Here is a 57,671-nt window from a genome sequence, read left to right on the forward strand (position 1 = left end):
GAGTTCTTTTTCGCCAAGCGATTTCACGGCACGGTCATAGCGCTGCTCGACTTCCTGTAACCGGCGGATTTCCTGCAGATGCTCGTCTGCGGCGGGAATGTCCTCCGGCGGAATCGAGTCGCGATGCTCGCGAATCCATGTGCGAATGGTTTCGGGGTGAATGTCATACATACGAGCGAGCACCCCCACCTTAACGCCAGCTAACGCTTCCTTTACAATCCGAATGCGTACTTCCTCTTTCCACTTCTTACCGCCCATCCCGATCATCTCCCTTATCCCTATTTTAATAAATTGTAGGGAGGGACTCCAATCCGATTAGGGGGCCTTAGAGAAAGTGCAGGATTTTTACCGGAAACACACGGAATCTCGCTTAGAGAAGCCAGCTACTGCGCACTTTTGCACGATAGACCGCAAAAATCCACTATACTCGCCGTGGATGATGCACTTTTGCACGATAGCATTTACTCTCATCCGGAAACAACGAGGCAATCTTCATTTCCGATAAAGTCTCGCGTTTCTCTTCTCTGCGTGCGTTCGCCCGCGAATCGTGATAAAATGCAGGCCAAAGCGCGACTCGATTCGCAACATTTGGAGGTGCCTTGCCTTGACGGCGACACGAACATTTGCCTTTATCGGTTCCTATGCGGACGCGGACGGACCGGGCCTGTACGCCTGCGCTTACGACGAGCGCACCGGCGCGCTGACACTGCTCGACCAAGCAGACGGATTGCAAAATCCGACGTTTCTTGCCGTAAACGAAGAGAGCCGCACGATCTACTCGCTCACGGAAATGAAAGACGAGGAAGGCACACGCCGCGGCGCGGCCGCGACGTATCGTTTCGCGCCTGACGAAGGACGGCTGCACAAATTAAACGAGGCGCAGACTATCCCCGCGACCGCTTGCCATATCGCGCTCGACCGGACGAACCGCCTCGTCATGACGGCGAGCTACCACGGCGGCCTGTTCGGCGTGTCCGGCGTCCGGGACGACGGCGGCATCGGCGCGACGCTCGAGCTCCACCGGCACGAAGGAACGAGCGCGCTGCCCGTCCAGAGCCAGGCGCGGGTTCACTCGGTTATCGTCGACCGCGACAACCGCTTCGCCGCCGTGTCCGATCTCGGACTGGACAAGGTGTTCTTGTACAAGCTGGATCCCGCGAACCGCAGCCTCACCCGCCACAGCGAGACGAGCATAGCGCCGGGCTCGGGGCCTCGACATTTCGTTTTCCATCCGCAGCTTCCTTTCGGCTACGGGATCAACGAGTTGAACAGCACGCTGACGGTGTATGCCTACGACGCCGAGGCCGGCAAGCTTGAGGTCGTGCAGACGATCTCTACGCTGCCCGACTCTTTCGAAGGCGACAACGCCTGCGCGGACATCCACCTGTCCCCGGACGGCAAGTTCCTGTACGGCTCCAACCGCGGCCACGACAGCCTCGTCGTCTGCCGCATCGACCCGGAGAGCGGGCTGCTCGAGCCGGTCGAATACGCGCCGACGCTCGGCGGGCATCCGCGCAACTTCGCGGTGTCCCCGGACGGCCGGTTCGTGCTCGTCGCCAACCGGGACGGCAACCACGTCGTGACGTTCAGCCGCGACGCCGACACAGGCAAGCTGCTGCCTACTGGCAGCGAGCTGCGCGTGCCGAAGCCGGTGTGCGTCCGCTTCGCGGCGTTCGGCGGCGAATAATCGTTTCATAGGCACGATCCCAGATACCGGCAAACTTTGATTTTACGATCAGACGTTCTGGTTTCCTGCCCTTCATGTTATAATCGAAACTATGAATACGACGACGAACCACGAACGATTTTTCGAACGCAAACGGCGGGAAGCCGGCGTACAGCTGAACGAAGTCCAGAAGCAGGCGGTCCTTCATACCGAGGGGCCGCTTCTTCTGCTGGCGTCGCCCGGTTCGGGCAAGACGACGACGCTAATGATGCGGACGGGGTACTTGATCGCGGAAAAAGGGGTCAACCCGGCGCGAATCAAGGCGGTGACGTTCAGTCGGGCTTCGGCGCGGGACATGTCGGAGCGGTTCGCCGCGTTGTTTCCCGAGCTCGCCGGCGTCAAAGTCGGATTTTCTACGATCCACAGCTTCGCGTTCGAAGTCGTGCGCGCGTACTATCGGGCGCGGGGCGAGGCGTACCAGCTTATCGAGGGCGAGATCGAGCAGGAGGAAGAGGACGAGCTGCGGGCGGCGGACCTGCCTGTACTGCACAAGAAGCCGATCCTGCGCCAGCTCTACCGGACGATGACGGGCGGCGGCAGTCTGACCGAGGATCAGATGGAAGATTTGACGACCTATATCAGCTACATCAAAAATAAAATGCTGCCCGAGGACCGCTGGAGCGAGGCGAAATGCGAGCTGAAGGACGCGGACAAGCTGCTGCGCGCCTACGAGCGCTACAAGCGCGAGGGGACCGACCGGCTGCTGCTGGATTTTGACGACATGCTCACGATCTGCCACCTCGCGCTGTCCGAGGATCCGCGGCTGCTGCGCCGCTACCAGCAAAGATACGACTACCTGATGACCGACGAGAGCCAGGACACCTCGCTCGTCCAGTTCGGCATCGTCGGCCTGCTGGCCGCCTCGCACGGCAACCTGTGCGTCGTCGCCGACGACGACCAGAGCATCTACGGCTGGCGCGGTGCGGAGCCCGGCTATTTGCTCGACTTCAAGTCGCATTATCCGGCGGCCGAGGTGCTCAAGATGGAGCGCAACTACCGGTCGGCGCCCGAGATCGTCGAGACGGCGGCGCGCTTCATCCGGCGCAACAAAAACAGGTACGACAAGGCGATGTACACGAAAAATCCGTCCGGCGGCCGCGTCTCCCTGCGTTTGCTCGCCGACTACAAGGCGCAGGCGAAATACTTGACGGCGGCGCTAACGGATCGGGGCGCGGACCGGACGACCGCCGTGCTGTACCGCAACCATACGTCCGCCCTCGTCCTCGTCAACGCGCTCGACCGCGCCGGCATTCCGTTTAACCTGAAGGACGGGGACAAGCGCTTCTTTTCGCATTGGGTGGTCGAGGATGTGCTGAACTTCATGCGGATGGCGTACACGGACCGGCGGCCCGAGCTGCTTGAGAAGATCTATCCGAAGCTCGCCGGCTACATCACGCGGGAGCAGATGAGCGCGCTGCTGCGCATCGGCGGCGGTTCGGTGTCCGTGTTCGACACGCTGATCGAGCGGGTGCCGCTCAAGGAATACCAGGTGAAGCAGTTGCGGGAAAACAAAGATACGTTCGGGCGGATGCAAGCGATGAACGCGCGCCAGGCGATCCGCACGATCCGCTACAATCTCGGCTACGAGCGGGCGATCGAGCGGCTGTGCGAGCGGTTCGGCTTCCGGCAGGAGATGCTGCTCGGCGTGCTCAACACGCTCGAGGACATCGCCGACGGCCTGGAGACGATGACGGACTTCGCCGAGCGGCTCAAGTACCTCGAGTCGCTGCTGCGCAGCGCCAAGTCCCGCAGCCGCGATCCGGAGGCGGTGACGCTGTCGACGTTTCATAGCGCGAAGGGGCTCGAGTTCGACCGCGTGTACATGATCGACCTCGCGGAGGGGGTCATTCCTTCGAACGATGACATCAAAAAGTACGATAAAGGCGACGCCGCCGACATGGAGGAGGCCGTGCGCCTGTTCTACGTCGGCATGACACGCGCGAAGCGGCAGCTGGAGCTTGTGGCGTACCAGAAAAAGGACGGCGCGGCGGTCAAAGAGTCGCGTTTCATGACGGCGGTGCGCAGCTTCGGTGCGGCCGGAGGCGAACGAGCAGGCGGGCGAGCCGCTGCCGATCCGACAGGGCAGGCGGGACGCGCCGGAAGTGCGGACGCTTCGCGGGGAGCGCCAAGGCGTGCCGGCCCCGCCGCCGCAGGCCTGCTCGCGCAGACGCAGACGCCGGCGGCGACGGTCTGGCAGGGCGAGCTGCCCGCGTATATGAAGCCGGGGGCGCGCGTATCGCATCGGACGTTCGGCCCCGGGATCGTGCTGTCGGCGGACGCGGAGGCGATCCGCGTGTCGTTCGCCGAGGGGGACAAGAAGCTGCTCACGCAGGTGTGTATGGAAATGGGTCTTTTGAAGCCGGCCAAGCAGCGGTCACATGACGCGCTGCGATGACGGGCGTGACCGGAGTCACGCGATTCGGTGACCGTCCGGACAACAAGGGTGACTGATGGCGGCCGCGGATTGGGCTATGATAGGGGAAGCAGACGAGAAGGAGGACCTCGCGTGTCCCGCTATTCGATCAAACCCCTATCCGAGAGACTGGGCCTCAGGCCCTACCAACGCCTCTATTTTGAAGGCGCGCCCCTTATTTACCTGAATTCGCTCGGCCCGTCGCCTGTGGGCATTCGGTTTCTGAATGCGCCGGAAGGTCCGATCGACTTTATACATTTGTTCGTGACGTCGCTGGACGACCTGGAACGGCGCGTGCCGTTGCTGGCCAAGCATCTGTCGCCGCGAGGCATGCTCTGGGTGTCCTGGCCGAAGGGCCGCGGGCAGCCGCATACCGATATCGACGAAGAGGCTGTGGCAAATATCGGTCTCGCATGCGGCCTCTCCGGCGTCAAGGACTGCGAGATCGACGAGAGATGGACGGGGCGCAAGTTCGTGTTTCCGAAAAAGGGGCGTCCCAGGTCGACGGGGTTTGCGGGCGCTCCGCATACGCCGGCGGCCGATATGCCCGGTCATCGGACAGAGAGAGAGCTTGTGTCCGCCGGAGCGCGATGAGGCGATTGCGGCTCGTTTTGCCGCCCGGTCAGCCGTTCGTTTTGTCAGTCGTTCGACGGACGAGAGAGCCCTTGCTGGGGCTCTTTTTGCGTTTGCGAGGACGTACGATCCGCGATTCGCGAAGGGAAATGCCTTGCTTCGTTGTGCTGAACGTTCGGTTCGGAGTAAAATGAACCTATCGCAAATACATAGGAGGAACCACTTTTCATGCGTATTGGGGCAATCGAAGCGGGCGGCACCAAGTTCGTCTGCGGCATCGGCAACGAGAACGGAACGATCGAAGAGCGGGTAAGCTTCCCGACGGAGCACCCGGAGAAGACGCTTGCACAAGTATTCGAATACTTCAAGGACAAGGCGGTAGCGTCGATCGGCATCGGCTCCTTCGGTCCGATCAACATCGACGAGACGAGTCCCGCGTACGGCTACGTGACGACGACGCCGAAGCCGGGCTGGTCCGGCTATCCATTCCTTCCGGCCATGAAGCAGCGCTTCGACGTGCCGATGGGCTGGGATACGGACGTCAATGCGGCTGCGCTGGGCGAGGCGACCTGGGGCGCGGCGGCCGGACTCGACAGCTGCATTTACTACACGATCGGTACGGGCGTCGGCGTCGGCGTTTATGCCGAGGGCAAGCTGGTGCACGGGCTCGTGCACCCCGAAGGCGGCCACGTGCTCGTGCGGCGCCATCCGGACGACGAGTACCAGGGCTTCTGCCCGTATCACGGCGATTGTCTCGAGGGGCTCGCGGCGGGTCCTGCGCTTCAAGGCCGGTGGAAGGTGCCTGGCAGCGAGCTGCCGCCGGATCATCCGGCTTGGGCGATGGAGGCTTACTACATCGGGCAAGCCGTGGCGAACGCGGTGCTCATGCTGTCGCCGAAGCGCGTCATTCTCGGCGGCGGCGTCATGCATCAGCCGCAGCTGTTCCCGCTCGTACGCGCCGAGGTGCTCAAGGCGCTGAACGGCTACGTAAGCTCCGACGCGCTGGCGGCGGGCATCGACGGCTACATCGTGCCGCCGGGTCTCGGCGACAACGCCGGTTTGACCGGCGCGCTGGCGCTCGGACTGCGGGCGCTGGGCCGCTAAGGGCCGGCGGGTCGTGGACACGCCGCCCCGGCCGAGCGGAGCGCAGCAGACGCCCGGGACGGGCGCTGCGCCCTCTGGCGCGAAGACAGCCGCGACGCCTGCGTCCGAGCGTCCCGAAGGAAGGGGCGGCAGGCGCATCCTGCGGGTCGGTTTCGTGCTGCTGGCGTTTGCGGCCGCGCTGGGCTTGCTCGCCTTCCTCATGCTGCGTACAGGCGACGGCAGATCCGGCTTGCAAGCGAAGCCCATCCCGAAGCCGCCCTCGCATTACGATTATGGCACGGCTGCGGCCGCCAGCGGCATGACGCTTCACTATTTGAAGACAGACCCCGCCAACGTGACGCTCACGGTCGTTCGCGACAATGTCGCGATCGCGCCCTACTACGGAATCAACGGCGGGTTCTTCTACGACAGCGCGCTGCTCAGCATGGCGATCGTCGACGGCGTGCCCGTCGCCGGAGACGGCAGCGCGTCCGGCGGGTTCGGCTCGGGCGCGGAAAACGTCAAGTACGCCCGGGGAACGCTGGTGTGGGACCGCGTATCGGAGCGGCTCAGCGTTCAGGTCGCGAGCAAGGCGGCAGATCTCGACGTGACGGACACGTCGAGCTACTGGGCGCAGGGCGGGATCTCGATGGGGCTCGGCCGCGATGCGTCCTGGTATGACCAGGCGGTCGCCGAGCATGCGCCGTTCATGGACGAGCCCAGACTGCGATCGGGGGCGGTCTACGACAAAGAGGGAAGCCTGTACCTCGTCGTCAGCACAACCCGGGGGACACTGGCCGATTTTCGTGCAGCGATCCTGGAGGTGCTAGGCGGGCAAGGCCTTCCCGCGCTCGCGGACGGCATCTTCCTCGACGGCGACGGCTCCTCGCAGCTTCGCAGCCGCGAGGCTTCCTTGAAGGGAGACCTGCGCCCCGTCGTCCAGATGATGTCGCTGCTCAAGTGATTCGTATCCATTCATTCGCATCGATCATAGGAGGTTCATATGCCGCAATCCTACGCACCGCTGTTCGTCGGATCGTACCAATCGGCGGACCAGCAAGGCATTCATATCCTTCAGTTGGACGCCGAGTCCGGCACGCTGTCGAAGCTCGGCGGCGTCGCGGGCATCGACAATCCGTCTTTCCTGGCCTACCATGCAGAGACCGGCGTGCTGTACGCGGTCAGCGAGACCGATCCGGACGGCGCGGTCGTCGCCTATGCTTACAATGCGGCCGCGCATACGCTGACCGAGATCAATCGGCAGCCCTCGCAGGGCGGCGCGCCATGCCACCTGGCGGTCGACCCTTCGGGCGCCTGGCTCACGCTTGTCAATTATACGGGCGGCAACATCAGCCTGTACCCGATCGGCGAAGGGGGGGCGCTGGGCGAGCCGGTTCAGTCGGTCGCCCACGAAGGCGGCAGCATCAACGCCGAACGTCAGGAAGGCCCGCATCCGCATTCGATCTATGCGGTGCCCGGCACGTCGTATTACTTGGCCTGCGATCTCGGGACGGACAAGATCTACACCTACCGCCTGGACGCAGCCGCCGGCCGTCTCGTGGCCGTGCGCGAGACGAACGTGACCCCGGGCTCGGGCCCGCGGCATCTGGCGCTTCATCCGACCTTGCCTTTTGTCTACCTCATCGACGAATTGATGAGCCGGATCGTGGCGTTTAGGCTGAATGCCGACGAAGGATCGCTCGAGCCGCTGCAGACCGTATCTACCCTTCCCGAAGAATACGGCGGGGAGAGCTATTGCGCGGAGGTGGCGGTATCGGCCGACGGCCGGTACGTGTACGGCTCCAACCGCGGCCATGACAGCATCGTGTCTTTCCGCGTCGGCGAAGACGGCGGCCTGTCGCTGATTGGGCACACGCCGAGCGGCGGGCATTTTCCGCGCCACTTCCTGGCGCTGCCGGACGGCCGCTGGCTGCTCGCCGCCAACCAGAACGGCGACAACATCGTCGTCATGCGCGTCGACGAGGACGGTTTCCCGCAGCATGCGGGCAGCGAGTACGAGATGACGAAGCCGGTATGCGTGCGATTGGGCTGACACGCGCGCGATAGACCAAGCAAACGGAAAAAGGATGCGCAAAAAGGACGGTCCGGCAGGCGATTGGCGCCTGCGAGACCGTCCTTTTGTTTGCTCGTCAAATGGCTTTGAAGCGGTTCGAGCTCGCCGCTATGCGCCCTCTTACCGCGCCACGACGGCCAGCGTCGCGGAGCGCGCCGCAAGGCGCAAGGTCAGCTTGCCGTCCTCGCCGACCGTCTTCGCGCCAGCCGCGGACAGCCGCGTGGCTGCGTCGAAGCGATACAGCTCGGCGGAGCCGGAGCCAGAGCCTTCGCCGAGTCCGACATTGACTTCGCGGGTGACGGTGTCCTTGTTGAACAGCAGCACGTACAGCTTGCCGTCCGAGCCGTCGATCGCATAGGAACCGACCGCGTCAGGCAGACTCGATACGGCGCGCACCGAATCGCCGCGAATTTGCGAGCCGTTGCCGTCGTAGTCGAGGTACAGCTTGAACGCGTCCTCGAGCGGCGAGCCTGCCGGCAGCGTGCCGAAACGGGTGGCAAGGTCGAGTCCCTCGCGCCCGAAGATCGCGAGCGCCTCCGCCTGCGCGATGCCGGAGCTGATGCCGTTGCCGTTGCCGAAATTGTACTCGGTGAGCGCAAGCTTCGTGCCCGGCAGCCTGCTGTCGATGATTTCCTTCATGCGCGGGATCAGCCGGATCGGCTCCTGAATCCACGAGTCGTCCACATAATCCGGATCGTACAGCGCCTTCAGACCCTGGAACCGGCGCTTGACCGTACCCGGCCCTTCGTCGGCATCCGGCACACCGGCCGATTGCGAATAATAATGGATGTCCAGGTAGTCGACGAGTCGCTGCCCATTATGTTCGGCGGCATAGTCGGCGACCTGTTGGAGGTACCATTCCAGGAAAGGCGTATTGCCGTGCGCCGCGCGGTCCGGCCCTTCGGCGCACACGTCGGCGGACGAGTAGAAGTAGGCGCACCAGCCCCAGGAGGTCGGTCCGAACACTTTGGCCGAAGGATCCTTGGCCTTGATCGCGGCGCCGTACTTTTCCGTGAAATTCCAGATCTCGTCGTAGGTCGGCGCCGCCGGATGGACGTCGCGATGCGTCGAATTCCAGATTTCCGGCTCGTTGTCGAGCGCGTAGTAGTTGACATTGTTGCCGGTGTCCTTCAGATGCTGCATCCAGTCGTTGACGAATGTCGGTCCGATCGGCTTGGAGGTGTCCGTCGGATCGTTGCCGGCGACGAACGAACCGTCCTCGCGTACGCCGTTGCCGGCGTCCTTGACGTCTTGTGCGACGCTTTGCTGGTCGCCGTATTTCTGTACGGAGAAACCGTAGCGGATCTCGCGGTCCTTCGGCGTCCAGCCGATCGTCGGGACGGTCAGCAGCACCTTTCCGCCTTGCGCGTTCACGCCGGAGATGAGCTGATCCGTGACGGAGCTGCCCGGCTTCTCGCGCGGGTCGTTTTCATACGGATAGTTGATGAAGTACCAGTCGTTCGCGCGGTTGGCGACGTTAAGCTGCCAGTTGTAGCGCGTCGTGTTGTTGCCGCCCCAGCGTTGAACGGGGAATTGCAGCGTCGACTGCGTCGGGTGCATATCGTCGTAGTTGATGCCGTAAATTTCAGGATTGATCGGCTTGCGGTCCGCGGACGGATCGACGTCGACGCTCAGCTGCGGCAGCTGCGGTTCGGGCAGCTCGCCCGCGTGCAGGTTGCGCAGCAGCGATACGTCGTCGATATACACGACGGCTTGGTCGCGATCGGTAGCGGCTTGGAAAATAAGGCCGTCGAAGCTGCCTGCGGACAAGCCGAGGTCGGCCATGCTGACCGTCACTTCGGTCCATTGGCCGGCAGGCAATCCGCCTTCGGGCAGGTAGTCGTTCAGGTCGACCGCGCCGATGCCGGCGTCGCCGTCGTACGCATGGATGAGCAGCTGCTGCCCGCCGGTCGCACCGCCGTAAATCCAGAAGCGCAGGCCGTAATACTGCTCGATGTCGAACTTGCCGTCGTGCGACAGCCATACGCCGTCCCAGCCGCTCGGATTGAACTTGATCGACTTGGCGCCGCCGTGTACCTGCTCGGTATTGGCCAAGTCCTTGTCGTGCCAGCTGTAGTTGCGGAAGCCGTCGGCCAGCGTATCGCCGTAGACCGGCTCGGCGGCCACTTCCGTCACTTGCACGTAAGCTTCGGTCGAGAACGTCTTGTACGTCGCCGTCACTTTCGCAATTCCTGGCGTCAAGCCCTTGATGGCGCCGCCGTCCAGCTGCAAGACGTCGGGGCGGTCCACCGTCCAGGTCACGCCTTCGGTCAACGTTTTCGTGTCGCCGCCGGCATAAAAGGCTTCAGCCGCGAGCGCATTGCTTTCGCCGGGAAGCATCACCGTGCGCGGCTTGTCGATGCGGAGCTCTGCGATCTGCGCCGAAGCGACGAACTTCTTGAGCAGCGCGATATCGTCGAGATAAGCTGCCGGCTGAACGCCGTCCGTCGCGCCTTGCAGCAGGATGCCGTCGAAGATGGCGCCCGGCAGATGCAGGTCCGTCAGATTGACCGTGACCTCGCTCCACGTTCCGGCGGCGATGCCGCCCGGCACGAGCGCGTCCAGATCCAGCTCCGCCACCGGCGTGCCGCCCTGCGTCAGCTTCAGGCTGAACTGCTGGCCGCCGGAATCGCCGCCGTTCACCCACAGGCGCAGCCTATCGTAGGTTCTGGCATTGACCGGGACGCCGCTGTACAGGTACAGTCCCTTGTCGCCGTCCGGCTCCAGCCGGATCGAGGACTGTCCGGTGCGGACGGTATCCGTCTCCGCCAGATCGTGCGCGATGCCGCTGTAGTCGGCGAAGGCCCCGCTCAGCGCGTCGGCATAGACGTAGTCGCCGTCGATCTCTTCGATCGGGCCGGCAGGCGTGCCTTCAACGACGGTTACGTCGATCTGCGCTTCAAAGCCCTCGTAAGAGGCGCGAAGCGTCGTCGTTCCGGGACGCAGCCCGGAGACGAGGCCGTTCGCTACCGTAGCGATGGAAGCGTCGTCGGTCGACCACGCGACACCGGACGTTACCGGCGCGGACGAGCCGTCCGCACGCACGGCGTTCAGTCCGGCAGGGCGAAGGCCGCCCTCGCGGAGCGTCAACATGTTTTGCGAGAAGACGATGCCGGTCACCGCAGCTTGGCCCGGATCCTCCTCGCCGGGACCGCCGCCCGGCTCCTCGCCCGTTCCAGCGCCTTCGCCCTCGAAGCGCATGTCGTCCAGGTAGAAGGGCTCCTGCTCGCCGGCTCCCCAGATCCAGATGCCGTCGATGATGCCGCGAACGCCGTAGTCCGCCAGCTTCAACGATACTTTTTTCCATGCGCCGCCGGGAACGCCGTCCGGCAGCAGCGTCGTAGACGGGATCTCGGCGACCGCCTGTCCGCCCAGCGAGAATATGAGCTTAAACGCCTGTCCGCCGGCCGCGCCGCCGTTCGCCCAGAAGCTGAACCGGCCGTATTCGTCCGCGTTCATGATCCGGTCCTTGTAAAAGTAAAGCGCCTGCCCCTCGTCCGCGTTCAACTCAATGGCGCGCGTTCCCGAGTGCACGGTGCCTGTTGCTGCGAGATTGGCTTGCGCCCAGCCGTAATTGGAAAATTCCGCCGACAGCGAATCGTCGTAAACGGTCAATAGGCGCTCCGTATCCCCGTAAGATTTGGCCGGTCCGACCGCCAGCTGCCCCAGCAGCACGGCGAAAGCCAGGACGGCCGTCAGCGGCTTGCGCCAGGGCAGCTTTTTCCTGTATGTCGTTTCCATCGTCAATGCTTTTCCTCCCCGAATCTCTTGATCGATCCATACCAGCTTAATGAAGGCGGCCGTAATCCCGCCAGTGACGGACTGTCACGACAATCGGTCATCGCCGTCATATGACATGGACCATTAGGCCTATGACGCGCGCGCGGCAGTCATATATCGGTCACTGCTTTGTCCGCAGCCCTATTCGCTCGCCGGAGCGTCTGCTAGAATCAGGGGAGAAACGGGGAGCGTACCCGGAGAACGGGGGCATACAAATGGTCCGAATCGTCATCGCGGACGATCAACGGCTGATGCGCGAGGGCCTGCAGACGATCCTGCAGCTGGAGGACGACATGGAGGTCGTCTGCACGGCGGAGAACGGAAAAGAAGCCTACGAAGCAGCGGGCATCCATCGGCCGCATATCGTGTTGATGGACATCAAAATGCCGATCATGGACGGCATAGAGTCAATGAAGTTGATCAAGCGGGATTATCCCAAGACGGTCGTGCTCATCCTCACGACGTTCGCGGAAGACAAATATATCGTAGGCGCGATGGCCGGGGGCGCGGACGGCTTCCTGCTGAAGGACATCGCCGCCGAACGCGTCGTCCAGACGGTGCGGGAAGCGATGGAGGGCGAGCTGATGCTTCCTCCCGCGATCGCGGCCAAGCTTGCCTCCAGGATTACGGCGAACGATTCGTACGACTTCGACGAAGCCAAGCTGCTAGAGCTGGGACTCTACTTTACGGAGCGGGAGCGCAAAATCATCCTGCTGCTGATCGAAGGCTACTCGAACAAGCAGATCGCGGTCACGCTGTTTATGAGCGAGGGCACGGTGCGGAATTACGTTAGCGTCATCTACGGCAAGATCGGCACCAACGACCGGCGCGCGGCCGTCGGGATCATGAAGGAGTTGCTGCAAAGTGAATACCGTTAAGGCGCCTCTTCCTTTTTTGTGGAGAAGTTTGGTTTTGATCGCCATATGCCTGATGACGGTGCTGCTGCCGGCGAGCCTCAAAGGGCCGCACGGCCAGGCCGGCGGCGAGTATTTAATCACTTACCTCGGCAAGTGGAAGGTGCTATGGGGCGAGCGGAAAGGGGACAGTTCCGACCGTTGGCTGCCGTTTGACGACAAGGCAAAGGAACGGCTGAAAACGTATCGAGGCGTATTTTGGCTGGTAAAAGAGATGCCCAAGCTCGAGACTGCCGACCCCAATCTGCTTCTGATGTATGGCAAGTCTTTTGAAGTGTATGAGAACGACAAGCTCCTGCTTCGGTACAATATGGACAATCCCGATCCGTATCTGAATCCTTATTTGACCTATCAAGTCGTCAAGCTGACGCCCGGCAGCCAGCCTCGCGAATTGGCGCTTAAAATGGTCTGGGATCGACATGCGATGCCGCAAAACTGGAACGTTATCGGAAATCGTTATTTGATAGACCGTCTTACTGTGCAAAACGATTGGGTGCCCGCCGTATTCTCAATCATATTCGCGGGCGCTTCCGCCGCGGCATTTATGATATTCGTCAGAAGACGGCAGGAGAGACTGTATCTTTGGTTCGCGTTGATTACAGGCTGCGCGGGCATCGGTTTTTTTTCCATGATTGTGTCCACGCACCTGTTTTTGGACTTGCCCGTCGCTCATCTTCAATATTTCCGCGATCTTTTATTTCCGTTCGCGATGTTCGGACTGGTCGGCTTTATCGGCAATGTGCTACATGGCCGTTACCGGAGATTTTACCGATGGATGGGAGCGGCGGTATTGGGGTATACGGCCGTCGCCGCCGTGTCTTCGCTCGTTTCTCCTTATTTTTATAGCAAGCTGACCTTGGAATGGGCCATCCTCCCGTTTTCAGTTGTTTTTCTTCTGATGAGTTACACGGTACTGCGAAGCAGAGCCTCGCTCGTGCTGCGGAGCAACGCGGAATTCAAGTGGCTGCTGCTCGGCTACGGCGTTCTTATATTTGGCGCTTGCTTGCATTTGATCAATATTTCGGCCGATACCTTATTCGGAATCGATCTGGAACGCATGATGCCGATGTGGACGTTTCTACTCGTTCTGTACGGTCTTCAGCTTAGCCTGCTGATCTTCGCAGGCTGCCTGGGGATGATCGTCCTCGGCCGCTTTTCGGAAGTCTATCGGACCTTGCAGCACAATGCGGCGGAACTGGAGACGGCGAACCGGGAACTGGGGACCTTGTCGAGATTAAAGGATGATTTTCTGAGCCATACCTCCCACGAATTGCGTACGCCGCTGCACGGCATCGCAGGCTTGGCGGATGCGTTGATGGACGGTGCTGCAGGTCCGGTGGGCGGCGAGATGCAGCGTAACTTGCAGCTCATCCGGACCAGCGCGGATCGACTGCTGAACCTGGTCAACGATATTCTGGACATGGACCGGCTTAGACACGGGGATATCAAATTAAAGCTGGCGGAAGTCGATGCGCTGGGAGCGTGCGAGACTGTTGCGGCTGCGCTCGCCCCGCTCGCGAAACGCAAAGGGCTGGAGCTTTTGGTGGAGAGGCCCGATATCGAAACGGACAGCAAGCGGCTGACCGTCATCGCAGATTCGGCCAGGCTCGAGCAAATCTTGTACAATCTGATCGGAAACGCGATACGATACACCGAATCGGGGCAGGTCCTGGTGTCCGCTGTGCGTGAAGGGGCGGGCATCCGAATCGTCGTAGCTGACAGTGGCTCGGGCATTTCGTCGGAGCGTCTGGAGATGCTGTTCGAGCCGTTCGGGGCCGCAGCATCGGATTATGGGGGCGGAATGGGGCTCGGCCTCCCAATCACCAACCGTCTGGTCCGGCTGCATGGCGGGGAGCTCACGATCCATTCGAAGCTTGGTAAAGGGACGACGGCTTCGTTCAAGCTGCCATCTGCATCAGGACGAGAGGCGACAGCGGAGACCGGCTTCGACGACACCGGTCCGCGAAGCGATGATGACGCTGGCGGAGAAGTCGCCGCGGCAATCGGAAGAAACGATACGATCAAGGCCGATGATGACGGATTTCAGGAGGAACCGGTGTTCCCGGTGCTGCCATCGGACCTGGGGAGCTACGGGAAGCTGAGTGCGGGAGAATGGCCGGTGAGTTCCAGGGCGGGCGAAGAGCGCCGTCCATTGATCCTGATCGCGGACGATCAACCGGTTAATCTGGAGGTACTGAGGCATTATCTGCGTCGAAGCGGCTATCGGCTCATCGAGGCGGCAAATGGTGCGGAAGCAGCTGCCTGGCTGGAACATAACGGGAAGCCGGACTTGATGCTGCTGGACGTCATGATGCCTGGCAAGACCGGCTACGAAGTATGCCGTCTCGCGCGCGAGCGGTGGTCGGCCAGCGAGCTGCCGATCATCCTGCTGTCCGCGCAGAACCGGTTGGACCGGCTGACGCTCGGCTTCGATTCAGGCGCGAACGATTATCTGACCAAGCCGTTCTCTCAAGGCGAACTGCTCGCTAGAGTGGATATTCAGCTCAAGCTGGCGCAATTCCATCTGTCGCTCGAGGAGCTCGTGCGCAGGCGGACCGAGGAGCTTGAAGAAGCGAACCGCCACCTGGCCGGATCGGTCAAGGAGACGGCCGAGGCGTTGGCGGAAGTGTCGGTGCTCGAAGAGCGCAGCCGGATCGCGCACGACATGCACGATCTGGTCGGGCATTCTTTAACGGCGGCGATCGTGCAGATTGAAGCGGCCAAGAAACTTTCGGGCCGCGATCTGCCTCGTTCCGTAGAGCGAATGAACGCAGCCGGCGAGATGATTCGCAAAGGCTTGAACGACGTGAGGCGAACAGTGAGGATGCTGAAGGACGACGAGGCGGGGTTCGATCTGCAGGAAGCGCTGAGGGAGCTGATTCGGGACAGCACGAGCCAGGCGGACGTTTTGTTCGAATATCGGCCCGACCCGCTGCCGTCGATGGGGGCACTCGCACAGAAGGTCGTGTACCACGCCTTGATGGAAGGCATTACAAACGGTTTGCGTCATGGCCGGTGCGGTCGTTTCCGGTTTATTCTAGCGGAGGAGGGTAACTGGGTGAGATTCGAGCTCGCCAGCGACGGCCAGCCTTATGGTGCCTCGAAGCCAGGCTTCGGGCTCAGCGCCATGATGGAGCGCGTCCACCTGCTTGGCGGCACAGTGACGATCGGAGAGGCCGAGCCTGGCGTCGGCTGCAGGCTGGTCATCATGCTGCCGCTGGAGAAAACCGGCGGCGCAAGGAGACCGGATTTACCCGCGTAAGTTTTGTACGGAGTGTATTCCAGAAATTGGATTATCCTATCCAAAGAACAACCGCTTCTTCCCGTTTTAACAGTATCCCCTTCGCTCAGGAAAGGTACGAAGGTGGGCGCGTGTAGATAAACCGACTTGATCATGGAAGATAGATGCGTGGGAACGTGTAGAAAAAACAGGTTATCCGGTATATCGCTGGCGGCGCGCCGGGCGTCTGTACGCCCAAGGGATCGGTCTGATGCCGGAGCGAGTGCCGACCAGTCGACGATAGGTTATAGTCTCGGTTGTGCCACAGCAGGAGATAAGCTCAGCCAGCATGTCGTTGCGACGAAGGAGACGGCGGAAGCAGAATTCGTTCAGGTAGGCCTGCAGATGCTTGGGGCCGATCCCGCCGAATGTCCATGTCAGCCAGCGTACAGCCTCGCGCCAGGCGACATGCAGCGCGGTCTGGCCGCGGTGGCCGCGCTCGAGCCGTTCCGCACGTTCGTGCGCCGCCCCGTGGGCGACATGCTTCTGTACAAAACGTTCCACTGTCTCCTCGCTGTCCGCGCTATGCCTGGTCGCATCATCGCTTTCGGGCCCGTCGCCCGCTTTCATTTTCAGATAAACGATATCTCCTGCGCCATTGACAGAGGCACCGACTACGATCGGCTGCGGTTTGAGCGCTTCCTGCATCAGGAGACTGCCGAGATAGCGATGGTACTCATAACCGTAATATTCGTCCAGCAGCTGCAGATCGCCGTCGAGCGGCCGTTCGAGATCCCGTACGCCGATGGCATGGCGGAGCTTATGGTTCATGAGCCAAGCTGTCTTATAGGTAACGCCGATCAGCTCTGCGAGCCGCCGGGCGCTGATTCCTAGCTGCATCAAAAACATTGCCTGAAACCACTTCATCAAGGGCGTGCGCGAGCCTTCAAGCACCGTACCCGCCGTAAGCGAGGTCTGATGCGCGCAGGAACGGCACTCCAACAGGGGGCGCTGGCGGGTCGTTATTTGGTAATATTGCGAATGCCCGCAGCGGGGGCAACGGAAGCCGGTCGGCCACTTGGCGGCAAACAGGGCATGCTCGCAATCTTCTTGGCTGAAGTCGGGCAAGACATCCTGAATCGGGTAGCGGCTGGGCATTGCAATCCCTCCGTTAAGAACGTTTGTTCCCATTTTAACAGAATGTGGATGGAAATGCGACAACTTTTTTTGAGAAAATAGAGGATATTGGCGGCGCTGTGCGGGACTGAGGGGGCGGGTGCAGCATTCAACATGTTCCTGATCGAAGGGGATATTGTTAAAACGGACGGAGATACATAGTGTATAGGCGAAGGGTTGTATAATTATGGAATCTGGGAAAGTAAAAAGGCGGGTCGGTTGCCAATTGAACCGTCCCGCCCGTCCTGTCTCCGTTCATTGCGCTGGCGTCGGCGTGGGCACGCGCTCTGCCGCTGCGACGTCCGTCTCGGTTGAATCCGTTTGGACGCTCGTCTCCGTCGTATCGACCGCCGGGGGAGCCCCGACGACGCTTGCAGCGGTGCCGTGGAGGATGACCGGACGACTGAGCTCCGCCCGAAGCTCCTCCAGCTGACTCAGCTCTCGCCGGAGACGCTGCAGTTCGGATTCCCGCTGTCGGATCTGGTGTACGACGCCCTTGATGCGTTCCTCCAGCTCGCGGATATCCTCGGATTCGACGATTGCGGCCTCGAGGTCGCAGCCGAACTGATCCGCCGCCCACAGATCCGCAGCGATGCGCCCTTCCGCCAGGTAGCGTTCCTTGTACAGCTCGAATATCGCGTTAATGGCTCGGCGGCTGTCCCATCCGAGGATCCGTACGCCGCTCTTGGCATGTTCGGCAGCCATCGCCAAGTGGAATTCCTTCAGCGGCCCCCGCGCGGCCTCCGCTTTGTCGAGAAGCGCCGCAAAAGCGGGATAAATCAATCTGAACAATTCGGCCGCTTCCTGAAGATCGAGCTCTTCCGTGCCGGCAGCTTCCGTCATGTCATCCCAACCTTTATACTCGAATTCTTCCTATCCTACCAAAGAACGGGCTCGGATTCGAGTTTCTCAGGAAAAGTTAATCTGCACAGGGCTGCCGGCCGAAAATTAAGGGCGAATCGACACCCGCGTGCCGATCGGAACGATGTGCGATAGCGCTACGACATCTTCATTGTACATACGGATGCAGCCGTGCGATACGTAATGGCCGATCGATGCGGGATCGTTGGTGCCGTGAATGCCGTAATGCGGAGCGGACAGTCCCATCCAGAACGCGCCGAACGGCCCGCCGGGATGCGCTTGCTTGTTGATGATGCGGAACTCGCCTGTCGGTGTCTGCGTCACCATCCGGCCGATGCCGACCGGGTAGCCATTCACGACCGTATCGTCTTGCAGCAAATAAAGCATACGATCCGACAAATCGACGATGATGCGATAGGCCATGCGGATCCCTCCCGTTCTATGGCCAGCTTATGCGCAAAAAGGAACTGCGTTCGCTTATATAACGCCTAACGCCGCCTGCGAATTGAGAGACGGTCCGAGATTCATTACAATAGAAGCAGAAATGCACTCGCTGTCAACGGATGCGAGACGAGACTGGGAGGCGTGATGATGAGCACAGCTCCGACGGCGCAGCAATGGAAGGAACTGTACCTGGCTGCGGAAAGATACAAAGAAGCGGCCATTTGGAGATGGATGACGAACGGCCATCTATTCGGGGTAAGGGATCCGGCGTCGGGCGAGATCGGCTATTGCTGCGTGTTCGGCAACGGCGGCGAGATGTTCGGGCTTGCGGTGTATATGGGCACAGAGGGGCTGCGGACGATCGTGGACATGCTCGCGGGCGAACTGGACGAGGATCCGATGTTCAGCCAGCGCTGCCTGCTGTTCTCGCTGGACGACAGAGCGGAGCTCGATCCGTCGGAGCACAAGCGAATCAAGCAGCTCGGACTTAGCTATCGCGGCAAAAAGAGCTGGCCGACGTTCCGGCTGCACGAGCCGGGCTACATGCCCTGGCCGGAGCTGACGGCGGCGCAGGTCGTCTATTTTGCGCAGGCGCTGGAGCAGGCGGTGCAAGTCGGGCAGGCGTACCAGACCAATCCTGACGGACTGATCGACGACGAGAGAGACATATTCTTGGTACGGGAGATCCGCCCTTCGGAAGAAGGCGGTCATGTTTGGCATGACGCTTGGCAAGCGCCCGAGTCGCCGTCGGAGGCAGAGCGGCCTGCGGCTGCCATGCCGCTGGACGAGCTTCGGATCGTCAAGGCGTTCAAGGGAGTCAGAACGAGAGGCGGCGTCTGGGAAGCCGACAGCTTCTATGTGGCGATGCCGATCCAGGAGGGCGAACGGCCTTTCTACCCGAAGATGACGCTCATCGTGGATCAATCGACGGGCCAGATTCTGAAGTTCGCGCTGAGCAAAGGCGTCGAAGCGGCAGCCGCCGCCGCAGAAAACCTGCTGAAGCTGGTCGAAGAGCAGCGGATGCTTCCGCATGAACTTTGGGTTGGCAGCGAGGCGGCAGGCGATGCGCTGCTGCCGCTCGCCGAGGCGCTGAAGCTGGAGCTGCTGTGGTCTCCCGAACTGCCCGCGTTGTCCGAGGCGCGGGCGGCGATGGAGCAGCGATTCAGTTAAAGGCATGGCAGAACAAGGCCGTCCCCCGTGAATCGGAAGACGGCCTTGTTCTGCTATTCGGGGAACTTGCGCTCGGACGACGAGTCATCTTTGCTGTCCGGCTTGTTGGCTTCGTCACGGTTCTCGATGCCGAGGTCCTCGACCGGGATCGCGTCGACGTTGCGCTCGCTCAGGAAGCTGTCGAACAGACTCTCCTTGTCCGTCGGATACTGCTCGGGATGATCGCGCTCGCCTTGTTGGCCGGCACCCGGTTTATCCAGATCCGGCGGCCGCTCGAATTCGTTCATCGGGATCTCCTCCTTTGCGTATGCGGACTTTTCCCCTTCGTCAAGGCAGTTGAAACAAACGGAGCTCGCCGTCGTCGACAGGCTGCTTAGAGTTATAGCCGCTCCAACGGCTTTTTCGCCGGGCCGTGCATGACTTCTCCGTCGAAGGTGAACCGCGAACCATGGCACGGGCAGTCCCATGTGCGGTCGCCCGCGTTCCACTCCGTCTCGCAGCCCATATGCGTGCAGGTCGTGTCGACGACGTGCAGCTTGCCTTCGTGATCGCGATAAGCGCCGCAGCGTCGGCCGTGAATGCGGACGGCTGCACCCTCGTCGAGTCCGAGTTCCTCTGGATCCTTTTTTAACCACTCCAGTTTGCCTTTGACGAAGTGGTAGGCGACATCGGCCGTCTCCTTCGCAAGCGTCCCGATGTCCGGATCCGCCTGGAAACGCGACGGGCCGAACAGCTCCGCGTACGGATTGTCCCGTCCGATCAGGAGATCGGATAAGAGTCGGCCCGCGACCGCGCTCGTCGTCATGCCCCATTTACGGTAACCGGTCGCGACGAGCAAATTCGGGGTTCCCTCCCGGGCAAGGCCGATGTAGGGCATCTTGTCGAGCGTCACGAGATCGTGCGTCGACCAGCGATACCGGATCTCTTCAACACCGAAGGTGTCTTCGGCGAATCGCTTGAGCGCCTCGTAGTGCGCGATCGTGCACTCGCCTTGCCCCGTCTTGTGCGACTCGCCGCCGATCAGAAGCAGCTTCTCGCCGCCGTAAGTGACCTCGCGCACCGAGCGCTTCGGCTCATTGGCCGTAATGTACATCCCGCCCGGGTAGTCGTAAGGCGACTTGATGGCGATGACATACGAGCTCTCGGCATGCAGCCGCGCGAAATAAAAACCGTTGTCGAAAAACGGAAAGTGCGAGCAGGCGGCAACAGCTTCGCAGGTCACCGTATAGCCGTCTTTCGTCGTGACCTTGGCCGGATCGCCGTCGTGGAATTTGTCCATCGTCGTCTCTTCGAAAATCTCGCCGCCGAGGCGCACGATCTCGCTGGCGAGAAAGGCTGCATACGGCGTCGGATGGAACCGGGCCTGCCGCTGCATGGACAGCGCCGCCGTCGCGCCGAACGGCAGCGTCAATGTATCGTAGCGTTCACCCGGGATGCCGAGCCTTTGATAGGCCGCATATTCCTTATCGAGTTTGTGCAGCCCTTCCTCGCGCGTCGCGTAGACGACGGCGTCTTCGTCGACGAAGTCGCACGCAATGCCATGCTCGGCGACCAGGCCGCGCATAAATTCAAGCGCGCCGGCATTGGCTTCGTAGTACAGCCTTGCCTTGTCCTCGCCGAAGTGCGAGATCAATTCATCGTAGATCAGATCGTGCTGGGCGGTGATCTTGGCTGTCGTATAGCCGGTCGTGCCGCCAAGCAGTCGGCCCGCCGTCAGCAGCGCGACACGGCGGCCCTCCTTGGCAAGCAGATAGGCGGTCGTAAGACCGGTGAGGCCGCCGCCAACAACGGCGAACTCGGTCTCAAGATCGCTCGTCAGCTTCGGAAAGGCGGGGAGTTCCGCCGTCCGGCGCCAATAGGATTCGGGATATTCGGGCAACTGCATGGCGATTTCCTCCTCGAATGGAACGTTTTATCCTCATCATTCCTTTTTAACCGCAAAATGATACGATGCCCCAACGCTCCCGCACATAAGCTGGTAGAAGGAGAGGGGGAGGATACGGATGGCTATACGTCCGAAGGCGCTGGTGAAGGGAGATACGGTAGGTATCGTCACGCTCGGAAGCCCGCTCGCGCGGGAGACGATCGACGCGGGCATCGCGTATTTGCGGCAAATGGGCCTGAACGTCATCGTCGGACGCCATGTTTACGACGCGGACGGCTATCTGGCGGGAACGGACGAAGAGCGGGCGAGGGACCTAATGGCGATGTTCGCGGACGATCGGGTCAGGCTGATCCTGCCGTCGCGCGGCGGCGTCGGGGTGGAGGGCATTCTCCCGTATCTGGACTTCGAATTCATTCAGCGCCATCCCAAGATTGTGTCCGGCTATAGCGATATCACGGTCTTGCTCAACGCGCTTGCTCAGCTCGCGGATCTTGTTACGCTGCACAGCTTGCTGCTGATCGATTTCAAGCCTGCAACGCCGGCGTACAACTTCGAGCAGTTTTTCGCCGCCACTTCGTCACTCGTCGTCCCGCGTCCCATCGCAAATCCGCCCGGCATGCCCATCCAGCCGCTCGTGCCCGGCGTCGTTACGGGGCCGCTCGCGGGCGGAAATCTCACGTCGTTGACCGGCTCGCTCGGCACGCCGTATGAGATCGATACGCGCGGCAAAATATTGCTGCTCGAGGAGACGCACGAGCCCGTGAACACCGTCTACCGCTACGTCGAGCAGCTGAAGCTCGCGGGCAAGCTCGATGCTTGCGCAGGCATCGTCATGGGCGGCTGTTACGAATGTCCGGACGCCTACGGCCGGACCTACGCGGACCTTGTCCGCGAAGTGCTCGTGCCGTTGGGCAAACCGCTGATCGCCGGCTTCGCAAGCGGGCACGATCTCTACAAAGCGGCCGTGCCGATCGGTGCCCAGGCGCGGCTGGACGCAGGGGGCGGGACGCTGACGCTGCTGGAGCCTGCCGTGTCGGTGTAAATGGAAAAGAGCCGGCTCCTGAGGAGTCGGCTCTTGCGTAGGGTCACGGTATGAACTGCTGCACGATGCGTACGACCTTGCCGTCGACCACCGTGACGTAATACGGAAAGTTCCCCATCAGCTCCTGATTGTCTCCGCTGAACAGCGAGCGAAGCTTCGCAACGCTGATCGGCTCGTTTTCCACGATATCCGCATCGTCCCAGCTGCCCGAACGATTGTAGATCTGCATGAGCACCTGCGCGTCGGCCGCGACCGGCAGCGTGTACGTCTTCTTCTCCTCGTTGAGGATGTAATAGCCGTCCGGCGCCTGATCCATGCCGGCATCCGGCTCCTGCTGGCGGAATACCCGGTCGGCCTCCTCGCCTTGCAGAAATTGAATGTAGTCGACGGTCAAATAAGTGACGCCGCCCATCGACGTGATCTTGCTGATATAAGCGGGATAAGAAGGGGCTGAAGCATAGTTGACCGCCTCGACGCCATTCTCCTTCGCGACGGCGGTCTCCTGCTTGTCGCTCACGCCCGACACGCTCAGCGGGATCAGGCAGATCCCCAACAATAAGACGCACAGCAGCAGTTTGCGCATCGGCTCAGCCCCTCTCTCCGGTTAAAAACATGGTGTTATGTATCAATAATATTTAGACAATTAGAAGACGTTTTAAACAGGCGTTTTGTTGCCGGAGAAAGGGGGAGGAAGGACTTAATTTTGGGCTGATATTTTCGAGGAAATTCGACAGCAATGCTATTGTACGTTCGGGTTCCTTTCACATTCGAATGATTTTGCGATAAAAAGTGTAATCGCCGCCGATATCGGCTTTATAGGCGGCCTCCGTCGCTTTTCCCATGTAGGACTGCCGGTAATAAGTTGCAGTCGGCAGATAACCGATCGCCATGCCCGTGCCTCCGCATATGAGGCTTCCGCCGTCGCCGCCTTTCAATAAGCAAGAGCTGTCCACGACCTCATATCGATATGGATCATAGGCGATGTAGAGACCGAACTCGTTAGGCAGCTCCAGGTCGTACGGCTCTCTCTGCCGCTCCGTAGTGTCGAAATGTTTAAGATGCATGTCATAATCGAAGCTGTCCCCGAAGCGCCATAATGTCCGGGAGCCGCCGCCGCACAAATATTCCCATTCATCTTCCGTAGGCACGGAAAAGCCCCGCGATTTCACGCTTGTTAGCAAATCCTCGTAACTGACCGGCGTGTAAGTTTCCAAAACCGTGAAGCCATCCGATCGGTCAAACCGCAGTCGTTTATCGATCGTAAGCCTATTCAGGGAAGATTTCTCGAACTTGTCGATTTCCGCTTTCCATCTCTCGACGAACGCTTCATCGCCGGGAGGCGCCTTTGTCCAGCCGATGTCGCGCAGATTGCGTTCTACAAGCATCGGCTGTACCATCACCGTGCGAACCGGTGACATGAAGCTCCCGATCCAAGCTTCGCCGTCCTCGATGTCGAATTCCTCCAGCGTCTCGTCCACGTCTTGCCGCGTCGCTTCGTCGAATCCGACGATGAACGAATCCCATCCCAGCGTCACGGTATCGCCCGGCACGAAAACGAATTCGCTTCCATCCAGCGAATAAATCGCCGTGTCCATGCTTCTTCCAAATCGTTCGAAACGAGCAAACCGCTCCAACTCAAGACCCGGATGCCTCTTGGATAGCGAAGCAAGCAGCGCCTGTCGCTCCCGCTCCGGCAGCTTCGTATAATGATTCCGGTATAGCTCGAACATGTCGGTCACTCCTTATCCGCAAGGCCTTTGTGAAGGCGAGTCTGGACTTTACTTACCATGATGGCGCAAAATATTCAAAGGCGCAATCTGAACTATAAAAGGACCAATTAAATCGAATCAACACGAAGGAGGCAGCAACTATGGCAACCGTACAACCCTTCGGCGGCAAGCGGCCGGACATTCATGAATCTGTTTTTTTGGCGGCGGGCAGCGTCGTGACGGGAGATGTGAAGATCGGCAAGGATTCGAGCATTTGGTATAACGCCGTGATCCGGGGAGATGTCTCGCCGACCGTCATCGGCGAGCGGACGAGCATACAGGACAATTCGACGCTGCATCAGAGTCCGGGCAAGCCGCTGATCGTCGAAGACGAGGTGATCGTCGGGCACAATGCGGTGCTGCACAGCTGTATCGTGAGGCGCGGCGCGATGATCGGGATGGGGGCGATCGTGCTGGACGGGGCGGAGGTCGGAGAAGGCGCGATGGTCGGCGCAGGCGCATTGGTGCCACCCGGGAAGGTGATACCGCCCCGCACGCTGGTCGTCGGTTCGCCGGCGAAGCCGCTGCGCGAAGTGAACGAAGCGGACGAGGCGGATATGCGGCGGATCGTGAGAGAGTACGTGGAGAAGGGGCAATTCTACAAAAAACAGAGCGAGATGGGGCGGCAGTAACCGCGAACATCGAATCGCACATGACATTTGTCATATCCGGTCATGACGCTTATGACTTATGGCGGCCCTCCCCCTGCATTTACAATGGATATACGTTGCGGAAGCTGTAGCCGCAGACGTCCATCGAGGGGGAAGACGCATGAAACAAACGAACGAAATCGCCGAGCTCAAAAAGAGCATGCTTCCTTTTGAAAAAACGGACCCGAAGTCCAGCATCCGGCAGTTGATCAACACGCTGGGCCCGCTGCTGCTGCTTTGGTACGCGGGCTACGCGAGCCTGGCCGTCTCCTATTGGCTCTCGCTCCCCTTTCTGATCGCGGCCTCGGGCTTCACCATCCGCGCCTTTATCCTCTTCCACGACTGCTGCCACGGCTCGTTCTTCAAGAGCAAGCGGGCGAACGATATTCTGGGTACGCTCCTTGGCGTACTGACGCTCGTGCCTTATCGGCAATGGAAAAACAGCCACGCCAAGCATCACGCGACGAGCGGCAATCTCGACAAGCGCGGCGACGGCGACATCTGGATTCTCACGGTGGACGAATATGCGGCGGCTCCTTTGTGGAAGCGCACGGCGTATCGCATCTACCGCAATCCCGTGGTCATGTTCGGCCTCGGACCGATTTACGTGTTTCTGCTCCAGTACCGGTTCAATGTGAAAGGCGCCAAGCGCAAGGAGCGTCTTAACACCTACCTGACCAACGTGCTGATCGTCGCTCTATACGCGGGCATGATCTGGGCGATCGGGTGGGAAGCGTTCGTGCTCGTGCAGGGGCCGGTGTTCTTCGTGTCGGGCCTGCTCGGCATCTGGCTTTTTTACGTGCAGCATCAGTTCGAGGACTCTTACTTTGAAAACGATCCGGAGTGGAGCTACGTGCAGGCCGCGGTCGAAGGCAGTTCGAATTATAAGCTGCCGCGCGTTCTTCAATGGATCACGGGCAGCATCGGCTTCCACCATGTGCACCACTTGAATCCGAAGGTGCCCAACTACAATCTTGAGAAAGCGCATCTCGCGACGCCTCCGCTGCAGCGCGCGGCCACGCTGACGCTCTCGACGAGCCTGCAGTCGCTGCGCTTCCGCTTGTGGGACGAAGAGAACAAGACGTTCGTCGGGTATCGCAAACGCCAACTTCCGGCCGTCGGAAGGCCGAGCCGCACGATCAAGCTGAAGGAGACGGCGAGGGCGGCAAGCAAATAAGGTTTTATCCGGCGGGTCGGATTAGGCTACAATGGAGGGTGGACGAAGATAAGGGGAGGGGCGGACCGATGCAAAAGTGGTATCACATTTTCCAGCGCAGCACGGGTCTGAGCCCTTACGTCTGGGTCGTTTTCTACATCCTCCCCTTTTATTTCGTTTTCCGCTCTTCGACCATGTACCATGCGCTAAGCGGCATCGTCATGATCGTGGGCTTTTTTGTTTGCTACCTGCTGGCGTTCAGCTCGAAAAACGGACTCGTTTATTTTTGGACGTCTTTGCAAATATCGTTTTCGGTCGCGATGACGCTCATGTTCGGTTACGTGTATTTTTCGCTGTTTTCGGCGTTTTTTATCGGCAACATCCAGCGCCGCGCCGGGTTTGTCACGCTGTACACGATTAATCTTGTCACGACGCTGACGGCCGTCTATTTCGGCTACCTGCACGCGAACCCGGTGCTGATCCAGCAGGCGCCCTTTGTATTCGTCTGCCTGATCGCGGCGATTCTACTGCCGGTCACGACCTACAACCGCAACAAAAGCGAGCTGCTGCAGGGAGAATTGAACGACGCGAACAAGCGGATCTCCGAGCTCGTGAAGCTGGAGGAGCGCCAGCGCATCGCGCGGGATCTGCACGACACGCTCGGGCAGAAGCTGGCGTTGATCGGCCTGAAAAGCGACCTGGTCGCCAAGCTTATCCGGCAAAACCCGGGACGCGCGGAAGCCGAGATCGACGACGTCAGGCAGACCGCCCGCAACGTGCTCAAGGAGCTGCGCGAGCTGGTGACGCAGATGCGCGGCACGCATGTCGAGGACGAGATCTTCCGCCTGAGGCAAATTCTGATGGCGGCGGACATCGAGTTCACGCTGACGGGCGATCCGAAGCTGGCCAACACCTCGCTGCTGAACGAGAACGTGGCGTGCATGTGCCTGAAGGAAGCGGTGACGAACGTCGTCAAGCACAGCAGGGCCACCGCCTGCGCCATCGACATCGAGCAGACGCCGGCCGAGCTGCGCATCCGCGTGCGGGACAACGGCGTTGGTCTCGGCAGCGGCACCTCTTTTCATAGGGGGAACGGACTGCGCGGCATGAAGGAACGGCTCGAATTCGTGAACGGATCGCTGGAGATTGCGTCGCGGGAAGGCATGGAGCTCGTCATCAAGGTGCCGAACAACTTGATCCAGGCGAAAGGGGAGGCGCAGCTATGATACGGATCGTCATTGCCGAAGACCAGCGGCTGCTGCTCGGCGCCCTCGCGTCCGTGCTCGATCTCGAGCCGGACATGGAGGTGGTCGGCAAGGCCGAGAACGGCGTCGACGCGCTGCGGCTCGTCAAGCTCCACCGGCCGGACCTGTGCATCATGGACATCGAGATGCCGCTCAAGAGCGGCCTGGACGCCGCGGAGGAGCTCAAAGGCTCGGGGTGCAAGGTCGTCATCCTGACGACATTCGCCCGGGCGGGCTACTTCGAGCGGGCGGTGAAGGCCGGCGCGCACGGCTACCTGCTCAAGGACAGTCCGAGCGACGAGCTGGCCGATTCGCTGCGGACGATCATGTCCGGCCGGCGCATCTACGCCGCCGAGCTGGTCGATGAGGCGTACAACGAAGAAAACCCGCTCACGGAGCGGGAAAAGGAAGTCATCGGCCTCATGGCCGACGGCAAAAATACGAAGGAGATCGCGAGCGAGCTGTTCCTATCGAACGGCACCGTCCGCAACTATATCTCGGTCATCCTCGACAAGCTCGACGTCAGCAACCGGATCGAGGCGATCAAGCGGTTCAGGGAGAAGGGCTGGTTCAAGTAACGGCAGCTTGAAAACATGGTTCCTGCCGGGCGTTACGCGCCTTTGCCAGTTTCAGCTCGGTACCCGCTCGGTTCCCGCTCAGTCCTGCTCCTCGCTTGCGACCACCGCGTCCCGGATCTGCTCGAACGTCAGCGGCGTATAGTCCCAGTGCTCGACGCAGACGTTGAAGTAATTTTTACCCTCGTACTTCTGGCCGTGGATATGCCCGTGGACGTTGACGTACGGCATATGCTTGTTCATGTACATCGGCTCGTGCGACAGGAAGAAGAAGTCCTTGTAAACGATCGGGTATTCGCTCACCTGCTCGAAGCCGGCTTCCAGCCACCAGCTTCGCGAGCGGCCCCGGTCGTGGTTGCCCAGAATAAGCGTCTTGCGGCCGTGCAGCCGGGACACGATGTCCCGCGTCCGCTCCATGTTCAAAAACGAAAAATCCCCCAAATGAAACACCGCGTCATCCTTGCCGACGACGGCATTCCACCGCGCGATCATGACTTCCGTCATTTCTTCCGCGTCCGAGAAGGGTCTGGATTCGAAGTCGATAATGTTGCGGTGTCCGAAGTGGTGGTCGGATATGAAAAAAGTGCTGGCCATCGAAAAACCCTCCTCCGCCTCGGAAGCCTAATGCTTCAAGGCTTTTTTGCGCTTGTCGTCCGTCAGCCGCTCCGCGATCCAATCGCGCATCGCGGTTAGCACAGGTTCGCGATCCAGCTCGTTGTGCAGCTCGTGCTTGTAGCCCGGCCACTCCCGGTAATCGCAGAGGGGGCCGGCCCGCTCAGCGAACTGCCGGCTGGCCGCGATCGAGGTGACCCGGTCGTCGTCCCCGTGCATGAGCAGAATCGGCACGCCAAGCTCGCTTGCGTGCTGGATCGCCCACAGCCCCGCGCGCTGCACGCCGAAGAAGAAGCGCGCCGTGATGTGGCCGTGGCCGAGCGGATCGGTGCGGTACCGTTCGACCATCGCCGGGTCGGTCGTCAGGTGGTCGGCGTTCATCGGGCGTTTGTTCGTGAAGCCGGGATACAGCCGCTCGATCAGCCGCCCGATGACGACCTGCGCCTGCGGCGGCGCAAACGCCAGCCGAAGCCACGGGCTGCCGATGACCGCGCCCGCCACGTCCGGCTTGCGCCGCAGCAGGTAGTTCAGCGCGACGTTGCCGCCCATGCTGTGCCCGTACAGGATGACGGGCACCTCCGGATAGCGGCGGGCCGCCTCCGCGAACAGCAGGTCCACGCCTTCGAGCAGCCCTTCGTAGCTGGGCGTGTGCCCGCGCTTGCCGGCCGTCCGGCCGTGCCCGCGCTGGTCGAAGCCGAGCGCCGCGTAGCCGGCATCGGTGAACGCCTGCGCGACGTGATCGTAGCGCCCCATATGCTCGCCCATGCCGTGCACGATGAGCACGACGGCCGAAGGCGCGGCAGGGGCGGCGCGTTCGCTGCCGCCGCCGGCCGTCCATTCGCCGGCCGCCATGACGGTCCCGTCGGACAACGTCCAGGAGAAAGGTTGATAGATCACCGGGAAGACTCCTTCACTCGATCGTCGTCGAGGCGTTTTCCCCTATTATATGCCTAGAAGAACGATCGAAGCTATACGGTCGTACGTTCTGCGCTAGCCGGCCCGAGACGCCGCGGTCGTCTCTTCGCGCGCCGGGTATTTGCCGCGGCCGCGCAGCGACATGGCGTCCAGGCGCATCCACGCATAGGTCAATGCCCCGCATTGCGCCAGCGTGAGGCAGGATACGAGCAGCTCCTGCGGCACGTTCGTCTCGACGTAGGTCCAGCCCAGCGCGAGCAAACTAAGCTTGATCAGCAGCGTATGCGCAAAAAACGTAAGCAGACTGAACCGATTGAGCATCCGATGATGCCGCCTGACCGCATCCCAGCGGATGCGCACGATGCCGTAGAACAGGAGCAGCGAAGCCGGCAGCGTGGAAAAGGCGAGCCTGTAATCGTCGCTCCAGTCCGCCGTCTCCCATAAAAAGACCGTCTCCGCCGCAGCCAGCAGCACCGTGAACGCGAGCAGCGGCCGAACGGGAAGCCTCTTGAACGCTTCTTCATGCCCGGCCAGCAGTACGCCCGCACCGACGAAGACGAGTCCGAAGCCGCCGTAGTTGACGAGCGCCTTCGCCGCCATATGCGCGCCTTCGGTGCCGAACAGAGCCGGCCAAGCGGCTCTGACCAGCCCGCTCGGCGTGCCGGCCACGCACTCCGCCGCCGCAAGCGCCGTCGCGGCGAGCCCGATCAAGTGCCGCTCGCGTCCGCGGGAGACAAGGGCATAAGAGACGAGCACGCCGAAAATAAGCGGCGGGATAAACCAAAGCTGCTGGTAAGCCCCTTCGATAAATATCCGGAGCGCGACCTTTTTTCCCAGGGCCTGCAATCCGCCCGCGCTCGCATCTCCGTGCAGCACGGCGCCCGCGATTTGACGTCCCGTGTTGAGCAGGCACAACAGCCCGTACACGAGCGCGATCCGCGCCACGTACCTTCGCACGTAGGCCCCGGCCTGCGCCGCATGCGTCCAGCCTTGATAAGCGAGAAAGCCGGCGATCAAATAAAAGCCCGGCACGATCGTGCCGAGCGACAGGCCGGCGAACGACAGTTGGCGATTGTCCAGCGTCGCCATGAACGGGATGATCAGCCCGTGGGAAAAGACGACGAGGACACAGCCGAGCGCCTTGAATAGCGTGATGCCCGGGTAGTAGCTACGCATTGCGCCTGCTCGCCGCGGGCTCTTCGAGCTGCGCGAGCGCCAGCCCGCACACGTCGGCCACCGCGATCTTGCCCGTCGGGGACATCGGCAAGTACGGCAAAAACACGATGTGCGCGGGAATTTTGAACGCCGACAGCGTCCCGGCGAGATCGTGCCGGATCTTCTCGGCGATGAGCGAGGCGTCGCGGCGGGGGACGATGCAGGCGCAGACCTGCTCGCCGTATTTGTCGTCGGGCACGCCGACGACGAACGCCGATTCGATGCCGGGGAGCTTCAGCAGCGCCTGCTCGATCTCGACCGGAGAGATTTTCTCCCCGCCCCGGGAGATGATGCGTTTGATCCGGCCGGCGACGATCAGATGGCCGTTCGCGTCCAGGCAGCCGAGATCGCCGGAACGAAACCATCCGTCCGCCGAAGGCCCCGCATCGTCCGCGTTCGACAGTCCGGCATAATGCATGACCCGGTGGCTCCGGATGCATATCTCGCCCTGCTCGCCCGCGGGCATCCGTTCGCCGGTCGCAGGGTCCACGATCGCCACCTCGACGTTTTTGTCCACCTTGCCGGCCAGGCTGTGCTCGCATGCCATGAATTGCTGGAGCTCGATGAACCCGCTCACGAGGCGCGATTGCATGAACAGGCCGTACAGCGGCGATAGAAGGGGATGGGGCTTGCGGTCCGTGACGCATACGCCGTTCGCGACGGCGCCTGCCTCGGTCGAGCCGTAGCTGACCATAAAAAAGTAAATGTGCAGCTCGCGCGTAATGCGCTCGAGAACGCGGCGGTCGACGGCGGAAGAGGTGAACACGAGCCCGAGCAGGCAGCGCAGGTCGTGCTTGTCTCTCGCTTCGGACGAGAGCATCTGCTCGATCATGAACGGGGTGCCGATAAGGACCCGGCATTTGAAGCGTTCGACAAAAGCGAGCGCGCTGCTCGGACTGTAGTGACTGAGCATGACGATGCGGATCGAGCAGGCCTTCAGGGCGGTGAAAAGCGTGCCGAACCCGCCCATATGGTAGAGCGGCAGCAGGCTCATGACGCACAGTTTGCGCGTTAGCCGGTCCGTCAGGCGCATGAGCGCAGAGGAGGCGAAGCTTGTCCGCTTGGGCGAGCGGGCGGCGGGCAAAAACGATGCGGTGGAGCGGAGCACGCCTTTAGGTTTGCCGGAAGTGCCGGACGTATAGAGCAGAACGAGCGGGTCGCGCACATTGCGCCCTGCTGTTGCGGCGCGGAACGCGTCGGGCCCCGCCGCCTTCGGCGCTTCCTCGGCCAGTTCGGCATAGGCGCGAAAGGGCGCGCGCAGCTCCGCCCGGTCCGCCAACACGAACAAGTGCGCCGGCACGGGGCATTCGGTTTCGTCGCCACGCATGCCGCTCTTTTCGGAGAGCAGCTCCGCCACCATCGTCACGTACGATTGCCGCTGGCCCTCCTTGTCCAACAGCAGGGCGGCCGGCTTGCAATCCGCAAGGAGCGCGCGCAGCTCTTCTTTTTTGCTGTATGTATTGAGCGGTACGGCGACGGCCCCGATGCAGGCGGAAGCGAAGATGAGGAGCACGAGCTCGATGCGACCCTGCATGAGCAAGGCCACTCTGTCTCCCGGTTGAATGCCGAGCGCCAGCAAGCCTTCGGACAACCGTCGGACCTCCTCCCAGATCGTCCGCCAATTGTAATGCTGATCCAAACCCGGGAAGCTGAACGCGATGTCGTCCGGCGATCTTGCGGCGCGGCTTCGCAGCAGTTCCGGAACTGTGTCGAGCGGGATCGTCCATGCCCTGTCCTGCATCGGGCATCCTCCTTAACCGTTATGATACAATTAGTATACATAACGTTACAAAACGTTGATATAGGAAAATGGACGATTCGCCGTCATCCGACTGAATTTCCTGGGAAATGAGCGCATGCGACAAAAAAGGGACAACGCCAGTTGGCAAAAGCCATTTCGGCAATGGCGCCTTGATCCGGCTTATCGAAAGCTTGCGATCGGTCAGGTAAGCGACGCTCAAGCAGGCGACGTTCGGCTTCGAAGGGACGAAGGAGAGACGCCGCGATAGCTCTTGAACAATCTGCTGAAATAGTAGATATCGCTGAAGCCGTGCTCGAGCGCGATCTCCGAGATCGTCTTGCTCGTATATCGCAGGTCCTGCTCGCAGCGGCCGATCCGCACAAAGTTCACGTAGTCGGTGACCGAACGGCTGGTGAGCTCCTTGAAGACGCGGCTGAAATGATAACGGCTCATGCCGGCGATGCCGGCCAGCGTCTCTACGTCGAGGCGCTTGGCGTAGTTTGCTTCGATATACTGCAGCACGGGCTCGATGCGGGTCAGCCGCCGGATGCGGGAAGCGAGCTCGCCTTCGGGCATGTGCTTCGCGACATGTCCGCGCAGCATAGCCGCGAGCAGCCGGTACAGGCAGGACTTCACCGAGAGCTCGTAAGCGATATCCTTTTTCTGAAACTCTTCGATCAGCTCGTCAAGACTCTCCGTGATGGCGGCGTCGCCGGCGATCCGGTTCGCGAAGCGGATGCGGGAGCGGACGATCGGCGTGATGAACTTGGTCTCCGCCGAGTCCAGCCGGTGGCTGTGCAGCAGATCGGGGTCGAATATCACCGCATAATAAGACAAACGGTCGGACATGCAGACACCCTGATGCAGATCGGCGCAGTTCACGACGATCAGGTCTCCCGGACCGACGTCGTAGCTGTCGGCATTGCACGTGATGCGCGCCGCGCCTTCGATAATATATAGAAATTCCATGTGCTCGTGCCAATGAGCATAAAAAGCGGGCGTACCCGCTCGTTCGATCCGGCAAATATGAATTTTGAGCGGGAATTGGGGATCCGGCATATCCATGGGCTCCAATAGATCGGGATTGCGGTCCACGCGGCGGCACCTCCGTATCGCACAATATTACAAATCGTCAGCATAGCTATTCATGGCTGGTCGTCTCCTTTCATTTTATAGTACAGGTAGACAAATGAGTAGAGGGAGGCAACACCTGTGAAAAAGCTTGGCATCGGCGTCATCGGCACGGGCTCGATCTCCGAATCGCATTTGAACGCATACGCGGCCAACAAGGACGCGACGATCGTCGCAGTCTGCGACCTGAACCGCAAGCGCGCGGACAAGGCGGCGGCGAAGTACGGCGCTGCGAGCGTTTATACGAACTATCATGATCTGCTGGCCAATCCGGAAGTGGAAGCGGTCAGCATTTGCACGTGGAACCATACGCACGCGGAGATCGCGATCGCCGCGGTCAAGGCGGGCAAGCACGTCCTCGTGGAAAAGCCGCTCAGCATGACGGTCGAGGAAGCCGAAGCCGTGCGCGAAGCGGTCCGTTCGAGCGACCGCATCCTGCAGGTCGGCTTTGTCCGCCGCTACGACGCGAACGCGCAGCTGGCCAAGCGCTTTACGGAGCAGGGCGAGTTCGGCGAGCTCTATTATGCAAAAGCGTCCCTCATCCGGCGTCTCGGCAATCCGGGCGGCTGGTTCGCGGACAAGGAGCGTTCGGGCGGCGGCCCGCTCATCGACATCGGCGTGCACGTCATCGATCTGTCCTGGTACTTGATGGGGCGTCCGAAGGTGAAGTCGGTCAGCGGCAACGTGTACAACAAACTCGGCAACCGTTCAAACGTCAAGGGGCTGTCCTTCTACCAAGCGGCCGACTACGACGCTTCGCGCAACACGGTCGAGGATCTGGCGAACGCGCTCATCCGGTTCGAGAACGGCGCGTCCCTGCTCGTCGAAGTCAGCTACGCGCTGCACGCCAAGAGCGATGAGTCCGCGGTCCGGCTTTACGGCACGAAGGGCGGATTCGAGATCGACCCGGAGCTGACGATCGTCTCGGAGCGGCATGACACGATTCTGAACGTGACGCCGCAGGTCGACAGCCTGAAGTTCAACTTCCAGCAAGCGTTCCAGTCGGAGATCGACAGCTTTGTCGCTTCGGCGACCACGGGCACGGAGCCGCTCAGCCCGGTCGAGGACGGGCTGACGATGATGCGGATCCTGCGCGCGATCTACGAGTCGGCGGAGCAGGGCAAAGAGATCGAGCTGTAATATTAACAGGCAAGGGGAGAGAACGGGAATGAAGCTGGGACTGAGCACGTACAGCCTGTACCTCGCGATCGAATCGGGCGAGCTTACGGTGACGGGCGCGATCGACTGGATGGCGGAGCAGGGCTGCGAGCACGTCGAGATCGTGCCGATCGGCTTCGACATCCGGACGCCCGGACTGATCGAAGAGATCGTGGCGCGCGCGGCGGCGAAGGGGCTCGATATCTCTAACTACGCCGTCGGCGCCAACTTCGCGATCGACGACGACGAGGCGTACGAAGCGGAGATCGAACGCGTCAAAGGCGAAGTCGACATCGCGCGCGCGCTCGGCGCGAAGAAGATGCGGCACGACGTCGCCTCCCGGCAAGGAGCATCGGTCGGACAATTCTGGCGCGAGCTGCCGCGCCTGGCGGATGCTTGCCGCCGCATTGCCGAATACGCGGCGTCTGTCGGCGTCGTGACGAGCGTGGAAAATCACGGCTACTACATGCAGTCGAGCGAGCGGGTGCTTGGCCTGCTGGCGGAGACGAACCATCCGAACTTCCGCCTGACGCTCGACATCGGCAATTACATGTGCCTGGACGAGGATCCCGTGGCGGCTGTCAAGCGGTCGATCGGCGAAGCTTCGATCGTGCATTTGAAAGATTTTTATTTGCGGCGCGCCGACCGGGATCCGGGCGAGGGCTGGTTCAAGACGGCGGCCGGCAACTACCTGCGCGGCTCGATCTTCGGCCAGGGCGACATCGATGTGCGCGAGGTGCTGCACGCCGTGAAGGCGTCCGGCTACGACGGCTATCTGTCGCTGGAGTTCGAAGGCATGGAAGAGTGCAAGCAAGGCTCGCGCATCGGCTTGGCGAACGCGCGGCGCATCTGGTCGGAAGTATAGATTTTTGCAGGGAATAGCAACTTCAACGAGGAAGGGGACATACAGGCATGGTGCAAATTGCGAATCCGATCGGCGTCATCGTCGACAGCTTCCGGGTCGGCGTGCGCGACGGACTGGTGAAGGCGAAGGAGATCGGCGCGGAAGGCGTGCAGATCTACGCGGTTGAGGGCGAGATGGATCCGGACAAGCTCGATGCGGCCGCCCGAGCGGAGCTGCGTGCGTACGTTGACTCGCTCGGCCTGCGTATCTCTGCGCTGGTCGGGGATCTGGCGGGACACGGCTTCCAGGACCGGCGCGAGAACGGCTGGAAGGTCGAGAAGTCCAAGCGGATTCTCGACCTGGCGCTCGACCTCGGCACGAACGTGGTCACGACGCATATCGGCATCGTGCCCGAGGACGAGACGAGCGACGTGTACGCCGCGATGCACGAGGCGGTCGAAGAGCTCGGCCAATACGCGAGCGAACGGGGCGCCTTTTTCGCGATCGAGACCGGTCCCGAGACTTCGGCGCGCCTGAAGGGCTTCCTCGACAGGATGAGCACGAAGGGCGTGTCGGTCAACTTCGACCCGGCCAACATGGTAATGGTGACGGGCGACGATCCGGTGCAAGGCGTCTACAACCTGCGCGAGTACATCGTGCACACGCATGCCAAGGACGGTATCCGGCTGCAGGAGACCGATCCTCGCAACATCTACGGCGCGCTCGGCTACGAAGCGATGTCGCACGAGAAACTGGCGGAGCAGGGCGAGTCCGGCGAATACTTCCGCGAGGTGCCGCTCGGCGAAGGCGGCGTGGATTGGCCGGCATACCTTCAGGCGCTCCAGGATATCGGCTATGAAGGCTTCCTGACGATCGAGCGCGAGGTCGGCGCGAGCCCCGAGCGGGACATCAAGCTGGCGGTCGATTTTCTTCGCAAGTTCAGGTAGTTTCGCTGTTGCTCCGGCCGCGCCTCGATGGTAAGATGATCGCATAGACGCGACACGGACGCAAAGCATGCGCCGCTCGGTTCCTACGGGACCCGGGCGGCGTTTTTGCGTTCGGGACGAGGAGGCGCGACGGTTGAAGCTGGATCACGATCAGTTGTTCAAGACGCTCATTCGAACGTTCTTCAGGGAATTCATGGAGCTGTTTTTTTCCGACGTCGCGAAGGAGATCGATTTTTCGCATACGGTGTTTCTGTCCGAGGAAGTGGCGACGGATCTGGCGGGCGGCCGGAAGGGGCGTGTGGATTTGCTCATCGAAACGAAACTCCGGGGCGAAGAGGCGCTGATCATCATCCACATCGAACCGCAATCCTACTACGAGCCCGCTTTCGCGGAGCGAATGTTTTTGTACGCGTCCAAGCTTTACGAGACGCACCGGAGGCGCATCCTGCCGATTGCGGTGTTCAGCCATGGGCGCAAGAGCGCCGAGCCGGACCGGTTCGGGTGGTCGTTTCCGTTTCTCGACGTCATGCGCTTCCGTTATCTCAGACTGCAGCTCAAGCATCGCAATTGGCGGGAATTCGTCGGATCCGGCAACCCTGTCGCTGCTGCGCTGCTCAGCAGTTTGGGCTATAATAAAAGCGAAGCGCTGCAGGTCAAGCTGGCGTTTTTGCGGATGCTGATCCGGCTTGAGCTGGATCCGGCGCGGATGGAGCTGTTGGCCGTCTTTTTCGAATCGTACATCAGGCTCGGTCCGGACGAGGAAGAGCTGTTAAAACTTGAAGTCGACCGTATGAAGCAAGGGGAGGCGAGTCAAGTGGCCAAGATCGTAGAGTGGGAAAACAGTTGGTGGAAGCAGGGCAGGGCCGATGGCCGGGAGGAAGGTCGGGAAGAAGGCCGGGAGGAAGGCCGGGAGGAAGGCCGAGAAGCAGGGATGGCCGAGAGCCAACGTGCGATTGCTGCCCGTATGCTCGGAAAAGGGATGGCGCCGGAGCTCATCCAGGATCTGACCGGCTTGCCGATCGATGAGATCGAGCGGTTGCGCACTGAGACTAGATAAGACGCGACGAACTGTCGCTAGACGACGTGTTTCTTTGCGCATACATCTGGAACTGTGAGCCGCCATGAAGGTCGGGGAGGCGAGTCAAGTGGCCAAGATCGTAGAGTGGGAAAACAGTTGGTGGAAGCAGGGCAGGGCCGACGGTCGTGAGGAAGGTCGGGAGGAAGGGATGGCCGAGAGCCAACGTGCGATCGCTGCCCGTATGCTCGGAAAAGGAATGGCGCCGGAGCTCATCCAGGATCTGACCGGCTTGCCGATCGATGAGATCGAGCGGCTGCGCACTGAGACTAGATAAGACGCGAAACTGTCACTAGACGACGTGTTTCTTTACGAATACATCTGGAACTGTGAGCCGTCATGAAGGTCGGGGAGGCGAGTCAAGTGGCCAAGATTGTAGAGTGGGAAAACAGCTGGTGGAAGCAGGGCAGGGCCGACGGCCGGGAGGAAGGTCGGGAAGCAGGAATGGCCGAGAGCCAACGTGCGATTGCCGCCCGTATGCTCGGCAAAGGGATGGCGCCGGAGCTCATCCAGGACCTGACCGGCTTGCCGCTCGACGAGATCGAACGACTGCGCGCCGAGACGCGATAATACGCAGACGATATGCTGTCCAGCCGACATGGCGCATGCTTGGGCGCCTTGCCGGCTTTTCGCGCGGTCGCCTGCCGTTGCATCGCGCGCTCGATTCTGCGGCGGTTGCGATATCCGGGCAATAGGAGATAATAAAAGAATCGACAGGGTTCGCATAGATGGGAGAGTCGGAATGAGCGCAAGCGCCGAGCAGCCGATCATCCGCTTCGAGCGGGTGACCAAAAGTTACGATGACGGGGAGACCGTCCTGAAGGAAGTGAGCTTCGAGATTCGGCGCGGGCAGTTTTACACGCTGCTCGGTCCGTCGGGCTGCGGCAAAACGACGATTTTGCGGTTGATCGCGGGATTTCAGGAACCGTCGTCGGGCGAGATTTATTTTGACGGGAAAGTGATCAACCGCGTGCCCGCCAACGAGCGGCAGGTGAACACGGTGTTCCAGGACTACGCGCTGTTCCCGCATCTCGATGTGTTCGAGAACGTCGCCTTCGGCCTGCGCATCAAGCGCATGAAGCAGGCGGACGTCGAGTCGAAGGTGCTCGAGGCGCTGCGATTCGTCAACTTGAAGGGCTACGAGAAGCGGCAGATCACCGAGCTGTCCGGCGGCCAGCGGCAGCGGGTGGCGATCGCGCGGGCGATCGTGAACGAGCCGCAGGTGCTGCTGCTCGACGAGCCGCTGTCGGCGCTCGACCTCAAGCTGCGCACCGAGATGCAGTACGAGCTGCGCGAGCTGCAGCGGCGGCTAGGCATTACGTTCATCTTCGTCACGCACGACCAGGAAGAAGCACTGGCGATGTCGGACGAGATTTTTGTCATGAAGGAAGGCACGATCCAGCAAAGCGGCACGCCGACGGACATTTACGACGAGCCGATCAACCGCTTCGTGGCGGACTTCATCGGGGAGTCGAATATCGTGGCTGGGCAGATGGTGCGCGACTACGAGGTTTGCTTCGCGGGGCGTACGTTCGAATGCGTGGACGGCGGCTTCCGGCCGGACGAGCCGGTCGAGATCGTCATCCGCCCCGAGGATCTGGAGATTACGCCGCCCGAGGCCGGCAAGCTGGTCGTGAAGGTCGACTCGCAGCTGTTCCGAGGCGTACACTACGAGATCATCGGCTACGACGACGCGGGCAACGAGTGGATGGTCCACTCTACGCGGCGCGCGACGGTCGGGGACCGGGTCGGACTCGGCTTCGATCCGGAGGCGATCCACGTCATGCGCTTCGGCGAGACCGAGGAAGAGTTCGACCGGCGGCTGCTCGCGTACGAGGAGAGCGTCAATGAACGCTAAGCGCAACGTCTACCTGGCGCCCTACCTGGCCTGGATGGCGCTGTTCATCGTCATTCCAATCGCACTTATCGTCTACGATTCCTTCTTCGACATCGATGGCGGCTTCACGTTCGGCAACTACGAGAAGTTCCTGACGCCGATCTATCTGAAAATGACGGTCAGCTCGATCTGGTATGCCTTCCTGATCACCGTGTTCTCGCTGCTGATCGCCTACCCGGCCGCTTACGCGCTGACCAAAATGAAGCACAAGCAGCTGTGGCTGCTGCTGCTCATCCTGCCAAGCTGGGTCAATTTGCTGCTGAAGGTGTACGCCTTCCTCGGTATCTTCGGCACGTACGGCTTCGTCAACGGCGCGCTCGAGGCGCTTGGCATCGGCCGCCAGCAGATTCTGTTCACCGACTTCAGCTTCGTGTTCGTGTCGGTGTACATCTTCATCCCGTTCATGATCCTGCCGGTCTACAACGCACTCGAGGACCTCAATCCGTCGCTCGTGTTCGCGGCGCGGGATCTCGGGGCGTCCGGTTGGACGACGTTCCGCAAAGTCGTCTTCCCGCTGACGCTCGACGGGGTCAAGGCCGGCTGTCAGGCCGTGTTCATTCCTGCGCTGTCGCTGTTCATGATCACGCGGCTCGTGGCGGGCAACCGGGTCATCACGCTCGGCACAGCGATCGAGCAGCACTTTCTGGTCACGCAGGACTGGGGGATGGGCGCCGCCATCGCCGTGTTCCTGATCATTGCCATGGTCGTCATCATGCTGCTGACCGGCACCGGTCAGGCAGGGAGGGTGAGACGATGAAAGCGGCCAAACGCTGGCAGTCAACCTATTTGATCGTCGTGTTCGCGGTGCTGTACGCGCCGATCGCCTACATGATTTTTTACTCGTTCAACAGCGGAGGGACGATGCACGGCTTTGAAGGCTTCACGCTTGAATACTACGGTGAAGTGTTCCAGGATGCGCGCCTGCTTATCATCGTGCTGAACACGGTCGTCATCGCGCTGCTGTCGTCGACGATCTCGACGATTCTCGGCGTGATTGGTGCGCTCGCCATCATGCGGACGCGGACCCGGCGCTCGCGCAGCGCGCTGCTGTCGATGAACAATGTGCTCATCGTCAGTCCGGACGTCATCATCGGCGCATCGCTGCTCGTCATGTTCACGATGGCCGGCATCCGGCTCGGCTTCACGTCCGTGCTGCTGTCGCACATCGCGTTCAGCGTGCCGATCGTTGTGCTCATGGTGCTGCCCAAGCTGCAGGAGATGAGCTCCACGCTCATCGACGCGGCCCGCGACTTGGGCGCGAGCGGCTGGCAGGTGCTGACGCGCGTCGTTGTGCCGTTTATCAAGCCGGGCATTTTCGCCGGATTTTTCATGGCGTTGACGTATTCGCTCGACGACTTCGCGGTCACCTTTTTCGTGACCGGCAACGGGTTTTCGACGCTATCCGTTGAGATTTACTCGCGCGCGCGGCAGGGCGTATCGCTGTCGATCAATGCGCTGTCGGCGCTTATCTTCCTGTTCACGCTGCTCATCGTGCTCGGCTACTACGTACTGAACCGTCGCGGCGCGAAGCGTCTCGGAACGGGGGGGCCGCGATGAAAAGCCTGGTCCGTACCTTTATTGCCGTCATCGTCGTCGCGGCGGGCCTGCTGTTCGCCATCAACAGGCTGAATTCCTCGCAGGGCTACTCGGGCGCCGATACGCTCACCGTGTACAACTGGGGCGACTACATCGACCCAGAGCTGCTGGACAAGTTCAAGGAAGAGACAGGCATCAAGGTCATCTACCAGACATTCGACTCGAACGAAGCAATGATGACCAAGATCGAGCAGGGCGGCACGACGTTCGATATCGCCGTCCCGTCCGACTACGCCATCGGCAAAATGCGCGAGGACGACCTGCTGCTGCCGATCGACCATGCCAAGCTGCCGAATCTCGCGAACATCGATCCCCGTTTTCTCGACCAATCGTTCGATCCGGGCAACGTCTATTCGATCCCCTACTTCTGGGGAACGGTCGGCATCGTCTATAACCCCGAACTGGTCGGGAACTTGAAGTTCGACAGCTGGGACGATCTGTGGGACCCGTCGCTTCGCAACAACATCCTGCTCGTCGACAGCGCGCGCGAGGTCATCGGAATGGGGCTTAACAGCCTCGGCTATTCGCTCAACGACACCGACGAGACGCATCTGCAAGAGGCCCTCACCAAGCTCAAGAAGCTGACGCCGAACGTCAAGGCGCTCGTCGGCGACGAGATCAAGATGCTGCTCGCGGGCGAAGAGGCGGCTGTCGGGCTCGTCTGGTCGGGCGACGCGTCGGAGATCATGGACGAGAACGACAAGCTCGACTACGTCATTCCGAAGGACGGCTCGAACCTGTGGTTCGACAACATGGTCATCCCGAAGACGGCTCGGAATCTGAACGGCGCGCTCAAATTTATGAACTTCATGCTCGATCCGGAAAATGCGGCGCAAAACGCCGAATATGTCGGCTACGCGACGCCAAACGCCAAGGCCATGCCTTTATTGCCGGCCGAGATCTCGGAGGACGAACGGTTTTATCCGGCGCCTGATTTGACGGACAAGCTCGAAGTGTACGATAATCTGGGCAAGCGAATGCTCGCCCACTACAACGAGCTGTTCCTGGAATTCAAAATGCACAAAAAGTAAACAATCGGGTATATAGGGTTGCAAAGCCCACGCGGAAGGAGCGGATGATCGAAATGAGCGATACATTCAAGAAAGCGACGTTTGCCGGAGGCTGCTTCTGGTGCATGGTGACGCCGTTCGACGAGCTGCCGGGCATTCACGGGATCGTATCCGGTTATACGGGCGGGCATGTGCCAAACCCGACTTACGAGCAAGTGTGCTCGGAAACGACGGGCCATCAGGAGGCTGTGCAGATCACATACGATCCTGATGTGTTTCCGTATCGCAAGCTGCTCGGCATCTACTGGCAATCGGTGGACCCGACGGACGGCGGCGGGCAATTTTTCGACCGGGGCGAATCGTACCGACCGGTCATCTTCTACCATGACGAGGAGCAACGACAGGCGGCGGAGGAGACGAAGGCCGAGCTGGACGCCAGCGGACGTTTCGACAAGCCGATCGCGGTGACGATCGAACCCGCCTCCGAGTTTTACCCGGCCGAGGATTATCACCAGGATTATCACAAGAAAAACCCGCTTCGGTACAAAATGTACCGCAAGGGCTCCGGCCGCGACGCTTATATCAAGCGGCACTGGAACACGGACAAGGACAAGGAGGCGCTGCGCTCGCGGCTCACGCCGCTGCAGTTCGAGGTGACGCAGAACAACGCGACGGAGCATCCGTTCCGCAACGAGTTCTGGGACAACCACCGCGAAGGGCTGTACGTGGACATCGTGTCCGGCGCGCCGCTGTTCAGCTCGAAGGACAAGTTCGACTCCGGCTGCGGCTGGCCGAGCTTCGCGAAGCCGCTCGAATCGGGCGGCGTCCGCGAGGAGGAGGATCTCACGCATGGCATGGTCCGCACCGAGGTGCGCAGCCGCGAGGCCGATTCGCATCTCGGCCACGTGTTCAACGACGGCCCGCGCGAGCTCGGCGGCCTGCGCTATTGCATCAACTCCGCCGCGCTGCGCTTCATCCCCGTCGAGGACCTGGAGCGGGAGGGCTACGGGCGGTACAAGAGCCTGTTCGACCCGGCCTGACCTGAAGGCGGCAGCCGTGCGTCGTTCAACCGGACCGTTAAGCAGTTTATCGCTGCCTAACGGTCCTTTTGTTTAGGAAAACTTTATAAATCCTTCAGCTTTATCCGAAGCTTGAACGGAGATGCTTTTTTATACTAAGAGATAAACGGACGAAGGAGGAAAACCGGATGAACGCCGCTCAGATCCTGATCGCGGACGACGACCGCGAGATCGCGGACCTGATCGCCATCTATTTGTTGAACGAGGGCTACGGCGTCTTGAAGGCGGCGGACGGCCGCGAAGCGCTGTCCCTGATCCGGTCGGAGTCGGTTCAGCTTGTTATCCTCGACGTGATGATGCCCGAGATGAACGGACTCGAGGTATGCCGCGCGGTGCGCGCCGACGACGCGGTGCCGATCCTGATGCTTAGCGCCAAGGCCGAAGACATGGACAAGATCATGGGGCTGATGACCGGCGCGGACGACTATATGGTGAAGCCGTTTAACCCGCTGGAGCTTGTCGCCCGGGTCAAGTCGCTGCTGCGCCGCTCGTACGGATTAAACGCCAGGCTGAAGTCGAACCGCGAGGAAGACGACATTCAAATCCAGTCGCTGCGGATCAACAAGAAGACGCATACGGTCATGGCGGAGGACAAGCATATTAATCTGACGTCGACGGAGTTCGATATTTTGCATCTGCTGGCGAGCCATCCTGGGCAGGTGTTCAGCGCCGAAGCGATCTTCGAGGCCGTATGGAAAGACAAATTCCTGGAATCCAACAACACCGTCATGGTGCACATCAGCAATTTGCGGGACAAGCTGGAGCACGCGCTGGACGGCGCCAAGCCAATCCAGACGGTATGGGGAGTTGGCTATAAAATTGAACCCTAATCCGCTGTTCGGCCTGCGCTTTAAGCTGCTAATGCTGGTCGCGCTCAGTCTCGGGTTCGCGGGATGTACGGCAGCGCTGCTGTACGTCCTTGCCGTCCAATTCGATATTACGATCCTGAATGCGCTGGCATGGTGGTTTTACGAACGCTTCGGCAGGTCGATCACGCTCGCATTGGCGATTCTCGCGCTATTTATCGTCTATCTGATCGTCTTCAGCCATGGCACCATCCGTTATCTGCTGCGGATCACGCAAGGGGTAGGCGAGATCGCCGAGGGGAAATTCGACAGCCGCATCCCGGTCCGGACGGGCGACGAGCTCGGCGTGCTCGCGGATCGCATCAACGGCATGAGCGAGCGGCTGAAGCGCTCCATCGAGGAAGAACGGCGGACGGAGCGGGCCAAGACGGAGCTCGTCACGAACGTCTCCCACGTCCTGCGCACGCCGCTCACCTCGATCGTCGGCTATTTGGGCCTGATCGAGCTGGATCGCTATCGCGACGAGGTCGAGCTTCGCCACTATACCGGCATCGCCTACGACAAGGCGCTGCGGCTGCAGGGGCTGATCAACGACCTGTTCGAGTATACCCGCACGAGCGGCGGGCTGCAGCTTCGGCTCTCCTCACTCAACCTGGTGGAGATGCTGGGGCAGCTGGCCGTGCAGTTCCGGCTCCAGTTCGAGCAGGCGGGGATCGAAGGCGTCACGATTTTCGCGGAGAAGGAGCTGACGGTGGCGGCGGACGGCGACAAGCTGGTGCGGGTGTTTGAAAACTTGATCGACAATGCCATCCAATACGGAAAAGACGGCGGCAGGGTGGAAATCCGGGCGCGGCGCGAAGGAACGGAGGCGGTGGCGGAAATCGTGAATTACGGCGAGCCGCTGCCGGCCTCGGCGATCCCGCTGCTGTTCGACCGTTTCTACCGGGTGGAACAGTCCCGCTCGCGCCATACCGGGGGATCGGGGCTCGGCCTCGCCATCGCCAAAAATATCGTGGAACTGCACGGCGGCGTGATCTCCGCGTCCAGCGGAGCGGGAGGCACCGTGTTTCAGGTGCGGCTGCCGCTGAAGAGCTAACGGGACTGATTGCTGCTAGGAGCGCCGGGTCGATGCCGATCCGGCGCTCTTGGCGTACATTCATTTGAGTAGAACAACGAGCGATAATGGTTAAAAAGCAGTTAATTTTCCTGATCATCTTTGACTGTTGAAGATAACTGTTAAAAAGCAGTTAATTGGCCCATTTTATCTAGAAAATGTCCGAATCTCAGGAATTAATTGCCTTTTAACACTTATTTACTAGAGAGCGGCGTGAATCCGGGAAATAAATGCGTTTTGACACTTATTTGCCTGAGCGCAGTCTCCCCACAGTCCCCCTCTGCCACAGTAGCAGGTTGATTTTCGGTCAATTTCTCTCTTTTCTATCCGTCATGCGCCAAATCGTATGAATCGACGCAAATTGAAGTATACAGAGCCGGAAGCGGGGCGCTAGATTTAGGTTGCGGCAGCGGCGCAAGCTGCATCGCGCGGGCCGTTCGCGAGCCAAGGGCGACGCGCAGCATTCGTTTCGAAGGAGATTGCGAGATGAAGAGAGTAAGGGTCGGAATGATCGGCTTGGGAGAGATCGCGCAAATCATTCATTTGCCGGTATTGCAGTCGATGCCCGAGCAGTTCGAGATCGTCGCTCTTTGCGACGTCTCGCCGGGATTGCTTGCTTTGATGGGGGAGAAGCATCGGGTTAACCATTTGTATGCCAATGCCTTAGAGATGCTGGACCGGGTCGAAATGGACGCCGTATTCGTGCTGAACAACATGGAGTTCCACACCGAATGCACGGTGGCTGCGCTGAAAAAGAACATTCACGTATTCGTGGAAAAGCCGATGTGCGTAACCGACAGAGAAGCCGAAGAAATCATTCGTGCGCGCGACGCGTCGCGTGCGCAGGTCATGGTCGGCTACATGCGCAGATTCGCGCCGGCGTATATGCGCGCGCTCGAGGAAGTAAAAGCGCTGGGTCCGATCAATTATGCGCGAGTGCGCGACATGATCGGCCCGAATGCTTTTTTCACCGGGCAGTCGGGCATTCATGTGCATCGATTCGGCGATCTGCCGGCCGAGGCCGTCCAGGATCGCAAGGACAGAAACGCAAGGCTGATGAAGGAAGCCGTCGGCGAAGCCTCCGGCGAAACGTATGCCGCGTACGGTCTGCTGCTGGGCCTGAACAGCCACGATCTATCCGCGATGCGGGAGTTGCTCGGCATGCCCCTGCGCGTGAAGGCGGCCTCGTCCCGGCAGGGCGGCAGATTCAAGAACGCCATTCTGGAATATGAAGGCTTCGATGTCATGTTCGAGACCGGCGTGGACCAGCAAGGACGGTTCGACGCTCATATCGAGGTGTACGGCGAGCGCCGGTCGGTTCTGGTTCAGTACGATACGCCGTATTTGCGCCAATTGCCGACGACGCTGCGCATTCGGGATACGAGCGGGGATTCGCTCGCGGAGACGGTCGTCCGACCGACGTACAAGGACGCGTATACGTGCGAGCTGGAATATTTCTATGAGGTCGTCGCGAACGGCCTGACGCCGAAAACGACGCCTGAGGACTACCGGCAAGACCTGAAGATCGTCAAAATGATCATGGATGCGATCCGTAAATGAGGTTCTAGAGATGAGCGAAAAGAAACCGCCCGACGACAGGCAAGCGGACGCGAATATGAGAGTGGGCGACCAAGCGTTGCCGGAGCTGAGCTGGCTGCCCGTGCCGGGCTCGCCGTTTCGCGTGACCGGACTTCCGTGGTTGTCACAGGACGGTGTCTTCCGGAGGCTGCCGCTCCGGCCAAGCCACCCGATTCGACCGGAAGTGGACCGGCTGGCCAATTTTACGACCGGGGTGCAGGTCCGGTTCAGGACGGATTCACCAAGGCTGTACGTGCGGGTGAAGCTGGCGGACAAGTACAGCATGTACCAGCTGGCGGCGACGGGCCAATGCGGGATCGATTGTTATATCGGCGGGCTTGGCGATCAAAAGTACATCAATACGACGCGATTTGACGTCACCCAAACCGAGTACGTCTCCGTCCTGTTCGAGGCGCTTCCGCGCGGGCTGCGGGATATCACGCTTAATCTGCCTCTGTATCAAGGCGTGGAGGCCCTGTGGGTAGGCGTCGAACCCGCATCGGAGATGGCCGAATTCCCGGGCTTCCCCACCGACAAGAAGGTGCTGCTCTACGGTACCTCCATCACCCACGGCGCCTGCGCGACCCGTCCGGGCATGGCCTATCCGAATATTTTAAGCCGGATGTTCCCGCTCGAATTCGTCAATCTCGGCTTTTCCGGCAATGCGCTGGGAGAGCCCGAGCTTGCTCATCTGATCGGTCAGATCGACGAACCGGCCCTGCTGATTCTGGATTACGAAGCCAATACGCCGAGCACGGAGCATCTTAAGGAATCATTGCCTGAATTCATAAGGATCTACCGCAGTCGTCATCCCGCGGTGCCGATCCTCGTCCTGTCCCAAATTCGTATGGCCAGGGAGGCCTTCGACGTCGACGCAGCGGCCCGCCGCGCCGCGCGCGGACGGTTCCAGCGGGAGGAGGTCGAGCGGCAGCGGCTGGCGGGCGACGATCGCGTTCACTTTTTCGACGGCACGGAGCTGCTCGGCGAGGCGGACCAGGATTGCACGACGGACGGCATTCATCCTTCGGATCTGGGCTACGACCGCATCGCGGGCCGGCTTCGGCCCGTATTGGCCGAGCTGCTGCGTCCCGTCTTTGAAGCAAAGGTGGAAGCATAACAAGGAAGGGCTGATCGAATGAGCCGATCCAAGACAGACAAAAGACTCCGGCGGGTTACGCTGGAGATGAGTTTAAAGCCTTTTACAAGCATGGCGCTGCCGGCGATCGAAGCGGTATGCGAAGAAGCGATCCGGCAATGGCTGCCTTTGATCGACATGGCGGACGGCTGCTCGATGCTGCTGTGGGTGGCGGACGGCAGCGAGATTCTGGAGTGGGACGGCAATGGGGAGCGCCGGATCGAGTGGGGGCGCTATATCGGCTTTGCGAACGAGGACCGGTTCGGGCATATCCAACCCGACGATCCCCGGATCGCCAAGCTGTACAGGCCCGATGCCTGCGAAATTACATACGATAACCTGCGGACGATCGTCGCGGCGTTTAAGCGGATCGCCCGCGATCGGTTCGGCATCGCGATGGAAGTGGGCGCCACCTTCGACGCAGGGCCCGAGTTCGCCTACTCCGACTTTAAGTATACGCGGCATCCGGAGATCAACCGTGCTAAGCTGGGAGGCAAGGAGGTTGCGCTGAAGGCCGATTATACGGTCGTCTGCACCTGGTCGGAGCTTCGCGCGGACTCGGTCGCCTATGCGGCCTATCCGGACGGCATTCCCGAGGGAACTCCTTTCGGCGAATTCCTCGGCCGACAGTGCGCCAGCTTCCTCCCGGCGCTCGGCTTCGATTATATTTGGTTTTCGAACGGCTTCGGCTTCTCCTATTTTCCCTGGACGTACCTGGGCGCGAACTACGACGGCACATCGATGCCGATGGCGGACTACCGAGAGCTGACGGACCAGACCCTGTCGTTCTGGGAACATTTCAAACGGGAATGCCCCGAATACCGCATCGAGGTGCGCGGGACGAACTTCGGGACGGGAATGGATCTGGCCAAGGACTTCATTCCGCTGCAGGAAATGTATCGCCGAAAATATATCGAGCTGCCGCCTCCGAATTCGCCGTGGGGCGCGCTGAACTTCGACTTCGGGCTGGAAGTGGCCTCCTATATGTCGCGAATCGCGGTGCTTCCGGGAGAGACGTATCCGTACCGCTTCTATCCGAACGACCCCTGGTTCTGGCAAAATCCCTGGTGGGATCTGTATGACCGGGAGCCGCACGATATTTATTGCCCGTTGTCGGTCGCCCGGATGAACGCCGACGGCGAGCTGGAAAATCCGGGCATCGTCGAGCTGCTGACGATCGACACGGAGAAAGGCGAGCTGAACGCGGATTGTCCGGCGGAGGTCATTCCTCATCTGCGCCGGGCGATCAAGGACTTTCCCGATCAAGCCGGCATCCTCACCTGGCTGTATCCGTTCAGCGAGTACCACGCCGCCGTAGAACAATCGGAGGAAGCGGCCAAGTCGATCTTCTTTGAGGAATGGTTCGTGCGCAACGCCGTGAACGAGGGGCTGCCGCTTAACACGGTGCTCAGCACGGACGACTTCGCTGCGATGGAGGAGGGAGCGCTGGGCAAAATGCTGGACACGATCTTATGGACGCCGGCCTCCTGGCTGACCGGAGTGAACGCTGCAAGGCTGGCGGCCTTCGTCCGGGAAGGCGGCAGAGCGATCGTCTACGGCAGTGTCCTGGACGGCGAGCTGCAGCGGCTGCTGAGTCTCCGGCAGGAGGAAGGCATTCAGGGAGAGGTCGCGCTCTCCAGCGGGCTGCCACAGGATGTAATAACCGATCCGGAGACGGTCTCTTCCGTTTTCCTGCACGACCCGTTGATCGGCGGCGGCGCGCTCAGCGAAGTGCTGGACGACGCTGGTGATCCCGGCACGAAGGTATGTGCGTCGGGCAGCCAAGGCGATCAGGTACGCGTCCTGGCGCTGACGCGCGAGCTGCCGGAATGGAAGGGCGGCAAGCTCGGATGGGTTCGCGGCTCGTTGCCTTTTGAATCCGGCGCCGTGTCCCATCTGCCTCATCGCCAGCCCGAGCCGTTCAAGGACATCTCGGCGCTGTCCCGCCAGCTGCTCGCCGAGTTCGGATACGAGCTTCTGCAGTCCAAGCCGGCGGAGCCAGACAAGCCGGCGCTGCTGTTCGTCACGCGCCGCGACAATGGCTTTTTCTTCACCGGCTGCCGTCAGGACACGTCCGTCACCCTGCAGCTGCGCTTTCCCGAAGGGGTGCCCGCGATCGTCGGTCAGACGACGATGATGGGGGAGGGCGCCGCGCCCTACAGGCCGAATCGCACCTTTCACGACGAATGCCGCGTCTTCGTCAAGCAGCGCAAGAAATCCTCTGTTTCCTGTCGGGAGCTCGCGCCGGGACCAACGCCCGGAAAAAGCACGGAGCGGATGCTCTTCGTCGCGGGCCTGCGGGAGGCGGAGGTGACGATCTATCCACCGCTGGCAAGCCTGCAGGCAGGTCGCGTAGAAGTGCGGGGCGAGACTGCGTTTTTGGACTTGGCGGACTGCACTCGCCACGACCGGCTCGTGCTGAACAATATAAGCGGCGCGATTGAGATTACTTGGTAGAGAAGGAGGAGTCCGCTTGAAACACAAATTTGCGGTGCAGCTGTACACGCTGCGCAAGGAATGCGAGCAGGATTTCCCGGCGACGCTTCGCGAGCTCGGCCGCATGGGCTGGGCCGGCGTCGAGACGGCCGGATTGCACGGACACGCGGCCGAGGAGGTCGCGGAGGTGCTCCGCGAAGCGGGGCTGAAGACGGCGGGCATGCACGTCTCCGTCGAGCGTCTGCGCGCCGAGCCCGAGCGCGTCAAGGCGGAGGCGAGCCTGCTCGGCACACGCCGGCTGATCTGCCCGTCCGTGCCGCACGAATGGCGCAACGAGCAGGGCTATATCAGGCTGCGCGGGGAATTGAACGCGGCGGCGCGCGAGCTGCGCGACGATGGGTTCACGGTCGCTTTTCACAACCATGCCTTCGAATTCGAGACGCGCGTCGGCGCGACGGATGCCCTGTCGTATCTGCTCGAGCCTGCGCCGGACAACGCCATATTGGCCGAGATTGATGTATACTGGGTGAGCAAAGCCGGAAAAGACCCGGCAGACTTCATCTCGCCGTATCGCGGCCGCATGCCGACGATGCATCTGAAGGACATGACCGGCGACGAGCGCAGAACGTATGCCGAGATCGGCAGAGGCATCATCGATTTCGAACCCCTGCTTCTGTGGGGGGAGCAAAGCGGCGTGGAATGGTACGTCGTGGAGCAGGACATCTGCGAGGGAGAAGCGCTGGACAGCGTGCGGATCAGTCTGGACAACCTGCATGCGCTGGCCGACAGGCTTGGCCGCTAGACCGTAATTTCAAAAAAAACGAGAGGCTGGCGAACGCCGGTCCTCTTCGGCATTGACAGGCATAGCGCCGAACAAAGGAGACGCCGGCATGAAGCGATTCGGGGCCAAAGCTTATTATATAAAAATGCTGTTATGGATCGGCGTCGCGATATTGCTCATCGTCGTCGTGCTGTCCGCCGTCGTCTATCTCAATGCCCGGAAGCTGCTCGTCAAAAACGAGTACGCCTCTAGCCAGAAAATATTGTATCAGGTCAAATACAATATGGAATTCATGGATCAGACGATCGCCAGCCTTTGTCAATCGCTTTATTTGAACAGCGACGTGGCCGCCGTCATGTATGCCAGGCAAGAAAATATGGTCGAGGTCGCCAATCGGCTTAACAAAGTGACCAGCTCCGTCACGTCGGCCAATCCGTACATTCATTCTCTTACGATCTACAACCGGAATCTGGACCAGACCTACAATGCGGGGAGACCGCTTTTTTTCGAAGACAAGCTGCTGAGCGCGCTGTACGATTCGGACCGGCTGCTGCCCCAGATGAAGCCGATCTTCCGCAACATTCAGAAGCTGGTGAACGGGAAGACGGAGCCCGAGTACGTATTCTCTTATTTGATGTACGAGATCTCGGCGGACGATCTGAAGCCCGACGGCGTCATCGTCGTCAACGTCCGCGCCGAATGGCTGCTGGACAATATCGATCAGATCAACATGATCGACAAGCGCAAAGGCGACCGTATTTTTATCATGGACCAAGCCGGCGAATACCTGGATGACGGAACGGGCGACCGGGATATCATGCAGCGGCTTAAAAGCGACTTGGCAGCCTATCGAACCGCACATCCCGAAGCCGACGCGGAAGGCTTTTTCCAGCGCAATTACGGCGGCAAGCCGTATTTGATCACGTATACGAATGTCGACGACGCAGGGATGACGCTGCTCAAAACTCAGCCGGTCCTCGAAGTGTATCGATCGATCGACAGGCTCCGTACCAGCATTTTGCTCATTACGCTGATCGCCCTGCTGCTGGCGCTCGTCGTCTCGATCCTTATCTCCCGGACGATCTATCGGCCGATCGGCAATCTGGTGAACGCCGTGAGACAGAATAGGCCGGGAAGATCGGTCGAGGCCGAAGCTGAAGTCGTCGACGAGATTTCTTATTTGAATACCGTCTATCGAAAATCGATGGAGGAGCTGCATGTTTTTTACCAGGAAAAGGACCGCTACAAGGATGTCGTTAAGCATTACTGGCTGAGCCGGCTGCTTGCGGAGCGCTTCTCCATCCCGGCGGCCGAGCTGGCGCCCCTGTTCGAGGAGACGAGAATTGCCCTGCCGCTGTCGGGCGCGTATGCGGTCTGTCTGCTCAAGATCGATAACTATAAGGAATTCCAGCAGCGCTTCTCCGCCAAGGATAAGGAAACGATCCGGTTCGCCCTCATCAACATCGCCTCCGAGATCGTGGGCGTCAAGTATGCGAACGAAGGCATCGATATGAAGGAGGATCATGTCCTGCTCATCGTTGGCGTGCCTGAAACGGATGCCGGCTGGCTAGATGGGCTCGCGGCGCTTCTGACAGAGGCGCAGGACCATTTTTCCCGCTTTTTCAAAGTGACCTTCACCGCTTCGATCAGCGGCAAGACGGAGACGCTCGGCGGCTTGCACGCGTTGTATACGCAAGCGATGGATCAGTCGATGTACCGTCTCCAACTGGGCCACGGCTCCGTCATCACGCAGGAGCGGCTGCGGGGACGCGCGGACAACAAAAAGACGAGCTATTCCAAGGAATTGGAAACATGGCTGATGGAGACGATCAAGTCGGGCAATATATCCGCGATGAAAGATGTGCTGGCGAGCCTGTTCGAGGAGATGGCTGCGCTGAATTATCACAATGCGCTGATCTCGATTCTCCGTCTGGCGGACGCCGCGATCGAAGCGCTGGAGAAGGCGAAGGTGACGCCGGCGCCCTCGCTGCAGAAGGCATCGATCGGCAGGCATGTGCTGGAGAAGGAGACGATGGCCGAGATCGAGCGCATCGTCTGGAGCGGGCTGCGGGATTCGTTCAACAAGGAGACGGCCGAGGATACCGATGCGCTCAACTACTTTGTCGTGGACGCGGTGACGGAGTACGTCCATCGCAACTATCAGGATCCCGGCCTCAGCCTGTCTTCGATCGCCTCGATGATGAAAATCTCTACGCGGAGCTTGAGCAAAATCTATAAAGACGCGACGCAGCTGTCGATCGCGGACCTGATCAACGGCGTGCGGTTGACCAAGGCGGCGGAGCTGCTTATCCAGGAGGATCTGAGCGTTTACGAGGTCGTGCAGAAGGTCGGCATTACGAACGAGACGTATTTTTTCAGTCTGTTCAAAAAGAAATACAAGATGACGCCGAAGGAATATGCGCTCCAGCGAAAAGCGAACCAAATGAACTAAACGCTGCGTGTCAGGCGATATTATGGAGAACGATTACTAAGCGAGCCTTGCGCCGGGAGCGGTGCGGGACTCGTTTTTTTTATGGGCCGGTCATGAATTCGCAAATTGCTCCAATCGCGCGCTTCGATGCATGTTTTTGCAGGAAAATGCCGTTTTTAAAATATACATTCCCGCCTTCCGCGCCTTAAAGTTGGCTTATCACGACAAGCAATGCGAAAAGGAAGTGCGGTCACATGATCAGGACGATCAAAAGAAACTTCGGATTATCGATGTTGGCGCTGCCGGGATTTCTGCTCATTATTCTTTTTAACTACGTGCCGCTGTACGGCATGCTGCTGCCCTTTAAGAGCTATCGCTACAATCTGGGCATCTGGAACAGCCCCTGGGTCGGCTTCGACAACTTCGGCTTCCTGTTCAATGGGGATGTGCTCTTCCGGGTGCTGAGAAATACGCTCCTCTACAATATGACCTTTATCGTGCTGGGCACCACGCTGTCCGTGACGATCGCGCTGCTGCTGTACGAGCTGAGCCGCCGGTTCGTTAAAGCGTATCAGACCATCCTGTTTATCCCTTACTTTATTTCCTGGGTCGTGGCGGGCTTCGCCTTCCGCTCGCTGTTCGACATGGATTACGGCGTCATCAACCGTGTGCTGGTATCCCTGGGCGAAGAACCGATCCTCTGGTACAGCGACCCCAAGTACTGGCCTTACATTCTGGTGGCGGCCGCCGTATGGAAGGGGCTCGGATACGGTTCGGTCATCTACTACGCCGCCCTGATGGGCATCGATTCGGAGTATTACGACGCGGCCAAGATCGATGGGGCGAGCAAGTTCAGGCAGGCGATCTCTATCTCGGTGCCGATGATCAAGCCGATCGTCATCATGATGGTCATCCTGCAGATCGGCAGCATCTGTTACAGCGATTTCGGGCTGTTCTACAACGTGACGCTCAATTCGTCCCTGCTCTACAAGACGACGGATGTCATCGATACGTTCGTCTACCGGTCGCTGATCGACATGGGCGATATCGGGATGGCGTCGGCTGCCGGCTTTTTCCAATCCATCGTCGGCTTCTGCCTCGTGCTCGCGACCAATTTCATCGTCAAAAAAATCAATCCGGAAAATTCTCTTTTCTAAGGAGTGCAGCCATGAACGGTTCCGTAACGGCTCTCAAGCGGAGTCAACCGACCGCCGGGAAAATGTTTATTCATCTCGTCTTTATCCTGTTGTGCGTCGCCAGCCTGTTTCCGTTTCTCGTCATCATCGGCACGTCGTTCCAGAGCGAGAACGATATCGTCAAGTTCGGTTATTCCATTATTCCGAAAAACTTTACGTTCGACGCCTACCGTGTCATCCTGCATGAGCCCAAGGTGCTGTTCCAGTCTTACTTCGTCACGATCGCGACGACCGTCATCGGCTCCCTCGTCGGGATGTGGGTGACGACGACTTACGCTTACGCGATATCCCGCAAGGACTACCGTTTCCGGTCGTTTCTCGCCTTCTTCATCTTTTTTACGATGCTCTTCCACGGCGGGATGGTTCCTTCGTACATTCTGATGGTCAAGTGGCTGGGGTTGAAAAACAACATTCTCGCGCTCATCCTGCCCTATCTGATCAGCGGCTGGTTCGTGCTGCTGATGAAAGGCTTCCTCCAGACGATTCCGGAGGCGGTCATCGAATCGGCGAAAATCGACGGCGCCGGCGAGCTGCGTATCTTCGCGCAGATCGTCATCCCGATCTCCAAGCCGGCCTTGGCGACACTGGGCTTGTTCTTCGCCCTCCAATATTGGAACGACTGGTGGCTGACGCTGCTTTACGTCGAGCACGACAACCTGATGAAGCTGCAATATTTGCTCATTCGCGTGCTGAAAAACATGGAGTACCTGAATTCGGCGGAAGCCATTCAATACGGACTGGTCAAGCCGGGCATGCTCGTGCCCTCCTTAAGCGCCAGAATGGCCATGTGTATTTTGGCGGCCGGTCCGATGCTGCTCGTGTTCCCGCTCTTTCAGAAATATTTCGTACAGGGCTTGACGGTAGGCTCGGTCAAAGGGTGATAATTACAGCCGTGAGTCTTTTGAGCTTACGGCTGCTGATTATAAATGAAAGGCATATACAAGGGAGGCAATCCAAGTGAGTCCGACAAGCATGAAAAAGGCAAGATGGATCGGAACGGGGACGTCCGCCATGCTGGCGGCGGCCATGATCGTAAGCGGTTGCAGTTCGAAGGAAGAGGGCGGCTCGAGCCCGTCCGCAAGCGCCGGCGCCAGTCCGAGCGCGAGTCCAAGCGCCAGCCCGAGCGCCAGCGCGCCCGCTTCGCAGCCGGCGGATACCGGAGGCGATACCAAGGACTTCGTCAAGCTCAGCTGGTACATGCCGAAGCCGATCGACAATATGAAGGATCAAGCCGCCGTCGAAGCGGAAGCGAACAAGGTCATCAAGGAAAAGCTGAACGCGGAGCTGCATCTTAATCTGATCGACAATGCCGGCTGGGAAGATAAGATGAAGCTCATCTCGGCGGCCGGCGAGCCTTATGACATCGTCTTTTCCACGTATGCCTCCAACCGGATCAGCGACAACGTTCAAAAGGGCGCGTTCCTGCCGCTCGACGAGCTGCTGCAAAAGTACGGCCAAAACATTCTGGCGAAGGTCGACCCCCGCGCCTGGAAGGCCGTTACGTATAAAGGGAAGATCATGGCCATTCCCGCGCAAACGCCGTACGCGCCGGCCGGCGCGCATGTTTTCAAGAAGGATATGGTGGAGAAATACAAGTTCGATTACAAAAGCGTCAAGAGCATCAAGGACCTGGAGCCGTTCCTGGCCGAGATCAAGAAAAACGAGCCGAGCATGATTCCGCTCCTGGCTACGGCGAACGGTACCGCGGCGGGCGTCACCTTGTACGACTATACGACGATCACGCCGGGCATCTCCTATAGCGAGAAGGACGGAAAGATCGTCAAGATATTGGGCGTGCCCGAGAACAAGGAGAACTACAAGACGATCAACGACTTTTACAAAAAAGGCTATATCGCCAAGGATGCGGCCATCAAGACGGATTATCTGGCCGAAGCCAAGTCGGGCAAGTACGCGGTCATGCGCGATTCGGGCGGCTATACGGAGGACGGCTCGAAGTCGACGGCGACTTACGGCTTCCCGACGGTAGAGACGCTGGCCGGCTACCCGACGATCTCGACCAACTCGATGACTTCCGCCGCGACGGCGATCAGCGCCACCTCCAAGAATCCCGAGCGGGCGATGATGCTGCTCAACGAGATCTGGGGCGACAAGTACCTGCTGAATACGCTGGCCTACGGCGTCGAGGGCAAAAACTATACGGTCAAGTCCGGCACGGTGAAGGACGACAACCCGACGATCGAAGCGACGACCGGCGCGGATCAGACTTGGGCGATCTGGCACAACTGGCTCGGCCCGCTGTGGGATCAGTGGGATTCGAACTGGAACTCCACCGCAGCGCTTCAGGAGATGAAGAAAAACAACGACAACGGCAAGGCGTCGGGCATCCTCGGCTTCATCTTCAATCCTGAGCCTGTCAAGACGGAGATCGCACAGGTGAGCGCCATCCAGAAGGAATCGAATCCGATTCTGACGACCGGCTCGATGCCGGACTTCGAGAGCTACTATACCGATCTTCAGAAACGATTGGATGCGGCGGGCATGGACAAGATCATGGCCGAGGCGCAAAAGCAGTTCGATGCGTGGAAGGCGGAAAACAGCTAAACGAAAACGGTTCGGCAAGGCGGCCCAGCTTGGAGAAAGTCGGGCCGCTTCTTATGAATAAGCGTCTGCCTCTACTAACCAAGCAAAGGGGAATCTTCATTTATGCGTTCAATGAAGAACGGCTGGACCGCTTTCTGTGCGATTGCAATTGTATGCGTTTTCTTTTTGATGGCCGAGCCGCGTTCCGCATCGGCCGACAGCGCGCCGGCGGGGGCCGCATACCTGGTTGACGAAGACTTTGCGTTTCTGTCCAACCTGGTGCCGGGGGAGAGCCAGCCGTCCGGCTGGGACATCCGCGCCGCGGGCGGCGCGCTGACGAGCATCTATAACAACACGTTAAAAATCAGCGATGCCAGTACGAGGCTCCCCGTATCGATGAGCCGCAAGTTCCCGGCCCAGAGCGAAGGGACGCTGACGATGGAATTTCGATTCAAGCCGTTTAGCGTCATTAATGGCTTGCATTGGCAGCTGCTCGGCGGCGATACGCCCGGCGTCAGCATCGCGACCAGCGCCAGCGGGAGCAATCTCTTGCTGGAGACATCGGGAGGCGGCACGGTGACCTTGCAGGCGTATTCGGCCAATGTCGAATATGGCGTCAAGGTCATTGCGAATCTGTCCACGCAAAAGACGGATGTCTACGTCAATGGCATCCTGCGG

The 57,671-nt window shown here is 60.3% G+C and carries 50 protein-coding genes (1 of these 50 running past the window's edge); 36 read left to right on the forward strand and 14 right to left on the reverse strand.

Annotation, left to right across the window (positions count from 1 at the left end; all coding sequences use genetic code 11):
* Positions 1–258, reverse strand: a 258-nt coding sequence (locus tag KVT38_RS00005) for a transposase (protein WP_217591626.1), incomplete at its 3' end; no start/stop codon positions are given.
* 346 nt (positions 259–604) lie between these two features.
* Here KVT38_RS00005 and KVT38_RS00010 point away from each other — a divergent pair.
* The 6 genes from KVT38_RS00010 to KVT38_RS00035 all read left to right on the forward strand — a co-directional run bounded on the left by KVT38_RS00010 (position 605) and on the right by KVT38_RS00035 (position 7,848).
* On the forward strand, positions 605–1,687 hold the full coding sequence (locus KVT38_RS00010; RefSeq protein ID WP_254638859.1) for a lactonase family protein: 1,083 nt from the start codon (positions 605–607) through the stop codon (positions 1,685–1,687).
* Positions 1,688–1,778: 91 nt separating this feature from the next.
* A complete protein-coding gene (locus KVT38_RS00015) occupies positions 1,779–4,121 on the forward strand; it encodes an ATP-dependent helicase (protein ID WP_217591627.1) in 2,343 nt (780 codons plus the stop codon).
* 111 nt (positions 4,122–4,232) lie between these two features.
* Positions 4,233–4,733 (forward strand): hypothetical protein, encoded by a 501-nt coding sequence (locus KVT38_RS00020; RefSeq protein ID WP_217591628.1) that lies wholly within the window; start codon positions 4,233–4,235, stop codon positions 4,731–4,733.
* Between the two features lie 207 nt (positions 4,734–4,940).
* Positions 4,941–5,816, forward strand: coding sequence for an ROK family protein (locus KVT38_RS00025; protein ID WP_217591629.1), 876 nt, complete (start codon positions 4,941–4,943; stop codon positions 5,814–5,816).
* A gap of 13 nt (positions 5,817–5,829) precedes the next feature.
* Entirely contained in the window at positions 5,830–6,759 is a 930-nt protein-coding gene (locus tag KVT38_RS00030; protein ID WP_217591630.1) for a hypothetical protein, read from the forward strand.
* A gap of 39 nt (positions 6,760–6,798) precedes the next feature.
* Positions 6,799–7,848 carry a lactonase family protein gene (locus KVT38_RS00035; protein ID WP_217591631.1) on the forward strand — a complete coding sequence of 350 codons (1,050 nt, stop codon included), beginning with the start codon at positions 6,799–6,801 and terminating at the stop codon, positions 7,846–7,848.
* Positions 7,849–7,989: 141 nt separating this feature from the next.
* Here KVT38_RS00035 and KVT38_RS00040 read toward each other — a convergent pair whose 3' ends face one another.
* Entirely contained in the window at positions 7,990–11,610 is a 3,621-nt protein-coding gene (locus KVT38_RS00040; protein ID WP_254638869.1) for a glycoside hydrolase family 44 protein, read from the reverse strand.
* 254 nt (positions 11,611–11,864) lie between these two features.
* Here KVT38_RS00040 and KVT38_RS00045 point away from each other — a divergent pair, with 254 nt between their 5' ends.
* Both KVT38_RS00045 and KVT38_RS00050 read left to right on the forward strand, forming a co-directional pair.
* Complete coding sequence (locus KVT38_RS00045; protein WP_217591633.1) at positions 11,865–12,527, forward strand: response regulator transcription factor; 663 nt, start codon at positions 11,865–11,867, stop codon at positions 12,525–12,527.
* 34 nt (positions 12,528–12,561) lie between these two features.
* On the forward strand, positions 12,562–15,825 hold the full coding sequence (locus tag KVT38_RS00050; RefSeq protein WP_217591634.1) for an ATP-binding protein: 3,264 nt from the start codon (positions 12,562–12,564) through the stop codon (positions 15,823–15,825).
* A gap of 171 nt (positions 15,826–15,996) precedes the next feature.
* Here KVT38_RS00050 and KVT38_RS00055 read toward each other — a convergent pair whose 3' ends face one another.
* The 3 genes from KVT38_RS00055 to KVT38_RS00065 all read right to left on the reverse strand — a co-directional run bounded on the left by KVT38_RS00055 (position 15,997) and on the right by KVT38_RS00065 (position 18,243).
* Positions 15,997–16,941: an IS1595 family transposase gene (locus tag KVT38_RS00055; RefSeq protein WP_217591635.1), complete on the reverse strand. Its 945-nt coding sequence runs from the start codon at positions 16,939–16,941 to the stop codon at positions 15,997–15,999.
* A 273-nt stretch (positions 16,942–17,214) separates the two neighbouring features.
* Positions 17,215–17,802, reverse strand: a complete 588-nt coding sequence (locus tag KVT38_RS00060; protein WP_217591636.1) for a hypothetical protein — start codon at positions 17,800–17,802, stop codon at positions 17,215–17,217.
* Between the two features lie 105 nt (positions 17,803–17,907).
* A complete protein-coding gene (locus KVT38_RS00065; RefSeq protein ID WP_217591637.1) occupies positions 17,908–18,243 on the reverse strand; it encodes a L,D-transpeptidase in 336 nt (111 codons plus the stop codon).
* Between the two features lie 168 nt (positions 18,244–18,411).
* Between KVT38_RS00065 and KVT38_RS00070 the strand changes: the two genes are divergently transcribed.
* The gene (locus tag KVT38_RS00070) at positions 18,412–19,434 is read left to right on the forward strand and encodes a DUF7309 domain-containing protein (protein WP_217591638.1); all 1,023 of its coding nucleotides are present in this window, start codon (positions 18,412–18,414) and stop codon (positions 19,432–19,434) included.
* Positions 19,435–19,487: 53 nt separating this feature from the next.
* Here KVT38_RS00070 and KVT38_RS00075 read toward each other — a convergent pair whose 3' ends face one another.
* Positions 19,488–19,721, reverse strand: coding sequence for a hypothetical protein (locus KVT38_RS00075; protein WP_217591639.1), 234 nt, complete (start codon positions 19,719–19,721; stop codon positions 19,488–19,490).
* A 92-nt stretch (positions 19,722–19,813) separates the two neighbouring features.
* Positions 19,814–21,319, reverse strand: a complete 1,506-nt coding sequence (locus tag KVT38_RS00080) for an FAD-dependent oxidoreductase (protein ID WP_217591640.1) — start codon at positions 21,317–21,319, stop codon at positions 19,814–19,816.
* Positions 21,320–21,437: 118 nt separating this feature from the next.
* Here KVT38_RS00080 and KVT38_RS00085 point away from each other — a divergent pair, with 118 nt between their 5' ends.
* A complete protein-coding gene (locus KVT38_RS00085) occupies positions 21,438–22,361 on the forward strand; it encodes a S66 peptidase family protein (protein WP_217591641.1) in 924 nt (307 codons plus the stop codon).
* Between the two features lie 43 nt (positions 22,362–22,404).
* On the opposite strand, the gene KVT38_RS00090 is transcribed toward KVT38_RS00085, so the two are convergent.
* Both KVT38_RS00090 and KVT38_RS00095 read right to left on the reverse strand, forming a co-directional pair.
* Positions 22,405–22,944 (reverse strand): hypothetical protein, encoded by a 540-nt coding sequence (locus KVT38_RS00090; RefSeq protein ID WP_217591642.1) that lies wholly within the window; start codon positions 22,942–22,944, stop codon positions 22,405–22,407.
* Between the two features lie 178 nt (positions 22,945–23,122).
* Positions 23,123–24,091, reverse strand: coding sequence for a hypothetical protein (locus KVT38_RS00095; RefSeq protein WP_217591643.1), 969 nt, complete (start codon positions 24,089–24,091; stop codon positions 23,123–23,125).
* Positions 24,092–24,231: 140 nt separating this feature from the next.
* On the opposite strand from KVT38_RS00095, the gene KVT38_RS00100 reads away from it, so the two are divergent.
* From KVT38_RS00100 to KVT38_RS00115, 4 genes are all read left to right on the forward strand, one after another.
* On the forward strand, positions 24,232–24,762 hold the full coding sequence (locus KVT38_RS00100) for a gamma carbonic anhydrase (protein ID WP_217591644.1): 531 nt from the start codon (positions 24,232–24,234) through the stop codon (positions 24,760–24,762).
* Between the two features lie 139 nt (positions 24,763–24,901).
* Positions 24,902–25,957, forward strand: a complete 1,056-nt coding sequence (gene desA, locus KVT38_RS00105; RefSeq protein ID WP_217591645.1) for a Delta(5) desaturase DesA — start codon at positions 24,902–24,904, stop codon at positions 25,955–25,957.
* A gap of 68 nt (positions 25,958–26,025) precedes the next feature.
* Positions 26,026–27,162: a sensor histidine kinase gene (locus tag KVT38_RS00110; protein ID WP_217591646.1), complete on the forward strand. Its 1,137-nt coding sequence runs from the start codon at positions 26,026–26,028 to the stop codon at positions 27,160–27,162.
* The gene (locus KVT38_RS00115; RefSeq protein ID WP_217591647.1) at positions 27,159–27,758 is read left to right on the forward strand and encodes a response regulator transcription factor; all 600 of its coding nucleotides are present in this window, start codon (positions 27,159–27,161) and stop codon (positions 27,756–27,758) included. The genes KVT38_RS00110 and KVT38_RS00115 overlap by 4 nt, the downstream gene beginning before the upstream one ends.
* A 78-nt stretch (positions 27,759–27,836) precedes the next feature.
* Here the strand turns inward: KVT38_RS00115 and KVT38_RS00120 are convergent, their stop codons facing one another.
* From KVT38_RS00120 to KVT38_RS00140, 5 genes are all read right to left on the reverse strand, one after another.
* Positions 27,837–28,349 (reverse strand): metallophosphoesterase, encoded by a 513-nt coding sequence (locus KVT38_RS00120; protein ID WP_217591648.1) that lies wholly within the window; start codon positions 28,347–28,349, stop codon positions 27,837–27,839.
* 27 nt (positions 28,350–28,376) lie between these two features.
* The gene (locus tag KVT38_RS00125) at positions 28,377–29,264 is read right to left on the reverse strand and encodes an alpha/beta hydrolase (protein WP_217591649.1); all 888 of its coding nucleotides are present in this window, start codon (positions 29,262–29,264) and stop codon (positions 28,377–28,379) included.
* Positions 29,265–29,357: 93 nt separating this feature from the next.
* Positions 29,358–30,458, reverse strand: coding sequence for an acyltransferase family protein (locus KVT38_RS00130; protein WP_217591650.1), 1,101 nt, complete (start codon positions 30,456–30,458; stop codon positions 29,358–29,360).
* On the reverse strand, positions 30,451–32,238 hold the full coding sequence (locus KVT38_RS00135; RefSeq protein WP_217591651.1) for a class I adenylate-forming enzyme family protein: 1,788 nt from the start codon (positions 32,236–32,238) through the stop codon (positions 30,451–30,453). Before KVT38_RS00135 ends, KVT38_RS00130 begins: the two co-directional genes overlap by 8 nt.
* A gap of 216 nt (positions 32,239–32,454) precedes the next feature.
* Positions 32,455–33,333, reverse strand: coding sequence for an AraC family transcriptional regulator (locus tag KVT38_RS00140; protein WP_368859037.1), 879 nt, complete (start codon positions 33,331–33,333; stop codon positions 32,455–32,457).
* Between the two features lie 117 nt (positions 33,334–33,450).
* Here KVT38_RS00140 and KVT38_RS00145 point away from each other — a divergent pair, with 117 nt between their 5' ends.
* From KVT38_RS00145 to KVT38_RS00250, 22 genes are all read left to right on the forward strand, one after another.
* On the forward strand, positions 33,451–34,509 hold the full coding sequence (locus KVT38_RS00145) for a Gfo/Idh/MocA family protein (protein WP_217591652.1): 1,059 nt from the start codon (positions 33,451–33,453) through the stop codon (positions 34,507–34,509).
* 28 nt (positions 34,510–34,537) lie between these two features.
* On the forward strand, positions 34,538–35,392 hold the full coding sequence (locus KVT38_RS00150; RefSeq protein WP_217591653.1) for a sugar phosphate isomerase/epimerase family protein: 855 nt from the start codon (positions 34,538–34,540) through the stop codon (positions 35,390–35,392).
* A 47-nt stretch (positions 35,393–35,439) separates the two neighbouring features.
* Positions 35,440–36,318 (forward strand): sugar phosphate isomerase/epimerase family protein, encoded by an 879-nt coding sequence (locus tag KVT38_RS00155; protein ID WP_217591654.1) that lies wholly within the window; start codon positions 35,440–35,442, stop codon positions 36,316–36,318.
* Positions 36,319–36,451: 133 nt separating this feature from the next.
* Complete coding sequence (locus tag KVT38_RS00160) at positions 36,452–37,375, forward strand: RpnC/YadD family protein (protein WP_217591655.1); 924 nt, start codon at positions 36,452–36,454, stop codon at positions 37,373–37,375.
* A gap of 88 nt (positions 37,376–37,463) precedes the next feature.
* Complete coding sequence (locus KVT38_RS00165; RefSeq protein WP_217591656.1) at positions 37,464–37,670, forward strand: hypothetical protein; 207 nt, start codon at positions 37,464–37,466, stop codon at positions 37,668–37,670.
* Between the two features lie 86 nt (positions 37,671–37,756).
* Complete coding sequence (locus KVT38_RS00170) at positions 37,757–37,963, forward strand: hypothetical protein (RefSeq protein ID WP_217591657.1); 207 nt, start codon at positions 37,757–37,759, stop codon at positions 37,961–37,963.
* A 172-nt stretch (positions 37,964–38,135) separates the two neighbouring features.
* Positions 38,136–39,251, forward strand: coding sequence for an ABC transporter ATP-binding protein (locus KVT38_RS00175; protein WP_217591658.1), 1,116 nt, complete (start codon positions 38,136–38,138; stop codon positions 39,249–39,251).
* Positions 39,241–40,047 (forward strand): ABC transporter permease, encoded by an 807-nt coding sequence (locus tag KVT38_RS00180; RefSeq protein ID WP_217591659.1) that lies wholly within the window; start codon positions 39,241–39,243, stop codon positions 40,045–40,047. Before KVT38_RS00175 ends, KVT38_RS00180 begins: the two co-directional genes overlap by 11 nt.
* Positions 40,044–40,847, forward strand: coding sequence for an ABC transporter permease (locus KVT38_RS00185; RefSeq protein ID WP_217591660.1), 804 nt, complete (start codon positions 40,044–40,046; stop codon positions 40,845–40,847). The genes KVT38_RS00180 and KVT38_RS00185 overlap by 4 nt, the downstream gene beginning before the upstream one ends.
* Entirely contained in the window at positions 40,844–41,917 is a 1,074-nt protein-coding gene (locus KVT38_RS00190; RefSeq protein ID WP_217591661.1) for an ABC transporter substrate-binding protein, read from the forward strand. Before KVT38_RS00185 ends, KVT38_RS00190 begins: the two co-directional genes overlap by 4 nt.
* A 44-nt stretch (positions 41,918–41,961) precedes the next feature.
* Entirely contained in the window at positions 41,962–42,936 is a 975-nt protein-coding gene (msrA, locus tag KVT38_RS00195; protein WP_483298149.1) for a peptide-methionine (S)-S-oxide reductase MsrA, read from the forward strand.
* A gap of 167 nt (positions 42,937–43,103) precedes the next feature.
* The gene (locus KVT38_RS00200) at positions 43,104–43,805 is read left to right on the forward strand and encodes a response regulator transcription factor (protein WP_217591663.1); all 702 of its coding nucleotides are present in this window, start codon (positions 43,104–43,106) and stop codon (positions 43,803–43,805) included.
* Positions 43,795–44,877, forward strand: a complete 1,083-nt coding sequence (locus KVT38_RS00205) for a sensor histidine kinase (RefSeq protein WP_254638860.1) — start codon at positions 43,795–43,797, stop codon at positions 44,875–44,877. Before KVT38_RS00200 ends, KVT38_RS00205 begins: the two co-directional genes overlap by 11 nt.
* Positions 44,878–45,381: 504 nt before the next feature.
* Positions 45,382–46,455: a Gfo/Idh/MocA family oxidoreductase gene (locus KVT38_RS00210; protein ID WP_217591664.1), complete on the forward strand. Its 1,074-nt coding sequence runs from the start codon at positions 45,382–45,384 to the stop codon at positions 46,453–46,455.
* 10 nt (positions 46,456–46,465) lie between these two features.
* A complete protein-coding gene (locus tag KVT38_RS00215; RefSeq protein ID WP_217591665.1) occupies positions 46,466–47,590 on the forward strand; it encodes an SGNH/GDSL hydrolase family protein in 1,125 nt (374 codons plus the stop codon).
* Positions 47,591–47,608: 18 nt separating this feature from the next.
* Positions 47,609–50,065, forward strand: coding sequence for a hypothetical protein (locus KVT38_RS00220; RefSeq protein ID WP_217591666.1), 2,457 nt, complete (start codon positions 47,609–47,611; stop codon positions 50,063–50,065).
* A gap of 16 nt (positions 50,066–50,081) precedes the next feature.
* The gene (locus tag KVT38_RS00225) at positions 50,082–50,846 is read left to right on the forward strand and encodes a sugar phosphate isomerase/epimerase family protein (protein WP_217591667.1); all 765 of its coding nucleotides are present in this window, start codon (positions 50,082–50,084) and stop codon (positions 50,844–50,846) included.
* Positions 50,847–50,934: 88 nt separating this feature from the next.
* Complete coding sequence (locus KVT38_RS00230) at positions 50,935–53,277, forward strand: AraC family transcriptional regulator (protein ID WP_217591668.1); 2,343 nt, start codon at positions 50,935–50,937, stop codon at positions 53,275–53,277.
* Positions 53,278–53,510: 233 nt separating this feature from the next.
* Positions 53,511–54,413: an ABC transporter permease gene (locus tag KVT38_RS00235; protein WP_217591669.1), complete on the forward strand. Its 903-nt coding sequence runs from the start codon at positions 53,511–53,513 to the stop codon at positions 54,411–54,413.
* An 11-nt stretch (positions 54,414–54,424) separates the two neighbouring features.
* Positions 54,425–55,333: a carbohydrate ABC transporter permease gene (locus tag KVT38_RS00240; RefSeq protein WP_217591670.1), complete on the forward strand. Its 909-nt coding sequence runs from the start codon at positions 54,425–54,427 to the stop codon at positions 55,331–55,333.
* Between the two features lie 76 nt (positions 55,334–55,409).
* Positions 55,410–57,014 carry an ABC transporter substrate-binding protein gene (locus tag KVT38_RS35470; RefSeq protein WP_217591671.1) on the forward strand — a complete coding sequence of 535 codons (1,605 nt, stop codon included), beginning with the start codon at positions 55,410–55,412 and terminating at the stop codon, positions 57,012–57,014.
* Positions 57,015–57,116: 102 nt separating this feature from the next.
* Positions 57,117–57,671 carry the start of a stalk domain-containing protein gene (locus KVT38_RS00250; protein ID WP_217591672.1) on the forward strand. 5,220 nt of this gene lie beyond the right edge of the window, so the window shows 555 of its 5,775 coding nt (coding positions 1–555); it begins with the start codon at positions 57,117–57,119; its stop codon lies beyond the right edge, outside the window.

It is taken from the genome of Cohnella sp. GbtcB17, assembly GCF_019091135.1.
Taxonomy (GTDB): domain Bacteria; phylum Bacillota; class Bacilli; order Paenibacillales; family Paenibacillaceae; genus Cohnella.

Bases quoted from the DNA above. Each gene is read 5' to 3' on its own strand.
- KVT38_RS00015 (WP_217591627.1), top strand. From the start codon at position 1,779: ATGAATACGACGACGAACCACGAACGATTTTTCGAACGCAAACGGCGG.
- KVT38_RS00025 (WP_217591629.1), top strand. From the start codon at position 4,941: ATGCGTATTGGGGCAATCGAAGCGGGCGGCACCAAGTTCGTCTGCGGC.
- KVT38_RS00035 (WP_217591631.1), top strand. From the start codon at position 6,799: ATGCCGCAATCCTACGCACCGCTGTTCGTCGGATCGTACCAATCGGCG.
- KVT38_RS00040 (WP_254638869.1), bottom strand. From the start codon at position 11,610: ATGGAAACGACATACAGGAAAAAGCTGCCCTGGCGCAAGCCGCTGACG.
- KVT38_RS00045 (WP_217591633.1), top strand. From the start codon at position 11,865: ATGGTCCGAATCGTCATCGCGGACGATCAACGGCTGATGCGCGAGGGC.
- KVT38_RS00055 (WP_217591635.1), bottom strand. From the start codon at position 16,941: ATGCCCAGCCGCTACCCGATTCAGGATGTCTTGCCCGACTTCAGCCAA.
- KVT38_RS00060 (WP_217591636.1), bottom strand. From the start codon at position 17,802: ATGACGGAAGCTGCCGGCACGGAAGAGCTCGATCTTCAGGAAGCGGCC.
- KVT38_RS00065 (WP_217591637.1), bottom strand. From the start codon at position 18,243: ATGGCCTATCGCATCATCGTCGATTTGTCGGATCGTATGCTTTATTTG.
- KVT38_RS00070 (WP_217591638.1), top strand. From the start codon at position 18,412: ATGAGCACAGCTCCGACGGCGCAGCAATGGAAGGAACTGTACCTGGCT.
- KVT38_RS00075 (WP_217591639.1), bottom strand. From the start codon at position 19,721: ATGAACGAATTCGAGCGGCCGCCGGATCTGGATAAACCGGGTGCCGGC.
- KVT38_RS00080 (WP_217591640.1), bottom strand. From the start codon at position 21,319: ATGCAGTTGCCCGAATATCCCGAATCCTATTGGCGCCGGACGGCGGAA.
- KVT38_RS00085 (WP_217591641.1), top strand. From the start codon at position 21,438: ATGGCTATACGTCCGAAGGCGCTGGTGAAGGGAGATACGGTAGGTATC.
- KVT38_RS00090 (WP_217591642.1), bottom strand. From the start codon at position 22,944: ATGCGCAAACTGCTGCTGTGCGTCTTATTGTTGGGGATCTGCCTGATC.
- KVT38_RS00095 (WP_217591643.1), bottom strand. From the start codon at position 24,091: ATGTTCGAGCTATACCGGAATCATTATACGAAGCTGCCGGAGCGGGAG.
- KVT38_RS00100 (WP_217591644.1), top strand. From the start codon at position 24,232: ATGGCAACCGTACAACCCTTCGGCGGCAAGCGGCCGGACATTCATGAA.
- desA (WP_217591645.1), top strand. From the start codon at position 24,902: ATGAAACAAACGAACGAAATCGCCGAGCTCAAAAAGAGCATGCTTCCT.
- KVT38_RS00110 (WP_217591646.1), top strand. From the start codon at position 26,026: ATGCAAAAGTGGTATCACATTTTCCAGCGCAGCACGGGTCTGAGCCCT.
- KVT38_RS00115 (WP_217591647.1), top strand. From the start codon at position 27,159: ATGATACGGATCGTCATTGCCGAAGACCAGCGGCTGCTGCTCGGCGCC.
- KVT38_RS00120 (WP_217591648.1), bottom strand. From the start codon at position 28,349: ATGGCCAGCACTTTTTTCATATCCGACCACCACTTCGGACACCGCAAC.
- KVT38_RS00130 (WP_217591650.1), bottom strand. From the start codon at position 30,458: ATGCGTAGCTACTACCCGGGCATCACGCTATTCAAGGCGCTCGGCTGT.
- KVT38_RS00135 (WP_217591651.1), bottom strand. From the start codon at position 32,238: ATGCAGGACAGGGCATGGACGATCCCGCTCGACACAGTTCCGGAACTG.
- KVT38_RS00150 (WP_217591653.1), top strand. From the start codon at position 34,538: ATGAAGCTGGGACTGAGCACGTACAGCCTGTACCTCGCGATCGAATCG.
- KVT38_RS00155 (WP_217591654.1), top strand. From the start codon at position 35,440: ATGGTGCAAATTGCGAATCCGATCGGCGTCATCGTCGACAGCTTCCGG.
- KVT38_RS00175 (WP_217591658.1), top strand. From the start codon at position 38,136: ATGAGCGCAAGCGCCGAGCAGCCGATCATCCGCTTCGAGCGGGTGACC.
- KVT38_RS00180 (WP_217591659.1), top strand. From the start codon at position 39,241: ATGAACGCTAAGCGCAACGTCTACCTGGCGCCCTACCTGGCCTGGATG.
- KVT38_RS00185 (WP_217591660.1), top strand. From the start codon at position 40,044: ATGAAAGCGGCCAAACGCTGGCAGTCAACCTATTTGATCGTCGTGTTC.
- KVT38_RS00190 (WP_217591661.1), top strand. From the start codon at position 40,844: ATGAAAAGCCTGGTCCGTACCTTTATTGCCGTCATCGTCGTCGCGGCG.
- msrA (WP_483298149.1), top strand. From the start codon at position 41,962: ATGATCGAAATGAGCGATACATTCAAGAAAGCGACGTTTGCCGGAGGC.
- KVT38_RS00200 (WP_217591663.1), top strand. From the start codon at position 43,104: ATGAACGCCGCTCAGATCCTGATCGCGGACGACGACCGCGAGATCGCG.
- KVT38_RS00210 (WP_217591664.1), top strand. From the start codon at position 45,382: ATGAAGAGAGTAAGGGTCGGAATGATCGGCTTGGGAGAGATCGCGCAA.
- KVT38_RS00215 (WP_217591665.1), top strand. From the start codon at position 46,466: ATGAGCGAAAAGAAACCGCCCGACGACAGGCAAGCGGACGCGAATATG.
- KVT38_RS00220 (WP_217591666.1), top strand. From the start codon at position 47,609: ATGAGCCGATCCAAGACAGACAAAAGACTCCGGCGGGTTACGCTGGAG.
- KVT38_RS00230 (WP_217591668.1), top strand. From the start codon at position 50,935: ATGAAGCGATTCGGGGCCAAAGCTTATTATATAAAAATGCTGTTATGG.
- KVT38_RS00235 (WP_217591669.1), top strand. From the start codon at position 53,511: ATGATCAGGACGATCAAAAGAAACTTCGGATTATCGATGTTGGCGCTG.
- KVT38_RS00240 (WP_217591670.1), top strand. From the start codon at position 54,425: ATGAACGGTTCCGTAACGGCTCTCAAGCGGAGTCAACCGACCGCCGGG.